Origin of the sequence: Prescottella subtropica, from assembly GCF_005434945.1 — a bacterium.
Classification (GTDB): Bacteria; Actinomycetota; Actinomycetes; order Mycobacteriales; family Mycobacteriaceae; genus Prescottella; species Prescottella subtropica.
The window spans coordinates 115,343-171,524 of record NZ_SKCH01000006.1 but is presented as its reverse complement, the minus strand read 5'-3'; the positions used below and the strand labels follow the sequence as shown (position 1 = coordinate 171,524).

Here is a 56,182-nt window from a genome sequence, read left to right as displayed (position 1 = left end):
CGATCTCACCGTCGTCGGCGACGCCAACCAGACGATCTACTCGTTCACCGGTGCCACCCCGAAATTCCTGCTCGACTTCTCCCGACGCTTCCCGGACGCCACCGTCGTCCGCCTCGAACGCGACTACCGGTCGACGCCCGAGGTGGTGTCACTGGCCAACCGGGTCATCGGCGCCGCCCACGGCCGCATCGCCGGCACCCGGCTGAAACTGATCGGGCAGCGGCCCCCCGGACCGGAGCCGACGTTCGCCGAGTACGACGACGAACCGGCCGAGGCCACGGCGGTCGCCGCGCAGATCAGGACACTGATCGACGGTGGTGTCGACCCCGCCGAGATCGCGGTGCTGTACCGGATCAACGCCCAGTCCGAGGTGTACGAGCAGGCGCTCACCGAGGCCGGTATCCCGTACCAGGTGCGTGGCGGCGAGGGCTTCTTCACCCGGCAGGAGGTCCGGCAGGCGATCACCGCGCTGCGCGGCGCCGCCGCCCGCGACGATCTGCCGGACGGCGCCGACACCGGCGAGCAGTTGGTGACGCTGGTGCGGGCCGTGCTGGTGCCGCTCGGGCTCAGCGACGAAGAACCGGCCGGCACCCAGGCCCGGGAGCGGTGGAGTTCACTCACCGCGCTCGTCACCCTCACCGAGGACCTGCTGGTCCACGACCCGCACCTGACGCTCGGCGGGCTGCTCGCCGAACTCGCCGCCCGCTCCGAGGCCCGGCACCCCCCGGTCGTGCAGGGGGTGACCCTCGCGTCGCTGCACGCCGCGAAGGGCCTCGAATGGGATGCGGTGTTCCTCATCGGTCTCACCGAGGGGACGCTGCCGATCTCCCACGTGCTCGGCGACGCCGGTTCGCCCGGCGACGAGGCCGGGATCGAGGAGGAACGACGCCTCCTCTACGTCGGGGTGACCCGCGCCCGCGAACACCTCGCGCTGTCGTGGGCGCTCGCCCGCAACGAGGGCGGACGCAAGTCGCGGCGCCGCTCGAGGTTCCTGCACGGACTGATCCCCGACGACTCCCCGGCATCGAAAATCGCGGAGCCGCAACGGTCCTCACGGAAACGTCCACGCTGCCGGGTGTGCGGAAAACCGCTCATGGACGCCACCTCCAGCACCCTCGGCCGCTGTCAGGGCTGCCCGTCGAACCTCGACGCCGGACTGTTCGAGGCACTCAAGGACTGGCGCCGCGAGAAGGCGAAGGAGGCGAAGGTGCCCGCATACGTGGTGTTCACCGACAACACGTTGCAGGCCATCGCCGAACAGCAGCCGCAGGACGTGCGGTCCCTGACCGGGATCTCCGGGATCGGCGCCAAGAAACTCGACCAGTACGGCGCCGAGGTACTGGCGGTGGTGCGGGGCGAGCGGACGGCGGAACTCGACCTGACGTGAGCCGCCGCCCGCCCGCGTCCGCTATGCGCCGGCGAGCGAACCGGATCCGAGTGAACCGAATCCGACCGAGCCGGTGTCGACCGATCCGGTGACCGTCGAGCCGGTCCCCGGTGCCGGTTCCGGTGTCTGCCCGTCGCTGCGGAACGGGCTGGTGCGTGTGGGCTTCCCGTTCTCGAGCCGGCCCGTGTAGTACTGGCCGCCGACCGGCCCGGGGACGGTGACCTCGTACCAGCCGTCGCGCACCGACGTCGTCGTCAGATCACGCCCGTCCACGGTGATCGTCCCGGCCCGGTGATCGAGCTGCACACGGGCGCTCGACCCGCCCGCCGGGAACCGCAGATCGCGGAGGAACCGGTCGGGGCCGGTGACGACGACCCGTTCGGTGCCCGCCGGCAGCGGCACGATCTCGCGTCCGGTCACCGTCCGATGCGCCACCTCGGCCCCGTGGAAGACCCCGAACACCGCCGCGGACGATCCCTCGTTGACCAGATGCACCGCGCCGTCGACGACGTCCGCGGCGAGCCGGTACGGCGTGGGCAGGGCGGTGGCCGTGCCGGTCTCCTGGACCGGGACCTCGCCGCCCGGCTCGGCCTTCCATCGCTTCTCCAACACCGGCACCGGTCCCGGCTGTGCGGGCAGCGTCAGGCCCGTCGACGCAGAGAAGTCCAGGGTGGCCGTGAGATCCCCGCACACCCGTCGCCGCCAATCGGAGATGTTGCCGCACGGCACGCCGGTCACCTGCTCGAGGAACCGGACGACGGACGTGTGGTCGAACACCTCGGAGCACACCCGCCCACCCGCCGACCACGGGGAGATCACCGTGAGCGGCACCCGGAACCCCAGGCCCATCGGCAGGACGCCGTTCCACTCGCCGGGCTCCCCGGTCGGCGGCAGCGGCGGCACCACGTGGTCGAAGTAGCCGTCGAACTCGTCGAACATGATGAGCACCACCGTCTTCCGCCACACCTCCGGCGACGACGCGAGCGCGTCGAGCAGCTGGTAGGTGATGGTGGACGACTGGATCGGCGACGACGCCGACGGATGCTCGGAGTCGGCGGCCGTCGTGACGATCCAGGACACCGCGGGCAGCGACCCGGCCTCGACGTCCGCGCGGAACCGCCGCGCCAGCGAACCGGGCTCGCCGCGGTGCAGCGCCCGGTCGTAGAGCTCGGCCTGCGCGGCCGGCAGAGCCGCCGCGGCCGCGTGGACCGCGTCCGCCCGGCGCACCCGCTCGGCGTCGGCGGGCCCGGCGCCCAGACCCGAGAGCAGCCCCTCGAAGAATCCGTTGACGTCTCCACCGATCTCCCCGGCGGTCGCCACCGCGCTGCGCCCGATGTCGCGGAAGCTGCGGAAGAAGTCGAGATTGTTGTCGGTGTAGTTGTCCCACTCCTGGTAGACGCGCCAGTCGACGCCCGCGTCCTGCAGATCTTCGGCGTAGGTCCGCCAGCCGTAGCCGGGATGGTTCGAGTCGTAGGCGGCGTTGCCCACGGCGCGCCCGCCGCCGGGCTCGTCGCCGGTCGTACCGGAGAACAGGTAGTTGCGGTTGGGGCTGGTGGAGGTGGGGCACGAGCTGAAGTAGCCGTCGCACAGCGTGAACGTCTCGGCCAGCGCGAACTGGAACGGAATGTCGACACGGTCGTAGGCCGCCATCGTGGCCTGCCCCTTCGCCCCGATCCAGCCGTCGCACCGGCCGCCGTTCAGCGCCTGCTGCCCGTCCGGCCAGCCGTGCGGCAGCGACGCGATGTACTCGACGGACAGCTCGCCGCGGTTCGCGGCGTCACGCACCCGGAACGGGCGGACCCCCGACTGCTCGAACACCCCCGGCAGCGCCGAGTTGTCGGCGAAACCGCGCACCCCGCGCAGCGTCCCGAAGTAGTGGTCGAACGAGCGGTTCTCCTGCATGAGCACCACCACGTGCTCCACGTCGTCCAGAGAGCCGGCCGCCCGCGGCCGGGCCAGGGCGGCAGCCATCGACGGCGGGAGAAGTGTTGCGGCACCGGCTATTCCCGCGGCGCCCGCGGACAGGCCCAGGAAGTGACGGCGGGAGAAATCGGATATGCGTTTCGGGGAGGTTGCCATGATTCGCGACGCTAAATACGTCGACTGAACGGATCGTGGCAGGAGACCGACTTCCCGGTGTCGGGAGCACGAAACCGCAGGTAGAAAATAAGTTGTGCGGTCCGGGCGGGTCCCATAACCTGGAACGCATGCCACGGGGCGACCCGTGTGCGGTGCTAGATCGCCGGCCCGGCCGGTATGTCCTGTCGGCGACGAGATGAAAGGGAGGTGGCAACGATGAACGATCGGAACGCAACTGTGGTGAACGCAGCAGCACGTGCATCGGTGCCCGCAGTCGCATGCGCCTCCCTCCCCGCGGCCGACAGGGCCGCCGCGAGTGTCGCAGCGGCAGCACCGTACGCACCCCGCCCGCGCGCAGCAGCAGTTGCAGCAGCCGCCCGCGCATCCGTGGCCCGGAACCGACACCGAACCGTCGTTCGGTAGACACTCCGCCCGACCTCCCCAGGCCACGGATCGCGCACAGCGAACCGTGGCCTTCGTGTTTCGAGCGTGCATCGCTCCCGGCCATCACCCGCGGTTCGTGAAACCCACGACAGCCGGCATCCGCCGAGAACGAAACAGAGGAGACGACGTGTCTACCGCGACATGCCGAGTACAGAATGTGAACCACACCGTGTCCAACGGGCTGGGAGCCGTCCGCTCGGCACGCCGGGAACTGCCCTGCCGGACCGGCGACAACCCCGACCTGTGGTTCGCCGAGACCCCCGCCGACCTCGAACGCGCCAAGCAGTTGTGCGCCGACTGCCCGATCCGGACCCGCTGCCTCACAGCCGCCCTCGACCGCGGTGAACCGTGGGGTGTGTGGGGCGGCGAGATCCTCGACCAGGGGGCCGTCATCGCCTGCAAACGGCCCCGGGGAAGACCCCGGAAACATCCGGTGCCCCCGAGCCGGGACGCGACACTGGTGTGCGCCTGACACCCACCACTGTGGCCGAATGTCACACGCGTTCAGTCAGACCGAACCGATGTGACATTCGGCCACGGTGCCGTCGTCGGTGAAACCGGGCAGCCAGGTGCTGAGGATCCCCATGTAGGGGGCTTCGGCGTCGAGTTGTGCGCAGATGCCGACCGAGCCGAGGAGCACCCGGAAGATCATCAGGTATTCGGGTGGCAGGTTGAGGGCGCGGGCCGTCCGGAAATGCGAGCCCTGCAGGTCGGTGGCCGTCCCGGCGGCCTTCTGCAGCCACGCCCGCGTGAAGTGGAACGACTCGGTCCGGATGGGGTCGGTGAACGGGCGCAGGTAGTCCGCGATCTCCACGTCGGTGACGGTGCGACCGGGCAGCACGAAACCGCCTGAGCGCAACAACTCGGTCAGCTCGTCGAACCGTTCCTCGAGGCTGAGCCGGACCATCCTGCCGAGCACCGGCGGAAACCCGTCCGGCATCGGTGCACAGGCGCCGAAATCGATGATGCCGAGCCTGCCGTCGCCGAGCAGCATGAAATTGCCCGGATGCGGATCGCAGTGCAGCAGGCCCACCGTGGCGGGGGAGACGAAATGGAACTCGGCGAGCAGGGCGCCCGCCGTGTTGCGCTGCTCGGTGGTGCCGCCGGTGACGATCGCCGACAGGGGTGTCGCCGCCATCCACTCGGTGACCACCACCTTGGGGGAACTCGCGACGACCCGCGGCACCGCGAACTTCGGGTCGCCGTCGAACACCTTCGCGAACGCCCGCTGGTTGTCGGCCTCGATCCGGTAGTCGAGTTCCTCCTCGGTGCGGGCACTGAGCTCGTCGAGAACCGGTTTGACGTCGGTGCCGGGGACGATCGACGTGAACAGGCCGGCGAACCGGGACAGCGTCTTCAGGTCCGCCCGCAGCGCCTCGTCGGCACCCGGATACTGCACCTTGACGGCCACCTCACGGCCGTCCGACCACACCGCCCGATGCACCTGCCCGATACTGGCCGACGCGGTGGGGGAGTCGTCGAACTCGCGGAACCGTTCCCGCCAGCGGGTGCCGAGCTGCTGATCGAGCACCCGATGCACCTGCTTCGCGGGCAGCGGCGGCGCCTCGGCCTGCAGTTTGGTGAGCGCCTCCCGGTACGGTTCGGCGAACTCGGCGGGGACCGCGGCCTCCATCACCGACAGCGCCTGCCCCAGTTTCATCGCACCGCCCTTGAGTTCACCGAGCACGGTGAACAACTGTTCGGCGGCCTTCGCGGTCAGTTCGGCGTCGATCGTGTCCCGGTCACCGCCGGTCAGCTTCCTGCCGAACCCCATCGCGGCCCGCCCGGCGATACCCAGCGGAATACTCGCGAGCTTGGCGGTGCGGGCGGTACTTCTGCGGGGGATATCGGGCACCCGACCATCATGACCGAAGAATCTCGGGTTCGTCCAAGAAGCGTGAGCAGGTACACCGTGGATTGCGGGGCCACGGACGGACCGCGAGACGGTGCTCGTCGAGGTCGAGTTCCAGGGTTGCGTCCAGGGTCGCCGGGGCCGGATGCGCCACCCCGGACAGCACCTTCTCGAGCTGACCCAACGCCACCGCGGCCGTCGCCAGCACCGCGGCCGGCCCCGCATAGCCGACCCGGCCCAGCAGTTGTGCGGCCACGTGCGGCCACTCGTCGTCGACGGCGCAGCGCGTCAGATCCGCGCACCGCAGGCAACTCGTGCGACCGGGCAGCACCAGCGGACCGACGATTCCCCGGCCGTCCCGCAGCCGCACCTGCAGATGCGGGACACCCGCCGCGAACAGGGCGTCGACGAGTCGCGGATCGGCGACGAGATCGTCGGTGAGGACGACGCACAGACAGTTCCACCGAGTGACGTCGGTGTCGGTGGTGAAGTGCGTCGAACGATGCACCCGCACCGGTGCACGGACCAGCCCGGCGGCGATCGCGTCGGCGAGCGGGCCGCGCCCGTGGACCCGGATCGTGCGGGTGTCGTCGGGTGCGACCGGTTCGGGCCGCAGCAGCCCCGCCTCGGCGAACTCGCTCAGCAGCGTCGACATGTCGGCGGCCGCGATCCCGCGCTCGACCGCCCGCCACACGATCGTCGGCCGCGGCGTCCGGCCGTCGAGCAACTCGAGCACCGACACCAGTGCGGCGGCGTCCACCCCGTCCGGTGGGGTGAGGATCAGCGCGGTGTCCGGATCCCAGCCGATCTGCACCCGGCCGCTCGGCCGGATCAGGATCGGCAGCCGCGGATCGAGTGCGGGCCGGGAATGTCGTCTCACGGGTGCCTGCGTCATGGCTCGACGATCGCAGACGCGACACCGCTCGCCGGGGCGGAGGAGTGGGTTATCCACAGGGTGAAACCCAGGTTGATCTGGGAGTTTGCCATCCAGGAAGGATTGGCGGGATAACGTGATCGTTCGTGACAGAGAGTCCCGACGTGGAGATCCGGCGCAGTGCCCGCCGCCGACGCACCGTCAGCGCCCGCCGCGAGGGCGACAAGGTGATCGTGCTCGTGCCCGCCGGACTGTCGCCGCAGGCGGAGGACGACCTCGTCGCCGAGATGATCGGCAAACTGGACCGGGCCGACCGGCGGGCCGCCTCCCGCGCCGGCCGTGTCGAACACAGTGACACCGACCTCGCCGACCGCGCACAGCTGCTGTCGCAGCGCTGGCTCGGCGGGGCGGCCCGCCCGGTGTCGGTGCGGTGGGTGCCGCCGATGCGGACGCGGTGGGCGTCGTGCACACCGCACGACGGCACCGTCCGCGTCAGCGAACTGCTGCAGACGGTGCCGTCGTACGTGCTGGACTACGTACTCGTCCACGAACTCGTGCACCTGTACGTTCTCGGCGGCCACAACGACCGTTTCTGGGCGCAGGTGCACCGCTACCCGAAGGCCGAACGAGCCGTGGGCTATCTCGAGGCGTACGCGGCGGTCACCCGGCAGCCGGACCTCGCCGACCTGGACGAGGCCGACTGCGAGGGAGACTGACCCAGGTCAGCTCGCGGAGTCGCCGCCCTCACGCTTCTTCTCCTCGCGCTCACGGGCCTCGGTCTGCTCGAGCTGCGCGATCGGATCGTGGAACGTGTCGGTGGTACCGCCCCCGAGGATCCGGTCGACGAACGCGGCCGGGTTGTCGAGGTCGGACGCGTCGGGCAGCAGATCCGGATGCGCCCACACACCGTCACGGGCGTCCATGCCGGTGTCGGTGGTGAGGCGCCGCCACAACTGCGCGGCCTCCCGGACCTTGCGGGGCCGCAGTTCGAGACCGACGAGCGTCGCGAACGTCTGCTCGGCCGGGCCGCCCGTGGCGCGGCGGCGGCGCAGCGTCTCCGTGAGGGCGGCCGCACCGGGCAGTCGGTCGCCGAGCGCCTCCGACACCACCGTCTCCACCCAGCCCTCGACGAGCGCGAGCATCGTCTCGAGCCGTTCGAGGGCCTGCTTCTGCTCCGGGGTGGTCTGCGGTTCGAACGCGCCCTGGGACAGGATCTTCTCGATCTGCGACGGATCGGTCAGCGCCGACGGGTCCAGACCCTGCGCGGCCTCCTCGATGGCCGAGAAGTCCATCTTGATGCCACGCGCATAGTCCTCGACGGTCGACAGCAGACGCTGCCGGAGCCACGGCACGTGACTGTAGAGCCGCTGGTAGGCGGCCTCGCGGGCCGCGATGAACACCAGCACCTCGCGGTGCGGCTGCTCGAGGCCCTCACTGAACGCCTCGATGGCGGCCGGCAGCAGTGCGGCCGCGCCGGCGGGGCCGAGCGGCAGACCGATGTCGGACGAGGTGAGCACCTCCTTCGACAGCTGTCCCAGCGCCTGACCGAGCTGCGACCCGAACGTCAGACCACCCATCTGGGTGAGCATCCCGGCCATCGGCCCGATCATCGACCGGGCCTCCTCGGGCAGACCCTGCACCCACATCCCGGACACCTGCTGGGCCACCGGATCGCACAGCCGCTTCCACGTGTCGAGGGTGCCGTCGAGCCAGTCGTTCGCCGTCCACGCCAGCGTGCGGGTCGCACCCGCCGGCAGCGTCGTCGCACCGTCGAGCCACAGCTCCGCGAGACGGGCGGCGTCGGACACCGCGGACGTCGTGCCCTCGGTGATCGGGGCGACCGTGCCGATCTGCTGACGGGCCAGGTTCTTGGCGACCTCGTAGTTGACGGGACCGGACTGTCCGCCCTGCCCCATCGCGCTACCCATGCCGCTGAGCATCTGCCCGAACTGGGTGAGCATCTGGCCGAGATCGGCGGGATTGAAGTTGCCGCCGCCCGGGCCGCCGGCCCCACCGAGGCCGAACGCGCTGGGATCGAACCCGAACGGCTGACCGGACGCGCCGCCCTGGTTGCCGCCCGCGTCCTTCTTCCGGTCCGGGTCGTCGTCGGGGCTGGAGAAGCCGAAGGGCAGATCGCTCATGGTTTCAACGGTACAAGGCGACACGCCCGATGGCTCCCACAGCGATCACGCTGACGGCGAACGCCCGCGCCGGAGGATTCCCCGCGGCCTCTATTCTGGCCGGGTGAACCGACGGATGGTGACCTTGCTGGCAGCGTTGGCCCCGGTGGTGGCTCTCGGGGTACTCGGGACGACGGTGAAGGTGCCGTTCGTCGCGCTCGGTCCCGGCCCGACGATCAACACTCTCGGCGAGGCGGACGTCGACGTGGACGGGACGATCCAGCGCCGGCCCGTCGTCGACATCGAGGGTATCGATCTCGACCCCACCAGCGGAAACCTCAACATGACGACCGTCGCGGTGCGGGGCAACCTGTCGCTGTTCGACGCGCTCGGGCTGTGGGCGAGCGGCCGGCACGGACTCGTCCCGCGCGAGGAGGTGTATCCGCCGCAGAAGACGAAGGACGAGGTGCAGCAGGAGAACGCCCGGCAGTTCCGGAAATCCGAGAACAGCGCCGAACTGGCCGCCCTGCGGTTCCTCGGCGAGCCGGTGGCGCTCGAGGTGACGACCGTCGCAGACGACGGACCGGCCGCGGCCGTCCTGAAGCAGGGGGACCTGATCCTGAGGGTGAACGACATCGTCGTCGACTCCCTCACCACGCTGCAGGACGTCATCGGCGCGACCGCCCCGAGCACCCCGGTGCAGATCACCTACCGCCGCGACGGTGTCGAGTCGACGACGCCGGTCACCCTCGGTTCCCGCCCGGACGACGCCGGCACGGGCAAGGGCTATCTCGGGATCGATGCAGTGCTGGTGCCGGACGTGCCGTTCACCGTCACGTTCAACCTCGCCGACATCGGCGGACCGTCGGCCGGACTGATGTTCAGCCTCGCGGTCGTCGACAAGCTGAGCACCGGCGAACTCAACGGCGGCGGCTTCGTCGCCGGCACCGGCACCATCGACCCGGACGGCAACGTCGGGCCGATCGGCGGCATCCCGTTCAAGATGGTCGCCGCACGGGAAGCCGGTGCGACGACCTTCCTGGTGCCCGCGAACAACTGCGACGAGGCCGTCGCCACCCGGCCCGAGGGTCTCGACCTGGTGAAGGTCGAGACCCTGTCCGGCGCGGTGGACGCCCTCGACGCGATCGACGTCGGAGCCCCCGCCCCCAGTTGCTGACCTCCGGGTCCTACAGGTCCGGGTCCGCCTCGAGTGTCGCGTACAGCGCGGACACCACGCCGGGCGCGAGGTTGTCGTAGGTGCGCAGTTCCAGTCCCGCGAACGGATCGTCGTCGTCGGTGGGACGCAGCTGCAGCAACGCGATCGACGGACCGTCCCGCAGCACCGCGGCGATCAGCCGGGCCTCCCGACGGTCCGGGTGCCCCTCGGCGGCCGTCCGGGCGGCCTCGTCGGCGGTGTGCCGATCCGACAGGGCGGGGGCCGCGGCCTCGTCGACAGCGGAGTCCAGTTCGAGTTCGGCGGCCGGCGGCAGGACCACGATCTCCTGCACCAGGACACAGCCGACGATCTCGGACGGCCAACTGGTGGTGGCGAGGAACTCGTCGAGCGCGGGGGAGCCGCCCTCGACGTCGTCGGGCAGGGACTCCTGCTCGATCGGCGTCAGCTCGGCGCCGTCGTCGAGCTGATCGAGCAGTGACGGCTCCGCCGCCGCGATCAGCGCGGTCGGTACGAGCGCGAACATCACCGGCGGCCGACCCCACCCGTTGCCGTCGACGAAATCGATCACCTCGTGCACGCATCGGCGCAGAGATTCGTCGGATCGGCTCACGTGCGACCCGCCGCCGACCGGGCCATCCCCGGAGAACACACCATTGCTATCCATCACTTCCCTATCCTTGCACCAGGGGTTCGCGTCGACGCCCGTCGGTCATGGCGCCCGCGACGGACCCTCGGCACGTAGAGTGGGACGAAACGGTCACTCTCTGGTGACGCTGGACGGTGCATTGGCTGCGGCGCGAAGGCGTCGCCGGATTTGTAGGGAGAGTGGCACGTGGGCATGAGGCCCCCCGCCGGACTACCTTCGTTGTCGAAACGCACACGCGTGCTGTTGATCCTGGCGTTGATCGCAGCCGCGTTGCTGCTGTTCGGCCCCCGGTTCGTCGACGTCTACACCGACTGGCTGTGGTTCGGTGAAGTCGACTTCCGCAGCGTGTTCAGCACGGTCGTGGTCACCCGGATCGTGTTGTTCCTGGTCGTCGGACTGGTCGTCGGACTGATCGTGTGGCTGGCACTGCTGCTGGCCTACCGGTCGCGGCCGATGTTCCTGCCGTCACCCGGCGCCAACGACCCCGTCGCGCGCTACCGCACGTCGGTGATGGCGCGGCAGAAGTTGTTCGGGATCGGTATCCCGGTCGTCATCGGACTGTTCGCCGGCCTCGTCGGGCAGGCCGGCTGGTCGATCGTGCAGTTGTTCCTCAACCGGGAATCGTTCGGTGTCACCGACCCTCAGTTCGGTAAGGACATCGGCTTCTACGCGTTCTCGCTGCCGTTCTACCAGTTCGTCCTCAACTGGCTGTTCGTCGCCGTGGTCATCGCGTTCTTCGCGAGCCTGGTCACCCACTACATCTTCGGTGGCCTGCGCCTCGGCAACCGGCAGAGCGCCCTGACCCGGGCCGCCCGCGTCCAGCTCGCGGTCCTCGCGGGCACGTTCGTCCTGCTCAAGGCCGTGTCCTACTGGTTCGACCGGTACGCGCTGCTGTCCAGCAGCCGCAAGGAACCCACGTTCACCGGCGCCGGCTACACCGACATCAACGCGGTGCTCCCGGCCAAGCTGATCCTCATGTCGATCGCGATCATCTGTGCGATCGCGTTCTTCGCGGCGATCTTCCTGCGCGACCTGCGGATCCCCGCGATGGCCGTCGCCCTGCTCGTGTTCTCGTCGATCCTCGTCGGCGCCGTGTGGCCGCTGATCGTCGAACAGTTCTCCGTCAAGCCGAACGCGGCCGACAAGGAACGCGCCTACATCGAACGGAACATCGCGGCGACCCGGCAGGCGTACGGGATCACCGACGACATGGTCGACTACGTCGACTACTCCGGGAAATCCGTGAAGCAGCCCAAGGACGTGCCGGCGGATGTCACGACCATTGCGAACACCCGCCTGCTCGACCCGAACGTGCTCTCCCCGACGTTCACCGCGCAGCAGCAGCTCAAGAACTTCTACGCGTTCCCGAAATCGCTCAACATCGACCGGTACGAGGTCGACGGTCAGGTCCGCGACTTCGTCGTCGCCGCCCGCGAACTGTCCCCGTCGAGCCTGCAGGACAACCAGGCGGACTGGATCAACAAGCACACCGTGTACACGCACGGCAACGGCTTCGTCGCGGCCTACGCCAACCAGGTGACCGCCGTCAGCGGCGACGCCCAGAACAACACCGGCGGCTACCCGATCTACAGCGTCAGCGACCTCACCACCAAGCCGACGGACAAGGCGCTCGAGGTGGAGAACCCGCGGATCTACTACGGACCGGTCATCGCCGCGTCCGACGCCGACTACGCGATCGTCGGCGGCGACCCGGGCAGCGCCCCCCGCGAATACGACATCGACGGCCAGAACTACACCTACACCGGTGGCGGCGGTGTCGGTATCGGCAACTGGTTCAACCGGTTGGCGTTCGCGAGCAAGTACACCGAACGCAACATCCTGTTCTCGGGTGCCATCGGCTCCGACTCGAAGATCATCTACAACCGGGATCCCGCCGACCGCGTCAACAAGGTCGCGCCGTGGCTGACCACCGACGGCGCCGTGTACCCGGCGGTCGTCGACGGCCGGATGCAGTGGATCGTCGACGCCTACACCACGCTCGACAACTACCCGTACGCGCAGCGGTCGTCGCTCGACGGACTGGTCCAGGACAGCGCCACCAACCAGACCCCGGGTCGGATGCTGCCCAAGCAGGAAGTCTCGTACATCCGTAACTCGGTGAAGGCCACCGTCGACGCGTACGACGGCACCGTCACCCTCTACCAGGTCGACGAGAACGACCCGGTCCTCAAGGCGTGGATGGGTGTCTTCCCCGACACCGTCAAGCCCAAGTCGGACGTCTCCGCCGACCTGCAGGAACACTTCCGGTACCCGGAGGACCTGTTCAAGGTGCAGCGTCAGATGCTCGGGAAGTACCACGTCGACGACCCGGCGGTGTTCTTCAGCAACAACGCGTTCTGGTCGGTTCCCAGTGATCCGACGGTCGACACCGACAAGAACCAGCCGCCGTACTACGTGCTGTCCGGCAACCCCGACACCGCCAAGCCCCAGTTCGTGCTCACCAGCCCGATGGAGGGCTTCAACCGGGAACTGCTCGCGGCATACATTTCGGTGCAGTCCGATCCCGAGCACTACGGCAAGTTCCGGGTCCTGCAGCTGCCCACCGAGACCCAGACCCAGGGCCCGCAGCAGGCGCAGTCCACGATGACGTCGAACACGAAGGTCGCCAGTGAGCTGGCACTGCTCGGTCAGGCGAACAAGGTGATCTACGGCAACCTGCTCACCCTGCCCATCGGCGACGGCGGCATCCTCTACGTCGAACCGATCTACACGCAGCGGAAGAATGCGACCAACGCGTTCCCGCAGCTCGCCCGCATCATGGTCAGCTTCACCGACACCACCGGCATCCGCGTCGGCTACGCGCCGACCCTCGCCGAAGCACTCGACCAGGTGTTCGGCTCCGGCGCAGGCAACGCTGCCACCGCACCCAGCGGTGAAACCCCGCCGCCCGCACCGGAAGCGGAAGGCCAGACCCCGCCGCCCACGCCGACCCCGTCCGGACAGCCCGCCGACAAGGCCGCCGCGATCACCCAGCTCGACTCGGCGCTCGCCACGCTCCAGTCGGCGCAGCAGAGCGGCGACTTCAAGGCCTACGGCGACGCCCTCGAACAACTGCAGAAGGCCGTCCAGGCATACAAGAACGCCGGCGGGTAACCCGCCCGGCGACGGACGAAGGCGCACTCCCGCGCCGACAGCTGAAGGGACCCTTTGTGCGCTCACAGCGCACAAAGGGTCCCTTCAGCTGTTACGGGGGACTACTTCGTCAGCGCGGCCTTGATGTCGCCGAGGACGTGGCCGTGGGTGTCGAGGGTCTGCTGGAACTGGTCGGCGACACCGTGCTGTTCGGCGAGTCCGCGGGCGACGTCGACGACATGGTCGAGGTATTCGGCGGTCGCCGCGGGCTGCGGTGCGACGACGGCGGGCGCCGGGGCGGGTGCCGGGGCGGGCTCGACGGGCGCGGGCATCGGGGCGGGCTCGGCGACGGTCAGGTACTTGCCGCAGTGCGGCCAGGCGCCGGGGCCCTGCGAGACGAGGGTGTTCTCGGCGACGCGGATCTGCTCTTCCTTCGACGCGCCGTGCGGGGAGCCGGTGCCGCCGTTGGCGGTCCAGGTGCTCTGCGAGAACTGGAGGCCACCGTAGTAGCCGTTGCCGGTGTTGATGCCCCAGTTGCCGCCGCTCTCGCACTGTGCGACGCCGTCCCAGTTGTGGGTGGCGGCGGATGCGGCGGGGGTGGTGAGGGCGAGTGGGGCGGTGACGATGGCGCCGGCGACGGCGGCGAGGCCGATGCTGCGCGCGGTGATGCTGATGGTCATGCGGGGTGAATCCTCTCCTGCGCGACGCGAGCGGCCGGCAGGACGGTGGTTCTCGTCCCGGGCGTGCGATCTTCGCGTCCCTGCCCCTCGACGGATGTGTCGTACCGGTCCCGCGGGGGCAGTGCTGGCAGCGCCGGGTCGGTCGGTTGCGGGCTCGTTCGTCACGAGCCGGTAACGAACGTACGACAGGGTTCGGGGGGGAGTCACATCGAAAAAACAGACTTGATGGTTTGTGAATTTTCGACTTCCGGCGGAGTTTTCGCAGGTCGAACGCACCCATTGGCGAGTCGCGACGGGAGTGTTACATACCCGTTACGTGAGATGGATTACCGGGATTTCGTGAACTGCACCACATTCGGCGGGGCGCTCAGCGTCGGCACGGATGTCGATCCGGTCCGCGTACAGGCGATTTGCCTTCCGTTCCACCGCTCGTGTAACTTCGTTCATGCATCGCGGGGTGGAGCAGCTCGGTAGCTCGCTGGGCTCATAACCCAGAGGTCGCAGGTTCAAATCCTGTCCCCGCTACCACTCGAAAACCCCCGTCCTGATTCAGGGCGGGGGTTTTCGCATGTCTGCCGGTGCTCAGTGCGTCTCGCCGTCGGTCTCCACCAGCACCCGGCGCAGCAGTTTCCCGGTCGCATTGCGGGGAAGCTCGTCGACGAACACGACGTCCCGTGGCACCTTGTAGCGGGCCAGATTCGCCTTGACGTGGGAGCGGATGTCGTCGGCGTCGCGTGCCGACCCCGGTGCCGGAACCACGAACGCGCGCAGTCGGTGCCCGAACTCGTCGTCGGCGACCCCGACGACGGCGACCTCGAGGACGTCGGCGCGTTCGGCGAGGACGTTCTCCACCTCGAGGGGGTACACGTTCTCGCCGCCGGAGACGATCATGTCGTCGTCGCGGCCGTCGACGAACAGTAGTCCGTCCGTGTCGAAGTGGCCGACGTCGCCGGTGGAGAGCATGCCGTCGATGCGCTCCTTGTCGCGGCCGTCGGTGTAACCGGCGAAGCTCAGGCCGCTGCGCGCGAAGATGCGTCCCACCACGTTCGGTGCGGTGATCTTCCGTCCGGCGTCGTCGATCAGGGCGATGTGGCACGTCGCCGGTGCCCGTCCCGCGGTGCCGGGGGCACGCTCGAGATCGTCGGGGGTGGCGACGGTGACGGCGGCGACCTCGGTGGACCCGTAGAAGTTGTGCAGCACCTTCCCGAACGCCTGCTGGGTGCGGATGCACAGGTCGGGGGACAGCGACGACCCGGCCGCGAAGATCACCTTCAGGTTCGACGTGTCGTAGCGGGACAGCACCTCCGGTCCTAGGTCGACGATCCGCTGCAGCATCGTCGGCACCAGGACGAGCGTGTCGGCCCGATGTTCGGCGAGCAGTCGGACCGTCGCCTCCGGGTCGAAGCGGCGCGACAGCACGATCGTGTTCTCGAGCGCCAACCCCAGTGCCAGTTGCGAGAGTCCGGTGCCGTGGAACGCCGGCGCCGGCATGACAAGGATCTGATTGGGCCGCAACGGGATCCGGTCGAGGAACTGGGCCGTCACGAACGGGGACGTGTGCCCGCGCGGCGCCCCCTTCGGGGTGCCGGTGGTGCCGCTGGTGAGCAGGATGAACGTGCCCGGCTCGTCCGGGGCCGGCACCGAGGCGGTGGACCGGCCGTCGATCACATCGTCGAGGGTGCGGACCGGCTCCTCGGCCGGCGGTGTGCGGACGGGGCCGTCGACCCACGCCAGCAGCGGGGTGACGTCCGACGGCAACGCGTCCGCGACGTCCGCGAATTCGGTGTCGAACACGAAGTGCCGCACACCTTCCCGCTGCGCGACGTCGGCGAGCTGGCGGCGGGCGAATCCGGTGTTCATCAGCACCAGCCGGATCCCGGCCTTCGCGGCGGCGAGCATCGTCACCACCAGATAGCGGTGGTTGCGGCACATCGCGCCGACGCACGTCCCGGCGCCGATGCCCGCGGCCCGCCACCCCCGCACCAGCGCGTTCGACAGTTCCTCGAGCTCACGGTAGGTGAGCGGCCCCCGCTCGTCGATCAGGGCGACCCGGTCCCGCCCGGTCGAGGCGTGCGCGTGGACGGCGCCGGCGAACGGCCCGTACCGGTCGACGGCGCGCAGCAGCACGATGCCCTCGTCGACACGGGGAAACGGGATCAGTCCGGACCGGCCCATCACGCACACCGCACGCAACATGTCGGTGATCTTCGTCAGAACGTCCTGCACGGCGGCTCCCCTCGACGGCGACAGCCCCAGACTAGTGGTGAAATCAGTCACATGTGGGCGGATATCGCCCGGAACGTCGTGGTGGCTAGGGTCGAGGGCGTGTGTGAATGCAGCCGTAACTCGACCGGTGTGAGCAGATGAGCGACGACCTCTCGCTGCTGCGGCGTGAACTCGCCGCGATCGAGGCGAAGGTGGCCCGCGAGGTCGACCCGCGGGGCCGCGGCCCGGTGATCACCGCGACCGTCGCGGTCCTGCTGATCGCGCTGGCCGCTCCGCAGGTCGACGGACTGCGGGCATGGCACGTCCTCGCCGGCGGCCACCACGAGGTCGCCTCCCTCGCACGGCTGTTCACGTGGTTCGTGGTCGTCTTCGGGATCGGGTTCTCCGCGCTCGCGGTGTGGACCCGGCGCTGGATGCTCGCGTGGATCGCGATGGCCGGCGTCACCGTCGGCACCGTCCTCGGCCTGCTCACCTACTGGTCGCAGCACGCCGCCCGGGTCACCGGCACCGGCAGCATCGGGTACGGGCTGCTCGTCGAATGGGCGGGCACGGCGCTGCTGGCGGCGTCGTGGATCCCCGTCGTCGCCGGACGGTCGAACCTCATGCCGACCCGATCCTGAACAGCACTGTGGCCAGGCTCGGGAGCGAGCCTGGCCACAGTGGACACCGGTGCGTCAGTTGGTTGCGGCAGCCGGCTTCTTGTCGATGACGACGTGATCGAAGCGGGTGCCGTCGAAGCTGACCTCGAATGCCTTGCCGAAGCCGACCACGTAGCGGCCGTCCTGCGGGGTCAGGCGGAACAGGTGGAAGTCGAGGCCGCGGAGCGTCTCGACCAGCTTGGCGTTGGTGTGGTCGGCGAACTTCTCGAAGACGGCGTCGTGGCCCTCTTCCGGCTTCTGCTCGACGGTGCACACGAAGCTGGCCCGCTCCACACCGAAGACGTTGCCGGACGCGGACTCGTCGGCGTGGATCAGGACCCGCACGGTGTTCGCGTCACGCAGGTACCGGTAGTGGTCCGCGACCTCGCTCGCGTACACGTAGAGGCCACCGTCGTGGACGACGAACGGAGCGATCGACAGGAACGGGTCACCGTTCTCGTCCTGGGTCGCGATCACGACGGTCTTGCGCGTGGCGAGGAACGCCCGGTAGTCGTCCAGTGCCTTGTCGTGTTGTGCGTCGGTCAGCATCAGCTCTCCTCGAGGGTAGGGACGGTGACGGCAACGTTCCACTGCCGTCGAACCAGGTGAATTCTGGGGTGTGCGGTGGTCGGGTGCTCCTCGACCTCGGCTTCCATGCCGTACACGTCCCGGATCAGGTCCGGGGTGAGGACCTCGCCGGGGGTGCCGTCGGCGACGACGCGTCCCCCGGACAGGGCGACGATCCGGTCGCTGAACGTCGCGGCCTGGTTCAGGTCGTGCAGCACCATCAGCACGGAGATGCCGAGCGTGCGGTTCAGGGAGGTGACCACCTCGAGGACCTCGTGCTGGTGCGCGATGTCGAGGTACGTCGTCGGCTCGTCGAGCAGCAGGACGCGGGGACGCTGCGCGAGCACCATCGCGAGCCACGCCCGCTGCGCCTCACCACCGGACAGTTCCGCGACGGGACGGTCCGCGAGACCCTTGAGTTCGGTGTGCGCGATGGCCCAGTCGACGGCCTCGCCGTCCTCGGCGGTGGTGCGCTCGTACCAGCGGCGGTGCGGGTGCCGGCCGTAGCCGACGAGCTCCCGCACCGTCATGTCGGTCGGTGCCGTGTTCTTCTGGTTGAGCATGCCGATCGCCTGCGCGCGCCGCCGCGACGACCACGACGCCATGTCGGAGCCCTCGAGCAGGACAGTCCCGGTGCGGGGTGTGAGCCGGCCGCCCAGGGCTTTGAAGATGGTGGACTTCCCGGACCCGTTGGGTCCGATCAGCGTGACCACTTCCTGCGAACCGACCGCGATGGAGACGTCGTGGACGATCTGCTTGTCGCCGTACCAGATGCCGAGGTCGTGGGCTTCGAGCAACATCGCGCTACACCCCTTGCCGACGCATGAGGTACAGGAAGTAGGGGGCGCCGATCGCGGCCATGATGATGCCGGCGGGAATCTCGGTGGGGCTGAACACGGTCCGGCCCACGGTGTCCGACACCAGCACCAGCAGCGCGCCGACGGCGATGCTCATCGGGATGAGCACCGCATGGTTCGATCCGACGATCATCCGCGCGATGTGCGGCACGACCAGGCCCACGAAACCGATGATCCCGACGGCCGCCACCGCGATCGCGGCCAGGAACACGGCCACCAGCGACAGCAGGATGCGGGTGAGGTTGACGCCCTCGCCGAGGTTACGGGCGACGTCGTCGCCGAGACGCATCACGTTCGCCGACCGGATGCACAGCAGCGAGACCAGCAGCCCGATGATGGTGTAGGGCAGGATCATCCACACCGAGTTCATGCCCTTGGCCGCGAGGCTGCCGTTCATCCACTGGATCGCGGCCGGTAGACGGTCGCTGTAGCGCAGCGACAGGTAGCCGATGAACGCGCCGGCGAGGGCGTTGACCGCGACACCGGCCAGGATGATGTTGAGCGGTTTGATGCCCTCGCGGCGCCACGCCAGTGCGTAGACGACGGCCGCGGCGATCACACCGCCGACGAATGCCGCGATCGGGATCATCGAATGGTAGGCCGGGGCGGCCAGCAGGATCACCAGGACGAGGGACGCCGCGCCGCTCGTGACACCGGTCAGGCCCGGATCGGCGAGCGGGTTGCCCATCACCGTCTGCAGCAGCGCACCCGAGACCGCGATCGCCGACCCGACCAACAGTGCGAGCAGCACCCGCGGCATGCGCACGTCCCACAGGATCGTGCTCAGCGAGCCGCCGTCGGAACTCCCCGAGAGGATCCCGATGATCTCGCCCGGCGAGATGTGCACGCTGCCGAGACCGAGGCTGACGATCGTCGCGACGGCGAGCAGGACCCACGCGGCGGGCAGCGCCCACCTCGCCCGCGACCGGGAGGGGGCAGACGCGGCGGAGGCCGGCGCGGTGGACGAGGCGGATGCCGGTGACGACGTGCGTACGGGTGCCGGGGAACTCACGGGAAGAGCACACCCGAGAGCGTGGGCACGGCCTGGTCGAGGCCGGTGACCGACGTGTAACCGAACGTCGAGTAGTCGAGGACGTGGATGCGGTCGTTGGTGTACGCGGGCAGTCCCTTCCATGCCGGGTTCTTCTCGACCTCGGCATCGAACGCGGCCTGGCCGGCGGCGACGTCACCGGAGCGCAGCACCAGCACCACATCCGGGGCCGCCGCGATGATGTTCTCCAGGTTCACCGCGCTGAAGACTTCCTTCGCACCGAGCGCCGAGACTGCGACGTTGTCCGCGCCGGACAGATCGATGAGGCTGCCGAGGAACGACTTGTCGTTCATCACCATGAAGGAGTCGGCGGCGCCGATCAGGACCAGGACCTTCGGGGCGTCGACCGCCGCACCGGCGTCGGACAGGGTTGCGGCATGCCGATCCATGTTCGCGACGACCTCGTCCGCACGGTCCGCGCGGTCGAACGCGGAACCCAGAACCTGGACCGCGAACCGCAGATCGCCGAAGCTCTCGGTGGCGAGGAACGCCGCCGGGGTCGTGGTCGACGCCAGGCTGGCCTCCACCGAGCTACGCGAACTCTCCGACCCGATCACCAGATCCGGGGTGAGACCGACGATCTTCTCGACATCGAGTGCCTTGACCGTGCCGATGCGTGCTGCACCGTCGAGTGCGGCGGGCAGCTGCTGCGTCGTCGTGGACGGAACGCCCGCGACCGGAACGTCCAGGAGCGTGAGAACCTCCGCGAGCGGCACCGACGCCGTCACCACCGTCCGCGACGGGGTGTCGGGGAACTGGGCGAGGGCAGCCTCGAGCTTCGCCGTGGTCTCGGCCGGAGTGGCCGACGCCGACGTGGTCTCGGCGGTGACGGACGTGTCGCTGCCGCACGCGGTCACGCCGCCGACAAGGGCCAGGCTGGCGAGCAGCGCTATCGACGCAGAACGGTATCGCACGGCAGGGCACTCCTCGGGGAGAGACGACATCCAGCAGGCTGAATTAGGTCAGACTACCCAAACTGAGGGCAACCTGAGTCCAAAATATCCAGGATTGCCGCGGGGGCTGTCAAGTCCGGATCGGCCGGTCGGTGCAACGAGAACGTCCCCGCCACTAGAACCGAGTGACGGGGACGACGCCGGTGCCGATCCGGCTACTTCAGTTCCGCCGAACTCTTCCCGAGCAGGCGACGGGCGATGATGAGCTGCTGGATCTGCTGGGTGCCCTCGAAGATGTCGAGGATCTTGCTGTCACGGGCCCACTTCTCGAGCAGCGGGCGCTGCGAGTAGCCGTACGTGCCGGCCAGTTCGACGGCCTTGAGGGACACGGCGGTGCCGGTGCGTCCGGCCTTCGCCTTCGACATCGACGCCTCGAGCGAGTTGGGCTGCTTGTTGTCGGCCATCCACGTGGCGCGCAACGCCAGCAGGTACGCGGCCTCCCAGTCGGCCTCCATCGTCAGGAACTCGGCGGCCGCCGCGTGCTGGTTGTTCGCCGGAATGTCGTAGGAGATCTCCACACCGGCGTCTTCGAGGATGCCGCGCAACTCCTCGAGCACGGCCCGGCCGAGGCCGATGGCCATACCGGCGACGATGGGTCGGGTGTTGTCGAACGTCTGCATGACGCCGCCGAACCCCTTCTCCACGTTCACTTCCGGGCTGCCGAGGATGTTGTCCTTCGGGATGCGGCAGTCCTGCAGGAGCAGCACCGCGGTGTCGGACGCCTTGATGCCCAGCTTGTGTTCGAGGCGGGCCACGGACAGTCCGGGGGCGTCGCGCGGCACGACGAACGACTTGATCGCCGCACGACCCTTCGACTTGTCCACACTCGCCCACACCACGACGTGACTGGAGCGCTCGCCGGCGGTGACGAAGATCTTCTCGCCGTTGAGGACCCATTCGTCGCCGTCGAGGACGGCGGTGGTGGTGACGGCCGCCGAGTCGGAGCCGAAGCTCGGTTCGGTGATGGCCATCGACGCCCACACCTTGCCGAACCGCTCGAGCTGTTCGTCGGTGGCGACCGCGGCGATCGCCGAGTTTCCGAGACCCTGGTAGGGGATCGACAGGGTCAGACCGACGTCGCCCCAACAGGTTTCGATGACGTTCATCAGCGACGCCATGTTGCCGCCGTTGGCGTTGCCGATGATCGACGGGGCGTCACCGCGACCCAGGGCGGCACCGGACGCGCCCTGCCCCGAATCGTTCAGGCCCTCCACCATGGCGGCCATGGTGTCGAGTTCGACCGGGTACTCGTGCTCGGCGAGGTCGTACTTGCGGGACACGGGACGCAGGATCTGTGCGGCGACCTGGTGGGCCTGGTTCGCCGAGGCCTTCAGCTTCTTGGGAAGTTCGAGATTGATCATCGAGGGATCTCCTGTGAACGGATCGGGTCGGCGTCAGATGAGGACGATGCCTTCGGCAACGCCGACGGCTCGCAGGTCGCGGTACCAGCGCTCCACCGGGTGCTCCTTGGTGAAGCCGTGGCCGCCGAGCAGTTGGACGCCGTCCAGCCCGATCTGCATGCCCTTGTCGGAGGCGAGTTTCTTCGCCAGCGCAGCCTCGCGGGCGAACGACAGGCCCTGCTCGGCGCGGGAGGCGCCCCGCAGCGTCACCAGGCGCATGCCGTCGAGTTCGATGCCGATGTTCGCGACCATGAACGCCACCGCCTGCCGGTGGCTGATCGGTTCGCCGAACGCCTCCCGCTCGTTGACGTAGGGGATGACGTAGTCGAGGACGGCCTGGCTCGTGCCGACCGCGAGCGACGCCCAGCCGAGGCGGGCCAGCCGGATCGCGTCCGCGTACTCGCGGGCCCGCTGGTCGGCGTCACCGTCGCCGAGGATCGCCGACGCGGGCACCGCGACGTCGGTGAGGAGCAGCCGGCCCAGGCCGGCGGCGCGCAGGCCCATGCTCGGGTCCGCCTCGATCACGACCCCCTTGGTGTCGGATTCGACGAGGAAGAACGCGGGACGGCCGTCGAGTTCGGCGGCGACGACGAACAGTTCCGCCGAGTCCGCGGCGGGCACGAGGGACTTGACGCCGTTGAGCTTGTAGCCGCTGGGGGAGCGCACAGCCTTCGTCTGCAGCGCGAACGGATCGAACAGGGCCCGCGGCTCGTTCACCACGACCGCGGCGGCCGGGACGTCGTCACCGGCGAACGCGGGCAGGTACGTCTGCTGCTGCGCGTCGGTGCCCCACTGGGTGAGCGCGACCGCGACACCGCTCGGCGCGAGAAGCGGCAGCGCCAGGCCCATGTCGCCGTGCGCGAGGGCCTCGGCGACGAGCGCATTGGTGACGGCACCCCGCTCGGACGCCACCCCCTCGAACTCCTCGGGAATGTTGATCAACGTGATGCCCAGCTCGGCGGCACGCTTCGACAGATCCTCGGGGGCGGCGGCGGCCTCGTCGGCGTCGTGCGCGGCCGGACGCAGGATCTCGGCGGAGAAGTCGCGCACCGTGTCGACGATCATCTGCTGCTCGTCGGTGGGGGTGAGGTCGAAGTAGCCGGCGTTCTTGGCGGCACCGTCGGGCAGACGCTTGGGCGCGCCGCCGCCGGACACCTGGTTGAACGTGCGGGTCGCGGCACCGAGCGTCTTGAAGCCGGTCTTGGTGCCCTCGTACGTGACGCGGTCGATGACCTGCCGCAGGTTGTACTTCTCGGCCAGATCGGACCCGGTGATCCGGGTCAGGATCCGCATGGCGGCGCCCATCGCGTCCCGCTTGACCGGGTTCAGGCCGACCGCCGAGGTGTCGCGGGGTTCACGCTGGGCGCCGTTCGTCTTCACAACGTCTTGCTTGCTCATGATGACCATTTCTCCGGGTGCGGTCGTGGACGCCCACGACCTTACTCTGGAGTAAGAAACGAAGTCGAGTCAATCACGAAAGTGACAAGCGTCACGTTGTGGACGCGCACCTGCCCGCGTTTCGCGCACTTGCCGCGAGAAAACGCGCCGGGAATCGACGACAAGTGCGCAAAACGCGGGGAAATCGGGGGAGAGCGGATTCAGGTCCACGGCGTGATCGGTGGCCTGACCCACATGATCTTCTCGTCGGCGTGCGGTCGGACGGCCCGCGGATCGCCCGGGTGTGCCGCGGCCCAGCGGTCCTTGTCGTCGATCAACTGTGCTGCGACCGTCCAGGTTTCGCGGGTGCTCGGCGGATTCGCGTCGGCCGCCCGCGCCAGCTTCCGGAGTCGGTCGTCGGGCAGTGCGAGCAGTTCGGCGCCGGTGATCCCGCGGTCCCACGCGAACCGGGCCAGGCCGAGCGCCTTCTCCCGGCGCTTGCGGTCCGCCTGATCGGTGTGGGCGAAGTCGGCATCCATTCAGTGAGCCTTTCCCCTTCTCTGTCCCGCGTTTCGCGCACTTGTCGCGAAAAATCCTGCCCGGATTCCGCGACAAGTGCGCGAAACGCGGGGAAATCAGCGCAGCCGGGCGAGGACCTCGTCGTGCAGCAGGCCGTTGCTGGCGACGGCGCTGCCGCCGTGCGGTCCGGCGACGCCCTCGAGGCTGGTGAAGCGTCCACCGGCCTCCCGCACCAGGACATCCAGGGGCGCCAGATCCCACAGCGACACCTCGGGCTCGGCGGCGATCTCGAGGGTGCCCTCGGCGAGCAGGCAGTAGGAGAAGAAGTCGCCGTAGCCGCGGATGCGCCACACGGCGTCGGTCAGATCGACGAACTGCTCGCGGATGCCGCGGTCCTTCCAGCCGGACAGCGACGAGAACGCCAGACTCGACGACGCCAACTCGCCCACCGCGGACACCGACAGGCGGCGGGCGTCGGCGCCGTCGTGCGACACCCACGCGCCCGTGCCGGCCGACGCCCACCAGCGCCGGTTCAGGGCCGGTGCGCTCACCACGCCGACGACGGGGACGCCGTCCTCGAGCAGCGCGATCAGGCTCGCCCACACCGGGACGCCGCGGACGAAGTTCTTGGTGCCGTCGATCGGGTCGATCACCCACTGCCGGCCCTCGAAGCGGGCGTCGCCGCCGAACTCCTCGCCGAGGACCGCGTCGGCCGGACGCTCGGCGGCGAGCATCGCCCGCAGCGTCTGCTCGACGGCCAGATCGGCGTCGGAGACGGGCGTCAGATCGGGCTTGGCGTCGACCCGGAGATCCAACGCGCCGAAGCGGTCGCGGGTGATGGTGTCGGCGGCGTCGGCCAGGCGCAGGGCGAGTTCGAGATCGGTCACGCGCCCGACGCTACCGGGTCGTGGCGGCCACGCGATTTCACCCGGTAGCCTGGTGAACTGTGCATCCTGACGTTTCCGCTGACCTCGCCGAACTCGACACCACTCTGACCACGGTCGAGAAGGTTCTCGATGTCGAGGAGCTGCGCCGCCGCATCGACGAACTCGAGCATCAGGCGTCCGACCCCGATCTGTGGAACGACCAGGAGCACGCGCAGCAGGTGACGAGCCAGCTGTCGCACGCGCAGGCCGAGCTGCGGCGCGTCGTCGAGTTGCGGTCGCGGCTCGACGACATGACGGTGCTGTACGAGCTCGCCGAGGAGGACGGCCCGGACGCGGTCGCCGACGCGCATTCGGAGCGGGCACAGCTGCGCACCGACATCGAGGCGATGGAAGTCAAGACGATGCTGTCGGGTGAGTACGACCAGCGCGACGCCCTCGTCAACATCCGGGCCGGTGCCGGTGGCGTCGACGCCGCCGACTGGGCCGAGATGCTCATGCGCATGTACATCCGCTGGGCCGAGAAGCGCGGCTACGGCGTCGAGGTCTACGACACGTCCTACGCGGAAGAGGCCGGCATCAAGTCGGCGACGTTCGCGGTCAAGGCCCCCTACAGCTACGGCACCCTGTCCATCGAGATGGGCACCCACCGCCTGGTGCGGATCAGCCCGTTCGACAACCAGGGCCGACGCCAGACGTCGTTCGCCGAGGTCGAGGTGCTGCCCGTCGTGGAGACCACCGACCACATCGACATCGACGAGAACGACGTCCGCGTCGACGTCTACCGCTCGTCCGGCCCGGGCGGCCAGTCGGTCAACACCACCGACTCCGCGGTGCGCCTGACGCACGTCCCCACCGGCATCGTCGTCACCTGCCAGAACGAGAAGTCGCAGCTGCAGAACAAGGTGTCCGCGATGCGGGTCCTGCAGGCCAAGCTGCTCGAGCGCAAGCGTCAGGAGGAGCGCGCCGAGATGGACGCCCTCAAGGGCGACGGCGGCAGCTCGTGGGGCAACCAGATGCGCTCGTACGTGCTGCACCCGTACCAGATGGTCAAGGACCTGCGCACCGAGTACGAGGTCAACAATCCGTCCGCGGTCCTCGACGGCGAGATCGACGGCTTCATCGAGGCAGGCATCCGCTGGCGGATGAGCCAGACGCAGGACTAGGCCGCGGATGGAGACCGCCTTCCTCGCGCTGGACCTGGGGCCGTTCACGGGGCCGGTCGATCGACTGCTCGCGTGGCTGCAGGTCACCGTCCTGCCGATCTCGCTGACGATCCTCGGGGCGCTGATCGTCGCCCGGTTCGTGTCGTGGGCGGGTGGCCGGGTCACCGAGCGGATCGACGAGAACTATCAGCAGGGTGACGCGCTGGTCCGGTCCGAGGCCACCAAGCATCGGCACTCGGTCGCGCAGGTCATCACGTGGGTGATCATCACGATCGTCTACACCCTCGCGATCGTGAAGGTGCTCGCCCAGCTGGACATGCCGCTGGGCAGTCTCGTCGCCCCGGCGACCGTGCTCGGCGCCGCCCTCGGTTTCGGTGCGCAGCGTGTCGTGCAGGACATCCTCGCGGGCTTCTTCATCATCACCGAACGCCAGTACGGGTTCGGGGACACCGTGCAGATCGCGGTCACCGGGTCGTCGAAGGACGCCGAGGGTGTCATCGAGGACGTGACGCTGCGGGTGACCCGGATGCGCAACGCGGACGGCGAGGTCATCACCGTCCCCAACGGGCAGATCGTCAAGGCCGTCAACCTGTCGAAGGACTGGGCGCGGGCCGTGGTCGACGTGCCGATCCCGGCGACCGCCGACATCAACCACGTCAACGACATCCTGCACCGGGTCGGTGTCGACGCGTACGAGGACAAGACGCTGCGGCCGCTGCTGCTCGACACCCCCACCGTGATGGGCGTCGAAAGCCTCGAGGTCGACCAGGTGAGCGTCCGCCTGGTGGCCCGCACCCTGCCCGGCAAGCAGTTCCAGGTGGGTCGCGCACTGCGGGTGCGGGTCGTGACGGCACTGCGCCGCGCCGGCATCACCGTCACTGCGGACCTCGAGAACGAACCGGCCGGTGGTGACGAATGACCGGACAGGAGAAGCTGTCCCGGTTGTGGACGCGGATTCCCCGCACCCTGTTCCACGGCCGGATGCGCACCACGACGGTGTTCATGTGCGTGCTGTGGTTGGGACTGTCGATCCTCAACGGGACACTGAACGAGCAACCGGCCCAGAGCACCGAGCAGCCGGTGCCGGGCACGACCCAGCAGTACGTGCCGGAACCGGCGCCGAACCCGCCGTCGCGACAGACGCCGTCCACCGAACCGGAGACGTCGACCCCGGCCGCGTCGTCCGAGCAGTCCGTGACGCCGTCCCCGTCGCAGGGACAGTCGGGGACGAACCGGACCGGCACCACGACGAGCGTGTCACCGACATCGACACCGACACCGACCGCGCCGGCCGGACAGCAGTCGGCCACCACGACCGGGGCCCCGCAGGGGACGCAGTCGTCGGCCGGGACCACGACCGGATCCGGCGAGACCGTCGTCCCCAGCCCGGAGGGCTGACCGCGCACGAGCGGCCGCGTCGAACCCCGAGGTCACCGTTGGATAACGGCTAGACTGCCTTCCGTGATCAGCGTCAAGGATGTCTCCAAGTTCTACAAGGCCTCCACCCGGCCGGCCCTGGACAAGGTGAACGTCGAGATCGACAAGGGCGAGTTCGTGTTCCTCATCGGGCCGTCCGGCTCCGGGAAGAGCACGTTCATGCAGCTGCTCCTGCGGGAGGAGACGCCCACGTCGGGGGACATCCACGTCGCCGACTTCCATGTCAACAAGCTGTCCGGACGCAAGGTGCCGAAGCTGCGGCAGAGCGTCGGCTACGTGTTCCAGGACTTCCGGCTGCTGCCGAACAAGACGGTGTCGGAGAACGTCGCGTTCGCGCTCGAGGTGATAGGCAAACCCCGGTCGGTGATCGCCCGGACCGTCCCCGAGGTGCTCGATCTGGTGGGGTTGGCCGGTAAGGCGGACCGGTTGCCGAACGAGTTGTCCGGCGGTGAACAGCAGCGGGTCGCGATCGCGCGGGCGTTCGTCAACCGGCCGCTGGTGCTGCTCGCCGACGAACCCACCGGCAACCTCGACCCCGACACGAGCACCGACATCATGCTGCTGCTCGAACGGATCAACCGCACCGGCACCACCGTGCTCATGGCCACCCACGACCACCTCATCGTCGATGCGATGCGCCGCCGTGTCGTCGAGCTCGATCAGGGCAAGGTGGTGCGCGACGAAGCGCGGGGCGTGTACGCCGTCGGCCGCTAGACCGGCGTTCCTCACCGCTCCCGAACAGACGACTGCAAGGACTGCCTCCCGATGCGTGCCAGTTTCATCCTCAGCGAGGTCCTCACCGGCCTGCGCCGCAACATCACGATGACCGTCGCGATGATCCTCACGACCGCGATCTCGCTGGGCCTGTTCGGCGGCGGCCTGCTGATCGTGCAGATGGCCGACAAGACGCAGCACATCTTCCTGGACCGCGTCGAGGTGCAGCTGTTCCTCACCGACGACATCTCCGCGGCCGACCCGAACTGCGAGCAGGACATCTGCCGCACCATCCGCAGCGACCTCGAGAACACCGACGCGGTCGTGTCGGTGCAGTACCTCGACCGGGACGCCGCCGTCGCCGACGCCACCGACCGGGTGTTCAAGGACAACCCGGAGCTGGCGTCGCTGGTGAACGCGGAGTCGTTCCCGGCGTCGTTCAAGGTGAAGCTGAGCGATCCCGACCAGTTCGACGTTCTCAACACGGATTTCGCGTTGCGGCCCGGCATCGACAGCATCCTCAACCAGCGGGAACTCGTCGACCGGCTGTTCAGTGTGCTCGGCGGCATCCGCAACGCCGCGTTCGCGATCGCGATCGTGCAGGCGATCGCCGCGATCTTCCTGATCGCCAACATGGTGCAGGTCGCGGCGCTGACCCGCCGCACCGAGGTCGGCATCATGCGCCTGGTCGGCGCCACCCGCTGGTACACGCAGTTGCCGTTCCTGCTCGAGGCCGTCGTCGCGGCGCTCATCGGTTCGGCGCTGGCGATCGTCGGCCTGTTCACGGCGAAGAACCTGTTCGTCGACGACGTCCTCGGCGACATCTACGACGCCAACATCGTCGCCCGCATCTCCAACAGCGATGTGCTGCTGGTGTCGCCGTTCATCGCGATCGCCGGCGCGGGCATGGCCGCGATCACCGCGTACGTCGCGTTGCGCCTGTACGTGCGGGACTGACCGGCGGGGCCGGCCGGGCGGCGCTGCGCGTAATCCGGTTGTCGCGGCACCTATGCTGGGAGGCGTGAAAGAAAAGGGCCGCAAAGTCATCGCGACCAACCGCAAGGCGCGACACAACTACACCATCCTCGACACGTACGAGGCGGGTGTCGCACTGGTGGGCACCGAGGTGAAGAGCCTGCGCGAGGGCAAGGCGTCGCTCGTCGACGCGTTCGCCACCGTCGACCACGGCGAGGTGTGGCTGCGGGGCCTGCACATCCCCGAGTACACGCAGGGCACGTGGACCAACCATGCGCCGCGACGCACCCGCAAGCTGCTGCTGCACCGGCGCGAGATCGAGCACCTGGTCGGCAAGTCCCGCGAGGGCAACCAGACGCTGGTGCCGCTGTCCATGTACTTCTCCGACGGCAAGGTCAAGGTCGAACTCGCCCTCGCGAAGGGCAAGCAGGACTACGACAAGCGTCAGGACATCGCCAAGCGCACCGCCGAGCGCGAGGTCACCCGCGAGCTCGGACGGCGCATCAAGGGCATGCGTTAACGCGCGGCCCGCTCCCACATCTGCAGGTACGCCTCGGCGCCCCGGGTCATGTCGGCCATGAACTGGTCGCCGTCGGCGCCCGCGTACGTGCGCATCGCCTCGATCCAGTCGGGGGTCAGCCCGTACTGGGCCAGGCCGTCGGTGTCGAAGTCGAACACCCGGGTGCCGGCCTGCTGCCGGTCCATCACGGTGCCGTCGAACGTGGTGAACGGGTAGGTGACGAGACTGCGGCCGTCCTTCGGCGGCGCCGGCTGCGCCCCGAACCCGTTGGTGTCGGCGCCGTACCCGAAGCCGAAGAAGTAGTCGTCGTCCCGGGCGGTGCGGGTCGTGCGCCAGTCCTCGACGAACTCCTCGACCGGACTCGCATACGACGCCACGAACCCGCCGAGCCGGTAGATCCGCGGATAGTTCGACGGGTCGGTCCAGCTGTGGCTCGACACGACACCCGAGTAGCGGGCGTCCTCGAGGATCGTCAGGGCCGCGTCGGCCGTCTTCGCGCTCATGTGGTCGACGTCGACGATCATGCCGCGGGACATCAGAGCGCGGACCGCGTACGCGCCGAGGTCGGTCAGCCCGCGGGCATTGCACGACGGCCCCTCCGGGTACACCGGCAGCGTGACGCCCGGAGGTAGTACGGCGGCCACCTGCCGGGCGGTGTCGGTGTCGACGTTGCCGATCGGATTGTCCTTCGCCACACCGACGCACGGCTGCGTCTCCCAGAACCGTCCGGTGCCCAGGAAGTTGCCGGCGTTGACCGCGATCCCGGTGATGCCCTCGTCGAAGCGGACACCGCCGAGCGCGTTGTCGAACTTGTGAGCGAGGATCACCTGCCGCACCCCCAGCCCGTGCAACTCGTCGAGACCGGCGTCGATGTCGGCCTCGGTGCACTGGGCGACCCCGTCGCGGATCCCGCAGCCGAACGGTTCGGAGATCTCCACGCCGAGCGTGACGGCGAGCTTGCCGGACGCGGCGACCGCGCGGGCCTCGGCGGGGGAGGACACGATGCGGAACCAGCCGCGACCGGGACCGCCGTACCGGGCGTCGACGTAGTCCTGGATCCCGTACGCCTGCCGCGCCTGGATTCGGACGGTCTCCATCTCGTCGCACGGATTGCTGCGCAGCGGATACAGCTCGCACAGCACCCGATTGGACACCAGCAGATTCGAGAAGATGCGCAGCCCGCCGCGCCACGCCCGCTCGACCCACCGGTAGTACGTTTGCTCGTGCGTCATCGAGTCGTAGGCGGGCACGTCGGCGAAGCTCGGCCACATCGTGGTGTCGTGGTTGTCGAACGGGGTGCCGTGCGAGAGGACGTTCTCGAGCAGCGCCGTCGCCCCGTCCGGTCCGTGGTCGTCGCAGTCGCGCAATGCGACGGTGACGCCGAGCGGCGAGTACGGCTCGCCGCAGCGGATCTCGCCGCCGATGAACTCGTTCGCGTTCATGTGGACGTGGGTGTCGACGAATCCGCGTACCTGACCGGACCCGTCCGTGCCGGACGGGACACCGGTCGCGTTCACGTCGGCCTCCGGGACGTCGGCGCAGCCGGTGGCGGCGGCGAGACGGAAATCCCCGGCCCCCGGCGCGGTACCCGGATCGGCGACGGTGAGACGGCCGTCGCCGCCCACGATCAACTGTCTGCCGGTCACCGTGCCGGTCGCGGTGTACACCCCGTCGGTGGACGTCACCGTCCAGTCCGCGTCCGGGACCGCCTGCGCGGACGCCGTCACCCCGGCCGGGCCGCCCGCGACCATGGTGGCGTCGTCGGCGACGAACAGGAACCGGCCGAGTTGCGCGGCCTGCATCCGGAACGGGGTGGCCGACGCGGCATCCGCGCCGGACCGGAATCCGGCACCGTCACGGGCGACGAAACCCTGACCGCCGCCGCCGCCGGCGGCGGCGGCGAGCGTGTAGCAGCCGCCGGCGAGCCCGTACACCGGGTCGGTGACCGGTCCGGGATCGGCGGGCAGCGGAGACAGCGGGACTGCCGTCGCCGACGCCCCCGTCAGGGCGACGGCGACGACGGCACCGAGCAGTGCGACCGCCCGGCGTCGAACGAACCCGGATCGAGCGGTCATCGTGGAGGTCTCCTGACGAAACGGTCTGTTTCGTCAGGACGCTAGGTGAAACTGAACGTCCGTCCAGGTGGATTCGGTGAGGAATCCCGCAGTGTGGACACGGTCAGCAGTTGCTGGGTGCGGGCACGCCCGCGAACCGGTCCGCGATGTACCGGATGGCCTCGGGCAGTCCGATCGCCGCGTTCGTCATGTGCTCGGCGATGGGGAAGCTGCGGAACTCGAGCGTCGCACCGGCCTTGCAGTAGCGGTCCGCGACCGCTGCGACCGAACCGTACGGCGTCAGCGGATCGGAGGTGCCGTGCCACATGAACACCGGGGTGGTGGGGATGCCCTCGTAGTGCACGAGGCTGTTCTCCCGCATCACGGCCTTGACCTTCTCGTCCTGCAGCAGGTTCGTCGAATGGGCGACCTCGCTGACGCTGTGCAGCAGACCCTTCGCGAGCAACATCGTGCGGCAGTCGTCCTTGAAGTCCTCCCGGACCGCCAGTCCGGCCGGGGTGAGCTGGTCACCGAGCGGCAACTGCTCGGGGTACTCGCGCTCGAGACCGATCGCGGCCGCGAAACCGAGACCGAACCCGGGATGCCGATCCGCCAGTCCGAGCCCGACGGCCATCTCCTCGATGTCCGCGGGCACACCGCCCTGGGCGACACCGGCGAGCTTCACGTCCGGCGCATACGTCGGATTCAGGGCCGCGGCCCACGCGGTGGACATGCCGCCGCCCGAGTAGCCGGCGAGGGCGACCGGGCTGTTCGTGAACTGCAGTTCCGGCACTTTCTTGATCGCACGGACCCCGTCGAGGGTGATCATGCCGCCGAGCTTCGCGGCACCGTATGCACTGTTCGGGCCGAGGTGGTCGGGGAGGGCGACCGCCCACCCGCGGGACAGCACGAGCGGCAGCCCGAAGACGTCCTTGATCTCGCCGGTGAACAGGGCGGCCGACGGCGCGCACTGCAGCCCGAGCGAGTTGACGATCGCCTGATACGACAGCACCGGCACGTCGGCCGGCGCGTTCACGGGCTTGATGACCGTCGTGACCGCCGGAATCGGCTCGCCCGCGGAATCGGTGGACCGGTACTTGATCTGCCACACCTCGTTGCCCGGTGCCAGCCACGTGTCGGTGCGGCGAGTCTCGAGGACGTCGCCGGGCGCCTTCGACGCGATGTCCGCGGGCGCGGCATAGAACGGATCCGGCAACGGCGTCGGATACGCCGGGGCCGCGGAGGCCGCCGGTGTCGCGACCGCGGCGCCGACGAGTGCTGTCAGTGCGAGTGCCGCAGCGGCCGTCGTTCGACGTGCCAAGAACGTCATGAATCACTCCCCAGTGAAGGTGACGAATAAGAAGGTGACGAGCGTCACCGGGCTTCCCCGACCCAACGAAAGACATTAGCGGAAATCGGGATGAATCCAGTGCCGGATCGGGTTACAGTAGGTGGCCCCACGAAAATCGCGGGGCACGTACGGGGCTGAACGGTTTCGACTGCGTACGTCGAGTCAGGGGAAGCGTGTCGGTGCAGGCAAGAGACCACCGTAAGCGTCGATGCAACCAATTAAGCGCCGATTCCAATCAGCGCGACTACGCTCTCGCTGCCTAAGCAACGAAGCGTGTCTGTCAGTCCGATCTCGCCCTCGGGTCGGGTACTGGCATCAGCTAGAGGGCTCTACCGTTCCACTCGGTCGCGGAGTGGAACGGGACATCCAACAGCGACTGGGATCGTCATCCCGGCTTGTTCGCGAGACCGGGAGATCCAAGTAGAGGCTTAGCGAACTGCACACGGAGAAGCCCTGACGAAGCGGCGGAGGACCCGGGTTCGATTCCCGGCAGCTCCACCGAAGGCCCCTCACCCGAAGTTCGGGTGAGGGGCCTTTCTCGTCCGATCGGGAGGAACGATGGTGGAGGTGCGGGCGCTGACGGTCGTCGCTGCCGGTGGTGCGGTCGGTGCCTGCACCCGGTGGCTGCTGTCCCAGCAGTTTCCCGGTATCTGGACGATCGCGGTGATCAACATCGTGGGGTCGCTGCTGCTGGGAACGGTGGCCGCGATGCTCGGCCCGGACCGGTTGTGGCGACTGTTCCTCGGCACCGGTGTCCTGGGCGGGTTCACCACCTTCTCCACGTTCGCGGTCGACGCCGTGCAGAATCCGGCGACCGCCGCGCTGTACGTCGCCGCAACCCTGCTGCCGGCGCTGCTGGCGGCGCGGGCCGGGATGGCGCTCGGCGAGTACCTGCACGGACGCCGGCAGGAGGTGGCGGCGTGACGGTGCTGTGGGTTGCGCTCGGCGGCGGGGTGGGGGCCGGTGTCCGGTATCTGGCGGGGCGGCACCTGCACTCGTTCGGCAGTTTCCCGGTGCCGACGTTCGTCGTCAACGTCGCCGGGTGCCTGATCCTCGGCCTGCTCGCCGGGGCGACGGTGCCGGCGGCGGTGTTCGCGCTGCTCGGCACCGGGTTCTGCGGCGGGCTCACCACGTATTCGACGTTCGCGACCGAGGCCGTCGGTCTGGCTCGGGTGCGGGCGGCGACCACCGCGGCGCTGTACGTCACGGTCAGTCTTGCCGCCGGGATCGGTGCCGCGTGGCTGGGATTCCACCTCACGCGTTGAACCGGCCGGTAGCCGTCGGCACTGGCACGATGGAGCGGATTTGCCGGTGCTGTGAAGGTACGACGAAGCGGAGGATGTCGATGGTGCACGATCGGGCGGGACAGGTGGCGTCACCGGAGGACCTCGAGGACCTCGCGCACCTGGTGTCCGCGTACTACACGCGCACCCCGGACCCGTCGGATCCGGTGCAGCAGGTGGTGTTCGGGACGTCCGGGCACCGCGGGTCGAGCCTGGACGGCGCGTTCACCGAGGCGCACATTCTCGCCACGACGCAGGCGATCGTCGAATACCGCGCCGCGCAGGGGATCTGCGGTCCGCTGTTCCTGGGCCGGGACACGCACGCCCTGTCCGAGCCGGCGTGGGCGACCGCGCTCGAGGTGCTCGTCGGGGCCGGTGTGGAGGTGGTGGTCGACGCGCGCGGCGGGTACACGCCGACACCGGCGGTCAGCCATGCGATCCTGCGGCACAACACGTCCGGTGTGTCGGCGCTCGCCGACGGGATCGTGGTGACGCCGTCGCACAATCCGCCCCGCGACGGCGGCTTCAAATACAACGCGACACACGGTGGACCCGCCGGCAGTGACGCCACCGGGATGATCGCCGACCGGGCCAACGAACTGCTACGCGCCGGGACGGCGTCGATCCGGCGGGTGCCCCTCGACCGGGCGCTCGCGGCGGCCGGCCGCCACGACTTCCTCGCCGCGTACGTCGACGACCTGCCGACCGTGCTCGACCTCGACGCGATCCGGGCGTCCGGGCTGCGGATCGGCGCAGACCCGCTCGGCGGGGCGTCCGTCGACTACTGGGCGGCGATCGCCGAGCGGCACCGCCTGGACCTGACCGTCGTCAACCCGGTCGTCGACGCCACCTGGCGGTTCATGACCCTCGACGGCGACGGGAAGATCCGGATGGACTGCTCGTCGCCGCACGCGATGGCGTCGCTCATCGCCGGACGCGACCGGTTCGATCTGGCGACCGGCAACGACGCCGACGCCGACCGGCACGGCATCGTCACCCCCGACGGCGGTCTGATGAACCCCAACCACTATCTGGCGGTCGCGATCGACTACCTGTTCACGTACCGCGGCGGCTGGTCGCCGACGGCGAAGGTCGGCAAGACCCTGGTCAGCTCGTCCATGATCGACCGGGTCGCCGACGAGTTGGGCCGCCCGGTCGTCGAGGTGCCGGTCGGGTTCAAATGGTTCGTGCCCGGCCTGCGCGACGGCACCCTCGGGTTCGGTGGCGAGGAGAGCGCGGGCGCGTCGCTGCTGCGCCACGACGGCACCGTGTGGACCACCGACAAGGACGGCATCGCGCTGGCACTGCTGGCCGCCGAGATCACCGCGGTCACCGGGCAGAGCCCGTCGCAGCGGTACCGGGAACTGACCTGCCGGCACGGCGACCCGGCGTACGCGCGGATCGACGCCCCCGCCACCCGCGAGCAGAAGGCGGTGCTGGGGTCGCTGACACCCGAGCAGGTGACGGCGTCGGAGCTGGCCGGTGAACCGATCACCGCGACCCTCACGGCCGCCCCCGGCAACGGGGCGGCGATCGGCGGACTGAAGGTCGTCACCGAGCACGCGTGGTTCGCGGCCCGGCCGTCCGGCACCGAGGACGTCTACAAGATCTACGCCGAATCGTTCCGTGGCCCCGAGCATCTCGGGCAGGTGCAGTCGGCGGCCGTCGAACTCGTCTCCCGGGTACTGGGACTCGGCTGACCTGGGAGATTCTTTCGCCGATAGATTCATCGGCGATGAAGCGCACGCCTGATGCTCCTACGCATCCCGCCCTGACGAACGCCGCTGCGAAGCTCCCCAAGGAAATCTGGGTCCTGGTCGTGGCGGCGTTCATCGTCGCGGTCGGGTTCGGCATCGTAGCGCCGGTGCTGCCGCAGTTCGCCCGCAGCTTCGACGTCGGTGTCACCGCGGCCAGCGCGGTGATCAGTGCGTTCGCGCTGATGCGGCTGCTGTTCGCGCCGATGAGCGGCACCCTGGTGCAGAAGCTGGGGGAGCGGCCCGTCTACCTGACCGGTCTGGTCATCACCGCGGTGTCGACCGGTGCGTGCGCGTTCGCGGCCGACTACTGGCAGCTGCTGATCTTCCGGTCGCTCGGCGGTATCGGGTCGACGATGTTCACGGTGTCCGCGCTGGGTCTGCTCATCCGGATCTCCCCGCCGGACGGGCGCGGCCGGGTGTCCGGGGTGTATTCGGCGGCGTTCCTCATCGGCACCATCACCGGGCCGCTGTTCGGTGGTGCGCTCGCCGGATTCGGGCTGCGGGTGCCGTTCGTGATCTACGCGGTGGCCCTGCTGGTCGCGGCCACCGTCGTCTACCTGGCGCTGCGGAAGTCGCAGCTCGCCGAGCCGGAGACGGCGGGTGAGTTGACGACGATGACGCTGCGGGACGGGCTGCGGTCGTCGCTGTACCGGGCGTCGCTCGGCTCGAACTTCGTGACCGGCTGGGTGATCTTCGGGGTGCGGATCTCGCTGGTGCCGCTGTTCGTCGTCGAGGTCCTCGGCGGTGACGGGGCGATGGCGGCGATCGCGCTGACGGTGTTCGCGGTCGGCAACGCGGCGGTGCTGATGCAGTCCGGGCGGCTGTCCGACCGGATCGGACGCAAACCGTTCGTGCTGCTGGGTCTGCTCGTGTGCGGCGTGTCGACGATCGTGATGGGGCAGACCGGCAACCTGGTGCTGTTCTTCCTCGCCACCGCGGTGTGCGGACTCGGATCGGGGATCATGGGCCCGGCGCAGCAGGCCGCGGTCGCCGACGTCATCGGCTCGAAGCGCCGCGGCGGCCCCGTCCTCGCGCTCTACCAGATGTCCAACGACGTCGGCAGTTTCGCCGGACCGCTCGTCGCGGGTGTCGTCGCGCAGACGTGGTCGTACGGGGCGGCGTGGGCGGTGACCGGTGCGGTGATGCTGACCCCGCTGCTGCTGTGGATGTTCGCGCCCACCGGCCGGTACGACGCCGACGAGCATGCCGGGTCAGGACACGCCGACCCCGACGAGCATGCCGACGAGGTAGGTGGCGCCCACCGCGATCGCCCCGAACAGCAACTGTCGGGCGGCGCCGAGGAGCTTGGACTGGTCGGTGAAGTGCGCGGCGAGCGCGCCCGCGAGCAGTAGCCCCAGACCGCCGACCGCGAGTCCGGCGGCGAGGGACGCGAATCCGAGCAGGTACGGGATCAGCGGGATGATCGCGCCGATCGAGAACAGCACGAACGACGAACCGGACGCCACGAGCGGCGACGGCTTCTCGTTCGGGTTCACGCCCAACTCGGCGGTGATGTGGATGTCGACGGCCCGGTCCGGGTCGAGGTGGATCTCGGCGGCCGCGGCCCGCGCGGTCTGCTCGCTCATCCCCATCGCGGTGAACGTCTCCACCAGTTCGGCCTGTTCGGCCTCCGGATGTGTGTGCAGCGCCCGGCGTTCGACCCGCACCTCGGCGTCGATCTGTTCGTTCGACGTCTTCACCGACGTGTATTCGCCGAGCGCCATCGAGAACGCGCCCGCGACCAGGCCGGCGACACCGCTGAGGATCACGGTGTCCGCGTCGACGCCGGCCCCGCCGACACCGGCGACGAGCGCGGTGTTGGTGACCAGACCGTCCATCGCCCCGAACACGGCCGCGCGCAGCCAGCCGCCGGAGACGTCGGCGTGTGTGTGGTCGAAGTCGTGCGGCAGGGTGCCCTCGGGCGGTGCGGCGTTCACGTCTCGAACGTAGCCCGGGAACCGTCGTCGGCCCGGAAAGCGAAGGCGTACCGGACGGTCGCGCGTGTCGGTAGCGTGACGGTCGTGCACAGACATCAGTGGATGCTCGCCGTCAGCCTCCTCGCCCGCTTCGGTCTGGCCGCGGTGTGGCTGATCTCCGGGTGGATCAAGTTCGCGGACCCGACGCAGACGGTCGTCGCGGTCCGGGCGTACCGGTTGCTGCCGGAGGACCTGGTGCGGCCGGTGGCGTACACGATGCCGATGTTCGAGATCGCGCTCGGCCTGTTCCTGGTGATCGGTCTCGGGGTGCGGGTGGTGGCGGCGGTGTCGGCGGCGACGCTGCTGGTGTTGATCGCGGTGATCGTGTCGGTGTGGGCCCGCGGTCTGTCCATCGACTGCGGCTGCTTCGGCGGGGGCGGCGCCGCGGACGTCGACGGTGGGGACTACGCCCTCGAGATCGCCCGCGACATCGGCTTCCTCGCGCTCGCGGTGTGGCTGGTGATCCGGCCGCGCAGCCCCTTCTCGCTCGGCCCCCGGTCCCGTCCGCGGCTCTCAGTGCCCGCTCAGGCGGCAGTGGCAGAGTAAAGAACGAGTAAGTGCCCGTACGGATGTCACTCCCATGACGAAGGACGCGAAGTGAGTTCGAAGAAACCGAAGTCGGTCAAGTACAACCCCCAGCCCACGTCGAGCAAGACCACCTACATCATCGGTGGCCTCGCGATCGTCGTGATCGCGGCGCTGGTGATCGGCGGCATCCTGCTGACGAAGAACAACGACGAGGCCCGCAACGCCGGCTACGGGGCCGTCCGGAATCCGGCCGTGCAGGTGACGACGGAGGACGCCGGTGTGGTCCGGCTCGGGCTGCCCGACGTCACCAATGCGATCGACGTGTTCGAGGACCCGATGTGCCCGTTCTGCGCGCAGCTCGAGGAGAAGCACGGCCAGGAGGTCGCGCAGGCCGTCGACGAGGGCAAGATCGCCGTCCGCTACCACGTCCTCAACTTCCTCGACCGGCTCTCCGCGAGCGGCGACTACTCGACCCGCGCCGTCGCCGCGTCGCAGTGCGTCGCGCAGACCGGTGACGCGATCGCGTACTCGGCGTTCCACGGCGAGCTGTTCTCCCCGGACAACCAGCCCGCTGAGAAGGGCAAGTCGGATCTGTCGAACGACGACCTCGCGCGTCTCGCGAAGGACGCGGGCGCCGAGTCCGCCACCTCGTGCATCACGAGCGGTGAGCGGATGGAGCAGGCCGCCGCGGACGCCGAGACCGGCCGTCAGGCCCTGTCCGCGTCCGGTGCGACCGGCACCCCCGCCGTCGTCCACAACGGTGCGGTGATCGACGCCCTCGGCAACCCGAGCTGGGTCGCGGAGGTGTCCCAGCCGTAATCGGTGCGGTGGCCGGCCAGATTACGGGCCGGCCACCTCCCGCAGTGGCCGCATAAATCGCCTTGACCAGCCGATTTGTTGTCCGCGTCGCCAGTGGTGTACTTTTTCTTCAGCGCAAGGGAGTCTCTCCCGAAGCGCAGAACACAATTTCACACGGGGCTATGGCGCAGCTGGTAGCGCACCACACTGGCAGTGTGGGGGTCAGGGGTTCGAGTCCCCTTAGCTCCACTTCGAGAACTCCGGTCCGGGATCATCACGATCCCGGACCGGAGTTCTTTGTCGTGTGTGCCTGGCATTCATCGGGGGTGTGGGGGGCCGCGCGGCGGCGAACCGAGATGGGTGAGGGGCGGCCTGTGGGCATTCCCCGGCAATCTCCCCCGAGCGGTGTCGAGCGGGGCGCGGAGTGATCTCACGCGCCCCGCTCGACGGTTCGTCCGGGCAGGGGGGAACGCCGGACGAACCCGTTGCTGCCCAGGGGGGGAAGGGCAACTTTTTGTACTGTAGTGCAATTTGTGGTTCGAAGCACGTCGATTGGTCAAGTGACCATCCAGGTCAACGGCCGGGAACGCCCGAAATGCTGTCCCGGCAGCGTTCACACACCCCGTGTCGTCGGCGCGTCGCGGGCGTTCGTTTCGGTGGGAATCCGGGTGCACCGCACCGAGTACGATGGTCCGTCGGTATTTTGTCGGTTCGCGGAGGTCGTCGGTGGTGAGGAAGCGGGCTCCCCGGTCGATTCCCGTCGTCGTGGTGGCGGGATTCCTCGGGTCCGGGAAGACGACCCTGCTCAACCATCTGCTGCACGACAACGGCGGCACCCGGATCGGGGTGATCGTCAACGACTTCGGTTCCGTGAACGTCGACGCGATGCTGGTGGCCGGCCAGGTCGACTCGATGATGGCGCTCAGCAACGGCTGCATGTGCTGCGCCGTCGACGTCAGCGACATGGACGCCATGCTGGACCGGCTCGCGCACCGCACCTCCGAGATCGACGTCATCGTCGTGGAGGCGAGTGGACTCGCGGAGCCCCGCAACATGATCCGGCTCGTCCTGGGCAGCGAGAACCCGTACATCACGTACGGGGGGCTCGTCATGCTCGTCGACGGCGCCGAATACCGGGACAACCGCCGCCGCCATCCCGAACTCGACCAGCACGTCGCGATCGCGGACCTGGTGGTGCTCAACAAGACCGACCGCATCGACGACGCCGCTCACGACACGCTCCTCGCGGAGGTGGGTGCGATCAACCCGCGTGCCGCGGTGGTCTCCACCGTCCGTAGCCGCGTCGACCCGGATCTGTTGTTCGACCGGATGCCACGCCGGCAGCCGCAGCCCGGCGAACAGTTGTCGTTCGACGAACTCCTCACCGGATCCCTGCACGACGATCGTGACGGGTACGACGACCATGCCGGCCACATCCATACGCGGTATCGGAGTGTGACGTTCACCTCGCAGTGGCCGATGCATCCGCGGCGGCTCGTCCGGTTCCTCGAGAAGCAGCCGGCCGGGGTCTACCGGATCAAGGGGTTCGTGTACTTCGGGGTTCCCGGCCACCAGCAGAAGTATCTGCTGCAGGTGGTCGGCGACCACATCGTGTTCCATCCGCAGCGCTGGAACGGTCGGGAGGCGCGTCGCACCGATCTGGTCGTGATCGGGACGGATCTGGACGTCGAGTCGATCGACGCGATGCTCGAGGCGTGCGTCGAACCGGACGCCGACGCGCTCGAGCCGGACACGATGATGGGCGTCCACCGGTACACCGTCCCGGCGTGAGCGGACCCGGTTCGGCGGCGTTCGTCCGACGACTACGGTGGTGGGGTGACCGAATCCCTCGTTTCCGTGTACGAAGCCATCCGCCGCCGCCGTGACGTCCGCGCCGAGTTCAGCGGTGAACTGATCCCCGACGATGTCCTGCAGCGGGTGCTCGGTGCGGCGCACGCGGCCCCGAGTGTCGGCAACACCCAGCCGTGGGACTTCGTCGTCGTCCGCGACCCCGGCACCCTCGACACGTTCGCCGACCATGTCGCCGACCGGCGCAAGGCCTTCGCGGAGTCGCTGCCCGAGGACCGGAAGAAGACGTTCGACCCCATCAAGATCGAGGGCATCCGGGAGTCCGGCACCGGCATCGTCGTCACCTACGACCCGACCCGGGGCGGGCAGAACATCCTCGGCCGGCACACGATCGACGACACCGGACTGTTCTCGGCGGTCCTCGCGATCCAGAACCTGTGGCTGGCCGCGGCCGCCGAGAACGTCGGTGTCGGCTGGGTGTCGTTCTACGACGAGGACTACCTCACCGACCTGGTCGGTATCCCGTCACCGGTGCGTCCCATCGCCTGGCTGTGCGTCGGCAAGGTCGACAAGTTCCAGGAAGTGCCGGACCTCGAGCGATTCGGGTGGCGCAACCGTCGCGACCTCGCCGACGCGATCCATTGGGAGAAGTTCTGATCAGTCGTTGACGGTCGCGCGGGGGCGACGGCCGCGGCCACCACGGCCCCGGCCACCCCGCGCGCCGGGGCGACGCCCCGGCCCGCCGTTGCCGTTGCCGCCGTTGCCGTTGCCGCCGTTGCCGTTGCCGCCGTTGCCGCCGTTGCCGCCGCCCGCAGCCGGCTTCTCGACCTTCGGGGCCGGCGGCACGTGCGCCGCGGGCTCGCCGACCAGCCGGGTCACCGACTCGGAGTCCGCGGTCACCTGCACCGGCGTCACCGTGATCGCGGCCTTGCGCATCAGCGCCGACATGTCCTTGCGCTGGTCCGGCAGCACGATCGTGACGACGTCACCGGTGCTGCCGGCGCGTGCGGTGCGGCCCGACCGGTGCAGGTACGCCTTGTGCTCGGCCGGCGGGTCGACGTGCACGACGAGTTCGACGTCGTCGACGTGGACACCGCGCGCCGCGACATCGGTGGCGACCAGCACGCGGGCACTGCCCTCGGAGAACGCGGCCAGGTTCCGGTCCCGGGCGTTCTGCGACAGGTTGCCGTGCAGGTCCACCGACGGGATACCGGATTCGGTGAGCTGCCGGGCGAGCTTGCGGGCCTGATGCTTGGTGCGCATGAACAGGATCCGTCGACCCTGCCCCGACGCGAGCCGGCGGACGAGGGCCTTCTTCGCGTCCACGCCGGCCACGTCGAACACGTGGTGGGTCATCGCCGCGACGGGGGAGGTGGCCTCGTCGACCGAGTGCAGCACCTCGTTCTGCAGGAACCGCTTGACCAGCTTGTCGACACCGTTGTCGAGCGTCGCGGAGAACAGCAGCCGCTGGCCGCCCTTCGGGGTGGCGTTCAGGATGCGGGTGACGCCGGGCAGGAACCCGAGATCGGCCATGTGGTCGGCTTCGTCGAGGACGGTCATCTCGATGTCCGCGAGGTTCACGAAACCCTGCTTCATCAGGTCTTCGAGTCGGCCCGGGCACGCGACGACGATGTCGACGCCCCCCTCGAGGGCGTTCACCTGACGGTGCTGCGAGATGCCGCCGAAGATCGTGGTCACCCGCAGGCCGGACGCCTTCGCCAACGGCTCGAGGGTCGCGGTGATCTGCGTGGCGAGTTCCCGGGTCGGGGACAGCACCAGGCCGCGCGGACGGCGGGGGCGGCGCTTGCCGCCCGCGAGCCGGGCCGCGAGCGGAATGGAGAAGGCGAGGGTCTTGCCGCTGCCGGTCTTGCCGCGGCCGAGGACGTCCCGTCCGGCGAGCGTGTCGGGCAGCGTGTCGACCTGGATGGGGAACGGCGCGGTGATCCCGCCGTCGGTGAGGGCCGCGACGATCGGGGTCGGAACCCCCAGGGCGGCGAAGGAAACGGGCACGTCGGAGACGGTGGAAGACAAGTGACTGAGAGCCTTTCGGGCATGGTCCGGGCAGAGGGGATCGCCGCAAGACATGCTCGAGAAAGGAAGCGCTCTACGACGTCGGACGCCCACTTCGGGGGCGCCTCGTTCCTGCCACCATACCGGCGTTCACAATCCGACCCACTCGGAGGTGCCGTCCGGGGTGCCGTCGGCGAACCGCTGCCGCTTCCAGATCGGCACCTCTGCCTTGATCCGTTCGACCAGGTCCGCGCACGCCGCGAACGCTTCCGCCCGGTGCGGTGCGGCGGCCGCCGCGACCAACGCGAGATCCCCGATGGTGAGCGAACCGACACGGTGGACGGCTGCGACCGGCAGTCCGGTGCGCGCGGACACCTGGTCGCAGCACTGCCGCAGGAACCGTTGCGCGTCCGGATGCGCCTGATACTCGAGCGCCGATACCGAGCGGCCGCCGTCGTGGTCGCGGACGACACCGGTGAACAGCACCACCGCCCCGTGCTCGGGGCCGGCGACGGCGGCGTCGACGGCGGCCGGGTCGAGCGGGTCGGCCGAGATCTCGGCGAGCAGTTCACGCATCGTGGGCACCGCCACCGGCGACCTGTGCGAGCAGGTGGTCGAGGATCGGTTCGAGCACCGCGAGCCCGTCCTTCACCCCGCCCGGCGACCCCGGCAGGTTCACGATCAGGGTGCGGCCGGCCAGCCCGACCAGACCGCGGCTGAGTGTCGCGTGCGGGGTCACCTTCGTGCCGCGGCGCCGCATCTCCTCGGCGATACCGGGAAGCTCGCGGTCCAGCACGGCGCGGGTGGCCTCCGGGGTCGCGTCGGTGGGGGAGGCGCCCGTCCCGCCGGTGCTGATCACCAGGGCGGGGGCGTCGGACAGGGCGTCGGCCAGGCCGGCCGCGATGTCGGCGTCGGCGTAGACGAGGGGGCCGCGCACGGTGTGCCCGCGGGCGGTGAGCCACTCGGCGATCGCCGGACCGGTGGTGTCCTCGCGGGTGCCGCGCGCGCCACCGGTCGACGCGACCAGGACCGTCGCCGCCCCGGAGCGCACGGGGGTGACCGTCGACGGGGTTTCCGGGGTTTCCCTGTCACGCCGCCAGACACCCCGCTTGCCGCCCTCCTTGGCGAGCAGTCGCACCCCGTCGAGGGTGGCGGCCGGGTCGACGGCCTTGACCATGTCGTGCAGGGTGAGCCCCGCGACGGCGACGGCGGTGAGCGCCTCCATCTCGACGCCGGTCTGCCCGGTGGTCTTCGCGGTCGCCTCGATCGTGATCGACGTGTCGGTGAACCCGAACTCGACCTTCACCGACGACAGCGCGAGCTGGTGGCACAGCGGGATCAGCTCGGACGTCTTCTTCGCCCCCGCGATGCCCGCGATGCGGGCGGTGGCCAGCACGTCCGCCTTCGGCATGTCGTCGGCGCGCACCAGCGCGATCACCTCGGCGGTGGTGACCAGTTCCCCGGCGGCGACGGCGATCCGGGCGGTCTCGGCCTTGGCGCTCACGTCCACCATGCGGGCCCGGCCCTCGCCGTCGAGGTGACTCAGTGCGTTCGAATCGGTCGTCACAGGCTCCACACCTTCACTCGTTCGCCCGCCGCCAGGGAGGTGACGTCGGCGGGAATGTCGATCAGCACGTCGGCCCACGCGAACGCCGCCACCAGATGTGACCCGGGCCCCGACACGGTGTCGACGCCCGTGCCGGTGCGGCGTCCGCGCAGCAGTTGCCGTCGACCGGGAATCGAGGTGAGCGCGTGGTCGAGGACGGCGGTCCCGGTGGGGATCGGGGGCAGACCGGCGGCGCGGCGCAGCAGCGGGCGCACGAACACCTCGAACGACACCAGCGTCGACACCGGGTTGCCGGGGAACGTCAGCACCGGCACCCCGTCGATCACGGCCAGGCCCTGCGGCCCGCCGGGCTGCATCGCGACCTTCCCGAACCGGGCGCCCAGTCCGGACAGGACGTCCTTGACCACTTCGAAGTCGCCCATCGACACCCCACCGGAGGTGATCACCAGTTCGGCGGCGGCCACCGCGCGGTCCAGCGCGCCGCGGAAGGCGTCCGGGTCGTCGCTGCTGCGGGCGACGGACACGACGTCGGCGCCGTTCGCCCGCAGCGACGCGGCCAGCGCGGTGCCGTTGGAGTCGAAGATCTGTCCCGGCCCGGGGACGGTGCCCGCGTCGACGAGTTCGGCGCCGGTCGTCAGGACCGCGACCCGCGGCCGGGTCCGGACCGGTACGTCCGCCAGTCCGACCGCGGCGAGGACGCTCAGGTGCCGCGGTTCGAGCCGGGTCCCGGTGGGCAGCAGTGGTGTTCCGGCGCGGACGTCGCTGCCGCGGTCCCGCACGAACTCGCCGGCACCACGCGGCCGGAGCACCGTCACCGAGTCCCCGGACGCCGTGGTGTCCTCCACCGGCACAACGGCTTCCGTGCCGTCGGGGAGGACGGCGCCGGTCATGATCCGGACTGCCGTACCGGGGACGTGCGGGGCGGGTTCGGCGGGACCGGCCGCCACGGTCGCCACGATCGGCAGTGTGACCGGGACCGCCGCGACCGAGGCGGCGTCGACCGCGAAGCCGTCCATCTGCGAGTTCCGGAACAGCGGCAGGTCGACGGGGGAGACGATGTCCGACGCCAGGATCCGGCCGAGCGCGTCGGCGACCGCGACGGTCTCGGCGGGCCGGGTCAGCAGCGGTGCGAGCAGGTCGGACACCTCGGCGGCGTGGTCCTCGACGGAGCGGGCGGGACCGGTGTGCCGCTGCGTGTGTGCCATGGTTGCCCATCCTAGGCAGCCTGCCCCGCGCGCGGCGGTGACCGGCGGCATACTGGTGCCATGACGACGGCGCAGCGCACACGGGGCCGGGTGGACCTGGGTCTGCCGGCCGTGCACGACCCGCTGCCGTCGACCGCCGACCGGCCGGACGTGCCCGGGCTGGTGGACCGCTTCGGGCGTGTCGCCCGCGACCTGCGGGTGTCGCTCACCGAGAAGTGTTCGCTGCGCTGCACGTACTGCATGCCGGCGGAGGGGTTGCCGCCGATCCCGGCGCGGCAGTTGCTCACCGCCGACGAGGTGATCCGACTGGTCCGGATCGGTGTCGAGCGGCTCGGTATCGCCGAGGTGCGGTTCACCGGTGGGGAACCGCTCATGCGGCGCGATCTCGAGGAGATCGTGGCGGGCTGTGCGGCCGCCGTGCCGGGAACCCCGCTGTCGATGACGACCAACGCGGTCGGTCTCGAACACCGCGCCGACGTCCTGGCCCGGGCCGGGCTGACCCGGATCAACGTCTCGTTGGACACGATCGACCGCGCACACTTCGCGGAACTGACCCGCCGGGACCGGCTGGCATCGGTGCTCGCGGGAATCCGGGCGGCGCAGGCGGCGGGCCTGGCCCCGCTGAAGATCAACGCGGTGCTCATGGCCGAGACCCTCGACGGCGCCGCCGACCTGCTGCAGTGGTGCCTGGACGCGGGGTGCGCGCTGCGGTTCATCGAGCAGATGCCGCTCGACGCGGATCACGAGTGGGCGCGCGAGAACATGGTCGACGCGCAGGCGCTGCTGGAGGTGCTCGGGGCGCGGTTCGACCTGCGGGAGGCCGGCCGGGAGGACCCGTCCGCCCCGGCCGAGGAATGGCTCGTCGACGGCGGCCCCGCCACGGTCGGGATCATCGCGTCGGTGACCCGGTCGTTCTGCGCGGACTGCGACCGCACCCGGCTCACTGCGGAGGGCACCGTCCGGTCGTGTCTGTTCAGCGACCGGGAGGTCGATCTGCGGGATGCGTTGCGGGCCGGCGTCGACGACGAGACGATCGCGGAACGCTGGCGGGCCGCGATGTGGGACAAGTGGGCCGGGCACGGTATCAATGCGGCCGGATTCGTTCCGCCGCAACGCAGTATGGGGGCGATCGGTGGCTGACGTGCAGGTGCAGGTGCGGTATTTCGCGGCGGCCGCGGAAGCGGCGGGGTGCACCGACGAGACGGTCGAGATCGCGGCCGGCACCGACCTCGCGGGGCTGCGGACGCTGCTCGCCGACCGGTACGGCGCGCGCATGGCGCAGATCCTCGCGGTGTCCGCATATCTCGTGGACTCCGAACTGACCCGTGACCTCGACCGCCCGGTCGGGGGCCAGGTGGACGTGCTGCCGCCGTTCGCGGGCGGCTGACGCTCAGCGCTGCCGGGCCAGCCACTTCTCGAACGTGATGGTGCCGAATCTGTTGTCCGGCACCAGGTTTCCGCCGTCATGCAGGAAGGAGCCCGTCGAGCCGGGCATCCGGAGGTTCCTCACCCGGCCCCGCGCCCCGGTCGCGGCCTTCCATGCGACCGCCATGTCGCGCATCGTGAGGATCTCCGGGCCGCCGCCAGAAGATTCGCGGTGCCGGTATCGAGAACCCTTCGGGCACTGCGGGTCTTGCCGTCCGTCGTGCCGATCACGACGTCCACCCCGGCGAGGGCAGCGGCCAGGCCGGTGCCGCGCACCAGATCGCCGGTCACCCGGACGGCGCCGTCCTGCGCGCCGGGCCGGCGGCTGAGGACCCGCACCGTCTCGCCGCGTCGCACCAGTTCGGTGACCACGGCCCGCCCCGCGGTCCCGGTGCCGCCGGCCACCGGATACGTCGTCACGGTTCCTCCCGGATCAGTCCCGCCACCAGGTGTCGGACGGGGTCACCGGCACGGTCCGCTTGTGCCGGGTGTTCGTGAACATCCGGGTCAGCCGGTCGGCGACCGCCTCGGGCACATCGGCGCCCTCGAGGAAGTCGTCGATCTGCTGGTAGGTGACCCCGAGCGCCACCTCGTCGGGCAGTGACGGCCGGTCGTCCTCGAGATCCGCGGTCGGTACCTTGCGCCACGTACTGTCCGGGGCGCCGAGCTCGCGCAGCAGCGCCGCCCCCTGCCGTTTGGTGAGCCCGGTGAGCGGGGTGACGTCGACACCGCCGTCACCGAACTTGGTGTAGAAGCCGGTCAGCGCCTCGGCGGCGTGATCGGTGCCGACCACCAGGTAGCCGAGTTCCCCGGCGATCGCGTACTGGATCATCATGCGTTCGCGGGCTTTGACGTTGCCGCGCACGAAGTCCCGCAACCGCTCCCCGTCGCCGAGCAGTTCCCGCATCGCCGCGGACGCCTCCGCGATCGTCGCGTCCGCACCCGGGCGGACGTCGACCGTCAACGACCGGTCCGGCGCGACGAACGTCAGCGCCGTCTGCGCGTCGTCCTCGTCGACCTGCACGCCGTACGGCAGCCGCACCGCCACGAACTCGGCGTCGACCCCCTCGGCCCGCAACTGTTCGGCCGCCAGCTGCGTCAACCGTCCGGCCAGGGTGCTGTCCTGTCCGCCGCTGATACCGAGCACGAAACCCCGTGCCGGCGTGGACGTCAGGTAGTCGGCGAGGAACTGCACACGGCGCCGGATCTCGTCGGCCGGATCGATCGTCGACCGGACCTGCAGTTCCCCGATGATCTGTGCCCGCGTGATCGCCATGGAGGCACTGTAGCGGCCACCCGGCAGGATGGGGGCGCGGCGACCGTCCGGGCGCCGCCGCCGAGCAGAGGGAGATCGTCATGGGCAGCACCGGAATCCTCGTGGTCAGTGCCACCACGGAGGAGGCCGCGCACGTCCCGGACGGCTTCGACGTCGTCGTCACCGGCATCGGCAAGGTCGCCGCGGCCGTCGCCGTCTCCGCGACGCTCGCGCGGTATCCGGCCGGCCGGATGCCGCTCGTGGTCAACATCGGCACCGCCGGCGGCCTGCACACCCACCACAGTGGCCTGTACGTACCGTCGACGGCGATCAACCACGACATCAGCGCCGAGGTGCTGCGCTCGCTCGGGCACCGAGTGCACGACGTGATCGACCTGGACGGCGGCGACGGTTCGGTGCTGGCGACGGGGGACGCGTTCGTCTCCGACGCCGCCGTCCGCGACGCGCTCGCCGCCCGCGCCGACCTGGTCGACATGGAGGGGTTCGCGGTGGCGTCCGCGTGCGAGCGGTTCGGTGCCCGCTGCCGGCTCGTCAAGCACGTCAGCGACCACGCCGACGACACCGCGATGGACTGGCCCGCGCAGATCGACGCCAGTGCCCGGGTGCTCGCGGACTGGCTGGCTCGGGCGCTGTGACTACCGGGCGCGCAGCCCCAGGCCGGTGCCGTCGGCCTTCGTCAGGCGCATCGTCGGGCCGTCGACCGCGTAGGTGACCTCCCCGTCGAGGACGTGCAGCACCGACCGCTCCACCTCGGCGACGGCCTCGTCCGCGCACGCCATCTTCGTGGACGCCAGCGGGCCGAACGTGATGGTGCTGTCGCCGACGGTGACCGGACCGGAGAACCGGTTGCAGCCGCTCGAACCCGAGACCTGACCGTCCTGGCCGATCGTCAGGGTCGCGGCCGCGGTCTCGATCGCCTGCGACGACATGATCGCGTCCGCGGAGATCAGGGTGTCGACCGTCCACGTGGTGCCGATGACGGGCCGGTCCGGGTCGGTGGTCTTCTTGTCGGCGAGTTCGATCGTGACACCGGGCGACGACAGTGTGAGCACGTCGTTCGTGAGGGTCCACGCCGGTGTCGCGGCGAACACGTCGGCCATCCACGTGTCGGCGGCCGCGACGTCACCGGGGCACGCCATCATGGTGGTCGCGATCGGGCCGGCCTTCACGGTGCCCCCGGACAGGTCGACGCTGCCGACCCCGCGGTTGCAGCCCGCGCTCATCGCGATCCGGTCCCGTTCGGGGAACGCGACCTCGAACGGCCCACCGCCGGGGATCGCGGTGCCGGTCACCGACGTCGACAGGAACGTCCGGCCCCACAGTGCGTCCGCCGGCGAGGCCGTCGTCGTCGCAGCGGTCGTCTCCGACGTCCCGGTGGCGTCGGAGCCGTCGGAGCTGCCGCATCCGGTCAGGGCGGCGACGGACATCAGGGCGAGGGCAACCAGTGGTGTGCGCATGCGCACACCCTAACCGCCGGTCGGGGCCGTTCGGGTGACCCTGCGCGCCAAGTCTTCCCAACTGTCGGCGATCCGGTCGTGCGAGATCCCGCGGGCCCGGATCAGGTGCAGCACCAGCGTCGCCTCGAGCGGGGCGAGCAGGGAGACCGCGAGCAGTTCGACGTCACCGCCGACACCGACTTCGGTGAGCAGCATCGTGACGTGGTGCAGGCTCACCGCCCGCGCGGGCGCGCCGTACCGGAACTCGGGGGAGTTCTCCGCTGCGCGCAGGACATCGCCCTGGACGGTCACCATGTCCAGGCGGGCCCGCCCGAACGCGACGAGCCGGGCGATCGGGTCCGCTCCCGGACCCAGCGGCGGCGGGCCGAACATGAACGCGTCCTGGAGTTCACGCTCGGTGTGGTCGAGCAGCGCGTTCATCAGCCCGGATCGGCTGCCGAACCGGCGGAACACCGTGCCCTTGCCGACCCCGGCACGGGCGGCGACGGCCTCCGTCGTGACCGCGTCGGCGCCGTGTTCGGCGATCAGAGCGGCCGCCGCGTCGAGGAGCAGTATCCGATTGCGGGCAGCGTCACATCGCTCGGGGATCTCGCCGTCCACCAGCGGGAGAAGTGGGCTGTTCACGCCACGCATCGTAGCCCAACGGGAACATAAGTGGACCACGGTCCGTTTGTGCTGGTATACCTGTTGCAGCGTCAACTACCGCACCATCGAAGGAAATTTCGCCATGTCGCAGACCCGCGTCCTCGCCCTCGTCGGCAGCCTCCGCACCGGATCCGTCAACCGTCAGCTCGCCGAGACCGCCGTGTCCGTCGCCGCCGACGGCACCTCGGTCACCCTCTTCGAAGGCCTCGGCGACCTGCCCTTCTACAACGAGGACATCGACGTCCCCGGCGCCACCATCGCCGGCGTCGACGAACTGCGCGCGGCCGCCGCCCAGGCCGACGCACTCCTGCTCGTCACCCCCGAGTACAACGGCACCATTCCCGCCGTCCTCAAGAACGCCATCGACTGGATCTCCCGCCCCTACGGCGCCGGCGCAGTCAAGGACAAGCCCGTCGCCGTCGTCAGCGCCTCCCCGAGCCCCAACGGCGCCAAGTGGGCCCACGACGACACCCGCAAGGCCCTCGGCATCGCCGGCGGCAAGCTCGTCGACGCCGAACTGTCCATCGGCTCCACCATCACCAAGTTCGGCGAGGCCCACCCGCGCGACAACGCCGAGATCGCCGGCCAGATCGCGGAACTGCTCGCCACCCTCGTCGCCGCCACCGAACTCGTCGACGCCTGACATTTCGGCCTCCCGCCCGTTCAGCTGAAGGGACCCTTTGTTCGCCTCAGGCGACGGAAGGGGCCCTTCAGCTGTTTCGGGGGTGGGGGAGCCGAGCCCCTACAGCCCCGCGCGTTCCATGGCCTCGTCGACGGCGTCGCGGACGGTTTCGAAGTCGGCGTCGGATGCCAGTGCCGCGGCCTGGGCGGCTTCGATGCGGTCGCGGACCTGTTCGTAGCGGGCGGTCCAGGTGTCCTTGTCGGCGCGCCAGTAGCCGATGACGTCGTAGCGGTCGGCGGGGAAGTCGAGGTCGTGGCGGAGTCGGCGGCGCACGATGCGGGACAGTCCGGCTTCGCCGGCGAACCACACGTAGCCGGGGCCGTCGGGGGGCGTCCAGGCGCGGACGGTGGCGGCGAGGGCGCTGGGGCCGATGCCGTTGCCGGTGCCGTGCAGCCAGGTCCAGGTGACGTCGCCGGATGTGTCGATGTGCTGTTCGTCGAGGGGGTCGGTGATTTCGGCGACGACGTGGACGCGGGTGCCGGGCGTGAGTTCCTCGAGGATGCGTCCGACGGCGGGGAGGGCGGTCATGTCGGCGATCAGCAGCTGCCAGGCGGTGTCGGCGGGCGGGTGGTACCAGCCGGATGCGGAGGTCACGCCGAGGATGTCACCGGGTGTCGCGTGTAGTGCCCAGTGCACGGCGGCGCCGCCGTCGTGGACGGCGAAGTCGATGTCCATTTCGGTGGTTGCGGGGTTCCAGTGTCGGACGGTGTAGCTGCGCAGCCCGGGTTCGGGGCCGTCGGTGGGGAACATCACGAGGAGGCGTTCGTCGGGGTCGCCGCTGGATCGGAAGTGGTCGAGGTCGCCGCCGGACAGGGTGATCCGCTGCATGTTCGGCGTGATGCGTGCGACGCGTGTGACGGGCGCGAAGAGGTAGTGGTCTACGGGCACGGGTGACACCTTCGCATGCGGGGGTCGATTGTGACGCTGTCGACAGTCGGTTACTTCACGGTTAACGCCGCGTTCGGGGTGTTCGACGCGTCGTCGTGCGGATTCGTCCACGGTGTCGGCGTGTCGTCGGCCAGCGTGTCGTTTGCCGGCGGGGAGGTGCGTGCGAGCACCCTTCGGGGGAGGTGTGGTCCCGGGATGTCGGCGTGTCGCGTGGCCGTCTCGCGTGGCACTGCGTCAGGTGGGGGAGAGGTGGTGTGCGATGCGGCCGGGATCAGGCCGCGCCACCTGCCGGAACGTCCGGATCCGGACCCCCGCTCGGCGGTGTGCGACACGCCGGATCCATCTACTCCCTGGGGATGGAGCCTGGGGAATTCCGGGGAATTCCACGGGTGTGACTCACAAGATCTCGCGTTGTACCGAACTGTCGGCCACAAGGTGTAGTGTCTACACAGCCGAGAGGGCGCATCGGGAACCCGGCGGGTTCCGGGTCGCGGAGTTCGTCTCGACCTCGGCGCGAAGACTGCATCACCGACGTTTGCCAGGCTCGTCAGGCCGTGGGAAAGAGGGACCGAAATGAGCATCACCGTCTACACCAAGCCCGCCTGCGTTCAGTGCAATGCCACCTACCGCGCCCTCGACAAGGAGGGGCTCGAGTACGACGTCGTCGACATCTCCGAGAACCCGGAGGCGCGGGACTACGTGATGGCCCTCGGATACCTTCAGGCGCCCGTCGTGGTGGCCGGTGACGACCACTGGGCGGGCTTCCGTCCGGACCGCATCAAGACCCTCGCCGCAAACGCGGCCTGACGCGGCGCGGCACTCGCCGCGGGGTGGCCGGACAACGCTCGACTGGAACAGGTGAGAATCGATGACATCGCTGGTGTACTTCTCCAGCGTGTCGGAGAACACGCACCGATTCGTTCAGCGACTCGGCGTCCCCGTCACGCGCATCCCGATTCACGACCGCGAGGGCACCCTCGAGGTCGATGAGCCGTATGTCCTGATTCTTCCCACCTACGGGGGCGGGACGACGGCCACGGGGCGCGACACGAGCTACGTGCCGAAGCAGGTCATCCGATTCCTCAACAATCCGAGCAATCGTGCCCTTATTCGGGGCGTGATCGCGGCCGGAAACACAAACTTCGGCGAGTCGTACTGCTACGCCGGGAACGTGATTTCGCAGAAGTGTCAGGTTCCGTACCTGTACCGCTTCGAACTAATGGGAACAGCCGAGGACGTCGTCGCCGTGCGCGAGGGCCTCGCACAATTCATGGAGAGTGAACAGTGGCACCGACCATCACAGATTCAGCCCCGGCTGGGAGTGTAGAGCGCGCCGCGGTGGGCGACATGGACTACCACGCGCTCAACGCGATGCTGAACCTGTACGGTCCGAACGGCGAGATCCAGTTCGACAAGGACGTCGCGGCGGCCCGCCAGTACTTCCTGCAGCACGTCAACCAGAACACCGTCTTCTTCCACAATCTGGACGAGAAGCTCGACTATCTGGTCGAGGAGAACTACTACGAGGCCGAGGTCCTCGACCAGTACTCGCGGGAGTTCGTGAAGTCGCTGATCGACCGGGCGTACGCGCACAAGTTCCGGTTCCCCACGTTCCTGGGTGCCTTCAAGTACTACACCTCCTACACGCTCAAGACGTTCGACGGAAAGCGCTACCTCGAGCGGTTCGAGGACCGCGTCTGTATGGTCGCGCTGACCCTCGCCGCCGGCGACGAGGCGCTGGCCGAGCACCTCGTCGACGAGATCATCTCCGGACGCTTCCAGCCGGCCACCCCGACGTTCCTCAACTCCGGCAAGAAGCAGCGCGGCGAGCCCGTGTCGTGCTTCCTGCTGCGCATCGAGGACAACATGGAGTCGATCGGCCGGTCGATCAACTCGGCGCTGCAGCTGTCCAAGCGCGGCGGCGGAGTTGCGTTGCTGCTCAGCAACGTTCGTGAGCACGGTGCGCCGATCAAGAAGATCGAGAACCAGTCCTCGGGTGTCATCCCGATCATGAAGCTGCTCGAGGATTCGTTCTCGTACGCCAACCAGCTCGGTGCCCGCCAGGGTGCCGGTGCCGTCTACCTGCACGCGCACCACCCGGACATCTACCGCTTCCTCGACACCAAGCGGGAGAACGCGGACGAGAAGATCCGCATCAAGACACTGTCGCTCGGTGTGGTGATCCCGGACATCACGTTCGAGCTCGCCAAGAAGAACGAGGACATGTACCTGTTCTCGCCGTACGACGTCGAACGCATCTACGGTGTGCCGTTCGCGGACGTCAACGTCACCGAGAAGTACCACGAGATGGTCGACGACAAGCGGATCCGCAAGTCGAAGATCAAGGCGCGCGAGTTCTTCCAGACGCTCGCCGAACTGCAGTTCGAGTCCGGCTACCCGTACATCATGTTCGAGGACACGGTGAACCGGGCCAACCCGATTGCCGGCAAGGTCACCCACTCGAACCTGTGCTCGGAGATCCTGCAGGTGTCGACGCCGTCGACGTTCAACGACGACCTGTCCTACAGCCACATCGGCAAGGACATCTCGTGCAACCTCGGCTCCCTCAACATCGCCAAGACGATGGACTCGCCGGACTTCGCGCAGACCATCGAGACGTCGATCCGGGCGCTGACCGCGGTCGCCGATCAGACGGCGATCGACTCGGTGCCGTCGATCAAGCGGGCCAACGACGAGGGGCATGCGATCGGCCTGGGGCAGATGAACCTGCACGGGTACCTTGCGCGGGAGCGGATCTTCTACGGCTCCGACGAGGGCATCGACTTCACGAACATCTACTTCTACACCGTCGTCTACCACGCGGTCCGGGCGTCGAACCTGATCGCGAAGGAACGCGGCACCTCCTTCGCGGGCTTCCCGGAGTCGAAGTACGCGTCCGGCGAGTACTTCGACAAGTACACCGACCAGGTGTGGGAGCCGGCCACCGAACGGGTCCGTCAGCTGTTCGCGGACGCCGGCGTGCACATCCCCACCCAGGGCGACTGGCGTGAGCTGAAGGCGTCGGTGCAGCAGTACGGCATCTACAACCAGAACCTGCAGGCCGTCCCGCCGACCGGCTCGATCTCGTACATCAACAACTCCACCAGTTCCATCCACCCGGTGGCCGCGAAGATCGAGATCCGCAAGGAAGGCAAGATCGGACGCGTCTACTACCCGGCGCCGTACCTGACGAACGACAACCTGGAGTACTACCAGGACGCGTACGAGATCGGGTACGAGAAGATCATCGACACCTACGCCGCCGCCACCCAGCACGTCGACCAGGGCCTGTCGCTGACCCTGTTCTTCAAGGACACCGCCACCACCCGCGACGTCAACCGCGCGCAGATCTACGCGTGGCGCAAGGGCATCAAGACGCTGTACTACATCCGTCTGCGGCAGATGGCGCTCGAGGGGACCGAGGTGGAAAACTGCGTTTCCTGCATGTTGTGACCGCCGATTCTCCAGTCCTGCACCGACACTCGAACAGGGAAGAACGATGACCTCCGCATCCCACGCGCATTCGCCGGCCGACGGCACGCGCATCAAGCTGATCGACCGCGTCTCGGCGATCAACTGGAACCGCGTTCCGGACGAGAAGGACTCGGAGGTGTGGGACCGTCTCACCGGCAACTTCTGGTTGCCGGAGAAGGTGCCGGTGTCCAACGACATCCAGTCGTGGGGGACGTTGACGCCGGGTGAGCAGCAGCTCACGATGCGGGTGTTCACCGGTCTGACGTTGCTCGACACGATCCAGGGCACGGTCGGTGCGGTGAGCCTCATCCCGGATGCGGTGACCCCGCACGAGGAGGCGGTGCTCACCAACATCGCGTTC

The 56,182-nt window shown here is 69.3% G+C and carries 54 protein-coding genes, 2 tRNA genes, 1 other RNA gene and 1 pseudogene (2 of these 58 cut by a window edge); 31 read left to right on the top strand and 27 right to left on the bottom strand.

What is annotated here, in order from left to right; all coding sequences use genetic code 11:
• Positions 1–1,387: the 3' portion of an ATP-dependent DNA helicase UvrD2 gene (locus E0497_RS08715; protein ID WP_170312914.1), read on the top strand. It extends 752 nt beyond the left edge of the window; 1,387 of the gene's 2,139 nt are visible here — the last part of the coding sequence; its start codon lies off the left edge, out of view; its stop codon occupies positions 1,385–1,387.
• A gap of 21 nt (positions 1,388–1,408) precedes the next feature.
• Here E0497_RS08715 and E0497_RS08710 read toward each other — a convergent pair whose 3' ends face one another.
• Entirely contained in the window at positions 1,409–3,466 is a 2,058-nt protein-coding gene (locus E0497_RS08710) for an alkaline phosphatase family protein (protein ID WP_137724391.1), read from the bottom strand.
• A 613-nt stretch (positions 3,467–4,079) separates the two neighbouring features.
• On the opposite strand from E0497_RS08710, the gene E0497_RS08705 reads away from it, so the two are divergent.
• Positions 4,080–4,382: a WhiB family transcriptional regulator gene (locus tag E0497_RS08705; RefSeq protein WP_170312920.1), complete on the top strand. Its 303-nt coding sequence runs from the start codon at positions 4,080–4,082 to the stop codon at positions 4,380–4,382.
• A gap of 36 nt (positions 4,383–4,418) precedes the next feature.
• Here the strand turns inward: E0497_RS08705 and E0497_RS08700 are convergent, their stop codons facing one another.
• Together E0497_RS08700 and E0497_RS08695 are read right to left on the bottom strand one after the other, a co-directional pair.
• Positions 4,419–5,765, bottom strand: a complete 1,347-nt coding sequence (locus E0497_RS08700; RefSeq protein ID WP_137724389.1) for an ABC1 kinase family protein — start codon at positions 5,763–5,765, stop codon at positions 4,419–4,421.
• Positions 5,766–5,772: 7 nt separating this feature from the next.
• The gene (locus E0497_RS08695) at positions 5,773–6,657 is read right to left on the bottom strand and encodes a hypothetical protein (protein WP_137724388.1); all 885 of its coding nucleotides are present in this window, start codon (positions 6,655–6,657) and stop codon (positions 5,773–5,775) included.
• 125 nt (positions 6,658–6,782) lie between these two features.
• Between E0497_RS08695 and E0497_RS08690 the strand changes: the two genes are divergently transcribed.
• Positions 6,783–7,352, top strand: coding sequence for a M48 metallopeptidase family protein (locus E0497_RS08690; RefSeq protein WP_241665795.1), 570 nt, complete (start codon positions 6,783–6,785; stop codon positions 7,350–7,352).
• A gap of 6 nt (positions 7,353–7,358) precedes the next feature.
• Here E0497_RS08690 and E0497_RS08685 read toward each other — a convergent pair whose 3' ends face one another.
• A complete protein-coding gene (locus E0497_RS08685; RefSeq protein WP_137724387.1) occupies positions 7,359–8,777 on the bottom strand; it encodes a zinc-dependent metalloprotease in 1,419 nt (472 codons plus the stop codon).
• Positions 8,778–8,880: 103 nt separating this feature from the next.
• Between E0497_RS08685 and E0497_RS08680 the strand changes: the two genes are divergently transcribed.
• Positions 8,881–9,933: a YlbL family protein gene (locus E0497_RS08680; RefSeq protein ID WP_194150309.1), complete on the top strand. Its 1,053-nt coding sequence runs from the start codon at positions 8,881–8,883 to the stop codon at positions 9,931–9,933.
• 10 nt (positions 9,934–9,943) lie between these two features.
• Here the strand turns inward: E0497_RS08680 and E0497_RS08675 are convergent, their stop codons facing one another.
• The gene (locus tag E0497_RS08675) at positions 9,944–10,597 is read right to left on the bottom strand and encodes a PPA1309 family protein (protein WP_241665794.1); all 654 of its coding nucleotides are present in this window, start codon (positions 10,595–10,597) and stop codon (positions 9,944–9,946) included.
• Between the two features lie 174 nt (positions 10,598–10,771).
• Between E0497_RS08675 and E0497_RS08670 the strand changes: the two genes are divergently transcribed.
• Complete coding sequence (locus E0497_RS08670; RefSeq protein WP_170312913.1) at positions 10,772–13,693, top strand: UPF0182 family protein; 2,922 nt, start codon at positions 10,772–10,774, stop codon at positions 13,691–13,693.
• A 101-nt stretch (positions 13,694–13,794) separates the two neighbouring features.
• Here the strand turns inward: E0497_RS08670 and E0497_RS08665 are convergent, their stop codons facing one another.
• Entirely contained in the window at positions 13,795–14,352 is a 558-nt protein-coding gene (locus E0497_RS08665) for a transglycosylase family protein (protein WP_137724385.1), read from the bottom strand.
• Between the two features lie 451 nt (positions 14,353–14,803).
• Between E0497_RS08665 and E0497_RS08660 the strand changes: the two genes are divergently transcribed.
• A tRNA-Met gene (locus E0497_RS08660) sits at positions 14,804–14,880 on the top strand.
• A gap of 54 nt (positions 14,881–14,934) precedes the next feature.
• Here the strand turns inward: E0497_RS08660 and E0497_RS08655 are convergent.
• Complete coding sequence (locus E0497_RS08655; protein ID WP_206663630.1) at positions 14,935–16,548, bottom strand: acyl-CoA synthetase; 1,614 nt, start codon at positions 16,546–16,548, stop codon at positions 14,935–14,937.
• 167 nt (positions 16,549–16,715) lie between these two features.
• Between E0497_RS08655 and E0497_RS08650 the strand changes: the two genes are divergently transcribed.
• Positions 16,716–17,198, top strand: a complete 483-nt coding sequence (locus E0497_RS08650; RefSeq protein WP_137724383.1) for an Rv2732c family membrane protein — start codon at positions 16,716–16,718, stop codon at positions 17,196–17,198.
• 54 nt (positions 17,199–17,252) lie between these two features.
• Here the strand turns inward: E0497_RS08650 and E0497_RS08645 are convergent, their stop codons facing one another.
• The 8 genes from E0497_RS08645 to hisN all read right to left on the bottom strand — a co-directional run bounded on the left by E0497_RS08645 (position 17,253) and on the right by hisN (position 24,827).
• Positions 17,253–17,765, bottom strand: a complete 513-nt coding sequence (locus E0497_RS08645; protein WP_137724382.1) for a HugZ family pyridoxamine 5'-phosphate oxidase — start codon at positions 17,763–17,765, stop codon at positions 17,253–17,255.
• Positions 17,765–18,583: an ABC transporter ATP-binding protein gene (locus E0497_RS08640; RefSeq protein ID WP_137724381.1), complete on the bottom strand. Its 819-nt coding sequence runs from the start codon at positions 18,581–18,583 to the stop codon at positions 17,765–17,767. Before E0497_RS08640 ends, E0497_RS08645 begins: the two co-directional genes overlap by 1 nt.
• A gap of 4 nt (positions 18,584–18,587) precedes the next feature.
• Positions 18,588–19,652 (bottom strand): FecCD family ABC transporter permease, encoded by a 1,065-nt coding sequence (locus E0497_RS08635; protein ID WP_206663629.1) that lies wholly within the window; start codon positions 19,650–19,652, stop codon positions 18,588–18,590.
• A complete protein-coding gene (locus tag E0497_RS20680) occupies positions 19,649–20,605 on the bottom strand; it encodes an ABC transporter substrate-binding protein (RefSeq protein ID WP_161987401.1) in 957 nt (318 codons plus the stop codon). Before E0497_RS20680 ends, E0497_RS08635 begins: the two co-directional genes overlap by 4 nt.
• Before the next feature lie 194 nt (positions 20,606–20,799).
• Positions 20,800–22,005, bottom strand: coding sequence for an acyl-CoA dehydrogenase family protein (locus tag E0497_RS08625; RefSeq protein WP_137724378.1), 1,206 nt, complete (start codon positions 22,003–22,005; stop codon positions 20,800–20,802).
• 33 nt (positions 22,006–22,038) lie between these two features.
• Positions 22,039–23,451: an acyl-CoA dehydrogenase family protein gene (locus tag E0497_RS08620; protein WP_137724377.1), complete on the bottom strand. Its 1,413-nt coding sequence runs from the start codon at positions 23,449–23,451 to the stop codon at positions 22,039–22,041.
• Positions 23,452–23,642: 191 nt separating this feature from the next.
• Entirely contained in the window at positions 23,643–23,960 is a 318-nt protein-coding gene (locus E0497_RS08615) for a hypothetical protein (RefSeq protein ID WP_137724376.1), read from the bottom strand.
• Positions 23,961–24,056: 96 nt separating this feature from the next.
• A complete protein-coding gene (gene hisN, locus E0497_RS08610; RefSeq protein ID WP_137724375.1) occupies positions 24,057–24,827 on the bottom strand; it encodes a histidinol-phosphatase in 771 nt (256 codons plus the stop codon).
• Positions 24,828–24,886: 59 nt separating this feature from the next.
• Between hisN and prfB the strand changes: the two genes are divergently transcribed.
• The 6 genes from prfB to smpB all read left to right on the top strand — a co-directional run bounded on the left by prfB (position 24,887) and on the right by smpB (position 29,636).
• Positions 24,887–25,990 (top strand): peptide chain release factor 2, encoded by a 1,104-nt coding sequence (gene prfB, locus E0497_RS08605; RefSeq protein ID WP_137724374.1) that lies wholly within the window; start codon positions 24,887–24,889, stop codon positions 25,988–25,990.
• 7 nt (positions 25,991–25,997) lie between these two features.
• Complete coding sequence (locus E0497_RS08600) at positions 25,998–26,909, top strand: mechanosensitive ion channel family protein (protein WP_137724373.1); 912 nt, start codon at positions 25,998–26,000, stop codon at positions 26,907–26,909.
• Entirely contained in the window at positions 26,906–27,388 is a 483-nt protein-coding gene (locus E0497_RS08595) for an Rv3103c transmembrane domain-containing protein (protein ID WP_137724372.1), read from the top strand. Before E0497_RS08600 ends, E0497_RS08595 begins: the two co-directional genes overlap by 4 nt.
• Before the next feature lie 63 nt (positions 27,389–27,451).
• Positions 27,452–28,141 (top strand): cell division ATP-binding protein FtsE, encoded by a 690-nt coding sequence (gene ftsE, locus E0497_RS08590; RefSeq protein ID WP_137724371.1) that lies wholly within the window; start codon positions 27,452–27,454, stop codon positions 28,139–28,141.
• Positions 28,142–28,192: 51 nt separating this feature from the next.
• Positions 28,193–29,098 (top strand): permease-like cell division protein FtsX, encoded by a 906-nt coding sequence (gene ftsX / locus E0497_RS08585; RefSeq protein ID WP_137724370.1) that lies wholly within the window; start codon positions 28,193–28,195, stop codon positions 29,096–29,098.
• Positions 29,099–29,162: 64 nt separating this feature from the next.
• Complete coding sequence (gene smpB / locus E0497_RS08580; protein WP_137724369.1) at positions 29,163–29,636, top strand: SsrA-binding protein SmpB; 474 nt, start codon at positions 29,163–29,165, stop codon at positions 29,634–29,636.
• On the opposite strand, the gene E0497_RS08575 is transcribed toward smpB, so the two are convergent.
• Positions 29,633–31,711 (bottom strand): amidohydrolase family protein, encoded by a 2,079-nt coding sequence (locus E0497_RS08575; protein ID WP_137724368.1) that lies wholly within the window; start codon positions 31,709–31,711, stop codon positions 29,633–29,635. The genes smpB and E0497_RS08575 overlap by 4 nt on opposite strands.
• A gap of 103 nt (positions 31,712–31,814) precedes the next feature.
• Positions 31,815–33,020, bottom strand: a complete 1,206-nt coding sequence (locus E0497_RS08570) for a lipase family protein (protein ID WP_137724367.1) — start codon at positions 33,018–33,020, stop codon at positions 31,815–31,817.
• Positions 33,021–33,171: 151 nt separating this feature from the next.
• Here E0497_RS08570 and ssrA point away from each other — a divergent pair.
• The 5 genes and pseudogenes from ssrA to E0497_RS08545 all read left to right on the top strand — a co-directional run.
• Positions 33,172–33,542: a transfer-messenger RNA gene (gene ssrA, locus E0497_RS08565) on the top strand.
• 57 nt (positions 33,543–33,599) lie between these two features.
• Positions 33,600–33,965 carry a fluoride efflux transporter FluC gene (locus tag E0497_RS08560; RefSeq protein WP_137724366.1) on the top strand — a complete coding sequence of 122 codons (366 nt, stop codon included), beginning with the start codon at positions 33,600–33,602 and terminating at the stop codon, positions 33,963–33,965.
• Entirely contained in the window at positions 33,962–34,306 is a 345-nt protein-coding gene (gene crcB, locus E0497_RS08555) for a fluoride efflux transporter CrcB (protein WP_137724365.1), read from the top strand. Before E0497_RS08560 ends, crcB begins: the two co-directional genes overlap by 4 nt.
• An 80-nt stretch (positions 34,307–34,386) precedes the next feature.
• The gene (pgm, locus tag E0497_RS08550; protein WP_137724364.1) at positions 34,387–36,024 is read left to right on the top strand and encodes a phosphoglucomutase (alpha-D-glucose-1,6-bisphosphate-dependent); all 1,638 of its coding nucleotides are present in this window, start codon (positions 34,387–34,389) and stop codon (positions 36,022–36,024) included.
• Between the two features lie 35 nt (positions 36,025–36,059).
• A pseudogene (locus tag E0497_RS08545) lies at positions 36,060–37,259 on the top strand (MFS transporter); the annotation flags it as partial.
• 33 nt (positions 37,260–37,292) lie between these two features.
• Here the strand turns inward: E0497_RS08545 and E0497_RS20800 are convergent.
• Complete coding sequence (locus tag E0497_RS20800) at positions 37,293–38,018, bottom strand: VIT1/CCC1 transporter family protein (protein ID WP_161987400.1); 726 nt, start codon at positions 38,016–38,018, stop codon at positions 37,293–37,295.
• 102 nt (positions 38,019–38,120) lie between these two features.
• On the opposite strand from E0497_RS20800, the gene E0497_RS08535 reads away from it, so the two are divergent.
• The 5 genes from E0497_RS08535 (at position 38,121) to bluB (ending at position 41,849) form a co-directional block, all read left to right on the top strand.
• Positions 38,121–38,603: a MauE/DoxX family redox-associated membrane protein gene (locus E0497_RS08535; protein ID WP_137724425.1), complete on the top strand. Its 483-nt coding sequence runs from the start codon at positions 38,121–38,123 to the stop codon at positions 38,601–38,603.
• Positions 38,604–38,654: 51 nt separating this feature from the next.
• A complete protein-coding gene (locus E0497_RS08530; RefSeq protein WP_137724361.1) occupies positions 38,655–39,404 on the top strand; it encodes a thioredoxin domain-containing protein in 750 nt (249 codons plus the stop codon).
• A 155-nt stretch (positions 39,405–39,559) separates the two neighbouring features.
• A tRNA-Ala gene (locus E0497_RS08525) sits at positions 39,560–39,632 on the top strand.
• Positions 39,633–40,070: 438 nt separating this feature from the next.
• Positions 40,071–41,174 (top strand): CobW family GTP-binding protein, encoded by a 1,104-nt coding sequence (locus E0497_RS08520; RefSeq protein ID WP_170312912.1) that lies wholly within the window; start codon positions 40,071–40,073, stop codon positions 41,172–41,174.
• A 45-nt stretch (positions 41,175–41,219) separates the two neighbouring features.
• The gene (gene bluB, locus E0497_RS08515) at positions 41,220–41,849 is read left to right on the top strand and encodes a 5,6-dimethylbenzimidazole synthase (RefSeq protein WP_137724359.1); all 630 of its coding nucleotides are present in this window, start codon (positions 41,220–41,222) and stop codon (positions 41,847–41,849) included.
• Here bluB and E0497_RS08510 read toward each other — a convergent pair whose 3' ends face one another.
• The 4 genes from E0497_RS08510 to E0497_RS08495 form a co-directional block, all read right to left on the bottom strand.
• Positions 41,850–43,277 carry a DEAD/DEAH box helicase gene (locus E0497_RS08510; RefSeq protein ID WP_137724358.1) on the bottom strand — a complete coding sequence of 476 codons (1,428 nt, stop codon included), beginning with the start codon at positions 43,275–43,277 and terminating at the stop codon, positions 41,850–41,852. It lies immediately after the preceding gene.
• Between the two features lie 75 nt (positions 43,278–43,352).
• Positions 43,353–43,778, bottom strand: a complete 426-nt coding sequence (locus tag E0497_RS08505) for a molybdenum cofactor biosynthesis protein MoaE (protein WP_137724424.1) — start codon at positions 43,776–43,778, stop codon at positions 43,353–43,355.
• Positions 43,771–44,769: a bifunctional molybdenum cofactor biosynthesis protein MoaC/MoaB gene (gene moaCB, locus E0497_RS08500; protein WP_137724357.1), complete on the bottom strand. Its 999-nt coding sequence runs from the start codon at positions 44,767–44,769 to the stop codon at positions 43,771–43,773. Before moaCB ends, E0497_RS08505 begins: the two co-directional genes overlap by 8 nt.
• A complete protein-coding gene (locus tag E0497_RS08495) occupies positions 44,766–45,974 on the bottom strand; it encodes a molybdopterin molybdotransferase MoeA (protein WP_137724356.1) in 1,209 nt (402 codons plus the stop codon). Before E0497_RS08495 ends, moaCB begins: the two co-directional genes overlap by 4 nt.
• Before the next feature lie 60 nt (positions 45,975–46,034).
• On the opposite strand from E0497_RS08495, the gene moaA reads away from it, so the two are divergent.
• Positions 46,035–47,114: a GTP 3',8-cyclase MoaA gene (gene moaA, locus E0497_RS08490; protein WP_137724355.1), complete on the top strand. Its 1,080-nt coding sequence runs from the start codon at positions 46,035–46,037 to the stop codon at positions 47,112–47,114.
• Positions 47,107–47,361, top strand: a complete 255-nt coding sequence (locus E0497_RS08485; RefSeq protein WP_137724354.1) for a MoaD/ThiS family protein — start codon at positions 47,107–47,109, stop codon at positions 47,359–47,361. Before moaA ends, E0497_RS08485 begins: the two co-directional genes overlap by 8 nt.
• Before the next feature lie 119 nt (positions 47,362–47,480).
• Here E0497_RS08485 and E0497_RS08480 read toward each other — a convergent pair whose 3' ends face one another.
• Entirely contained in the window at positions 47,481–47,819 is a 339-nt protein-coding gene (locus tag E0497_RS08480) for an SDR family oxidoreductase (RefSeq protein ID WP_241665792.1), read from the bottom strand.
• A gap of 13 nt (positions 47,820–47,832) precedes the next feature.
• Positions 47,833–48,675, bottom strand: a complete 843-nt coding sequence (gene nadE / locus E0497_RS08475; protein ID WP_137724353.1) for an ammonia-dependent NAD(+) synthetase — start codon at positions 48,673–48,675, stop codon at positions 47,833–47,835.
• 80 nt (positions 48,676–48,755) lie between these two features.
• Here nadE and E0497_RS08470 point away from each other — a divergent pair, with 80 nt between their 5' ends.
• A complete protein-coding gene (locus E0497_RS08470; protein ID WP_137724352.1) occupies positions 48,756–49,310 on the top strand; it encodes a nucleosidase in 555 nt (184 codons plus the stop codon).
• Here the strand turns inward: E0497_RS08470 and E0497_RS08465 are convergent, their stop codons facing one another.
• Together E0497_RS08465 and E0497_RS08460 are read right to left on the bottom strand one after the other, a co-directional pair.
• Positions 49,311–50,132 (bottom strand): META domain-containing protein, encoded by an 822-nt coding sequence (locus E0497_RS08465; protein ID WP_137724351.1) that lies wholly within the window; start codon positions 50,130–50,132, stop codon positions 49,311–49,313.
• Positions 50,133–50,141: 9 nt separating this feature from the next.
• Complete coding sequence (locus E0497_RS08460; RefSeq protein WP_170312910.1) at positions 50,142–50,765, bottom strand: TetR/AcrR family transcriptional regulator; 624 nt, start codon at positions 50,763–50,765, stop codon at positions 50,142–50,144.
• Between the two features lie 94 nt (positions 50,766–50,859).
• Here E0497_RS08460 and E0497_RS08455 point away from each other — a divergent pair, with 94 nt between their 5' ends.
• On the top strand, positions 50,860–51,420 hold the full coding sequence (locus E0497_RS08455; RefSeq protein WP_137724349.1) for an NAD(P)H-dependent oxidoreductase: 561 nt from the start codon (positions 50,860–50,862) through the stop codon (positions 51,418–51,420).
• A 99-nt stretch (positions 51,421–51,519) separates the two neighbouring features.
• Here E0497_RS08455 and E0497_RS08450 read toward each other — a convergent pair whose 3' ends face one another.
• Positions 51,520–52,347: a siderophore-interacting protein gene (locus E0497_RS08450; RefSeq protein WP_241665791.1), complete on the bottom strand. Its 828-nt coding sequence runs from the start codon at positions 52,345–52,347 to the stop codon at positions 51,520–51,522.
• 573 nt (positions 52,348–52,920) lie between these two features.
• Between E0497_RS08450 and E0497_RS08445 the strand changes: the two genes are divergently transcribed.
• The 4 genes from E0497_RS08445 to nrdF form a co-directional block, all read left to right on the top strand.
• Complete coding sequence (locus E0497_RS08445; RefSeq protein WP_137724347.1) at positions 52,921–53,154, top strand: redoxin NrdH; 234 nt, start codon at positions 52,921–52,923, stop codon at positions 53,152–53,154.
• A 61-nt stretch (positions 53,155–53,215) separates the two neighbouring features.
• A complete protein-coding gene (gene nrdI / locus E0497_RS08440) occupies positions 53,216–53,674 on the top strand; it encodes a class Ib ribonucleoside-diphosphate reductase assembly flavoprotein NrdI (RefSeq protein ID WP_137724346.1) in 459 nt (152 codons plus the stop codon).
• Positions 53,632–55,800, top strand: coding sequence for a class 1b ribonucleoside-diphosphate reductase subunit alpha (gene nrdE / locus E0497_RS08435; RefSeq protein ID WP_137724345.1), 2,169 nt, complete (start codon positions 53,632–53,634; stop codon positions 55,798–55,800). Before nrdI ends, nrdE begins: the two co-directional genes overlap by 43 nt.
• Positions 55,801–55,846: 46 nt before the next feature.
• A protein-coding gene (nrdF, locus tag E0497_RS08430) for a class 1b ribonucleoside-diphosphate reductase subunit beta (RefSeq protein WP_137724344.1) crosses the window boundary here: on the top strand, positions 55,847–56,182 show its 5' end (the start). It continues 672 nt past the right edge of the window; the window shows 336 of its 1,008 coding nt (coding positions 1–336); it begins with the start codon at positions 55,847–55,849; its stop codon lies beyond the right edge, outside the window.

What these genes read in the sequence shown, in the direction of transcription:
- E0497_RS08460 (WP_170312910.1), bottom strand. Translation starts at nt 50,765, where the DNA reads ATGCGTGGCGTGAACAGCCCACTTCTCCCGCTGGTGGACGGCGAGATC.
- E0497_RS08665 (WP_137724385.1), bottom strand. Translation starts at nt 14,352, where the DNA reads ATGACCATCAGCATCACCGCGCGCAGCATCGGCCTCGCCGCCGTCGCC.
- E0497_RS08570 (WP_137724367.1), bottom strand. Translation starts at nt 33,020, where the DNA reads ATGACGTTCTTGGCACGTCGAACGACGGCCGCTGCGGCACTCGCACTG.
- E0497_RS08675 (WP_241665794.1), bottom strand. Translation starts at nt 10,597, where the DNA reads ATGGATAGCAATGGTGTGTTCTCCGGGGATGGCCCGGTCGGCGGCGGG.
- E0497_RS08645 (WP_137724382.1), bottom strand. Translation starts at nt 17,765, where the DNA reads ATGCTGACCGACGCACAACACGACAAGGCACTGGACGACTACCGGGCG.
- E0497_RS08560 (WP_137724366.1), top strand. Translation starts at nt 33,600, where the DNA reads ATGGTGGAGGTGCGGGCGCTGACGGTCGTCGCTGCCGGTGGTGCGGTC.
- E0497_RS08495 (WP_137724356.1), bottom strand. Translation starts at nt 45,974, where the DNA reads ATGGCACACACGCAGCGGCACACCGGTCCCGCCCGCTCCGTCGAGGAC.
- E0497_RS08655 (WP_206663630.1), bottom strand. Translation starts at nt 16,548, where the DNA reads ATGTTGCGTGCGGTGTGCGTGATGGGCCGGTCCGGACTGATCCCGTTT.
- E0497_RS08455 (WP_137724349.1), top strand. Translation starts at nt 50,860, where the DNA reads ATGTCGCAGACCCGCGTCCTCGCCCTCGTCGGCAGCCTCCGCACCGGA.
- E0497_RS08670 (WP_170312913.1), top strand. Translation starts at nt 10,772, where the DNA reads ATGAGGCCCCCCGCCGGACTACCTTCGTTGTCGAAACGCACACGCGTG.
- nrdI (WP_137724346.1), top strand. Translation starts at nt 53,216, where the DNA reads ATGACATCGCTGGTGTACTTCTCCAGCGTGTCGGAGAACACGCACCGA.
- E0497_RS08615 (WP_137724376.1), bottom strand. Translation starts at nt 23,960, where the DNA reads ATGGATGCCGACTTCGCCCACACCGATCAGGCGGACCGCAAGCGCCGG.
- E0497_RS08600 (WP_137724373.1), top strand. Translation starts at nt 25,998, where the DNA reads ATGGAGACCGCCTTCCTCGCGCTGGACCTGGGGCCGTTCACGGGGCCG.
- E0497_RS08640 (WP_137724381.1), bottom strand. Translation starts at nt 18,583, where the DNA reads ATGTTGCTCGAAGCCCACGACCTCGGCATCTGGTACGGCGACAAGCAG.
- E0497_RS08465 (WP_137724351.1), bottom strand. Translation starts at nt 50,132, where the DNA reads ATGCGCACACCACTGGTTGCCCTCGCCCTGATGTCCGTCGCCGCCCTG.
- E0497_RS08505 (WP_137724424.1), bottom strand. Translation starts at nt 43,778, where the DNA reads ATGCGTGAACTGCTCGCCGAGATCTCGGCCGACCCGCTCGACCCGGCC.
- pgm (WP_137724364.1), top strand. Translation starts at nt 34,387, where the DNA reads ATGGTGCACGATCGGGCGGGACAGGTGGCGTCACCGGAGGACCTCGAG.
- E0497_RS08470 (WP_137724352.1), top strand. Translation starts at nt 48,756, where the DNA reads ATGGGCAGCACCGGAATCCTCGTGGTCAGTGCCACCACGGAGGAGGCC.
- E0497_RS08685 (WP_137724387.1), bottom strand. Translation starts at nt 8,777, where the DNA reads ATGAGCGATCTGCCCTTCGGCTTCTCCAGCCCCGACGACGACCCGGAC.
- E0497_RS08650 (WP_137724383.1), top strand. Translation starts at nt 16,716, where the DNA reads ATGAGCGACGACCTCTCGCTGCTGCGGCGTGAACTCGCCGCGATCGAG.
- ftsX (WP_137724370.1), top strand. Translation starts at nt 28,193, where the DNA reads ATGCGTGCCAGTTTCATCCTCAGCGAGGTCCTCACCGGCCTGCGCCGC.
- E0497_RS08620 (WP_137724377.1), bottom strand. Translation starts at nt 23,451, where the DNA reads ATGGTCATCATGAGCAAGCAAGACGTTGTGAAGACGAACGGCGCCCAG.
- E0497_RS08710 (WP_137724391.1), bottom strand. Translation starts at nt 3,466, where the DNA reads ATGGCAACCTCCCCGAAACGCATATCCGATTTCTCCCGCCGTCACTTC.
- E0497_RS08535 (WP_137724425.1), top strand. Translation starts at nt 38,121, where the DNA reads ATGCTCGCCGTCAGCCTCCTCGCCCGCTTCGGTCTGGCCGCGGTGTGG.
- E0497_RS08445 (WP_137724347.1), top strand. Translation starts at nt 52,921, where the DNA reads ATGAGCATCACCGTCTACACCAAGCCCGCCTGCGTTCAGTGCAATGCC.
- moaA (WP_137724355.1), top strand. Translation starts at nt 46,035, where the DNA reads ATGACGACGGCGCAGCGCACACGGGGCCGGGTGGACCTGGGTCTGCCG.
- E0497_RS08625 (WP_137724378.1), bottom strand. Translation starts at nt 22,005, where the DNA reads ATGATCAATCTCGAACTTCCCAAGAAGCTGAAGGCCTCGGCGAACCAG.
- E0497_RS08510 (WP_137724358.1), bottom strand. Translation starts at nt 43,277, where the DNA reads ATGTCTTGCGGCGATCCCCTCTGCCCGGACCATGCCCGAAAGGCTCTC.
- E0497_RS08695 (WP_137724388.1), bottom strand. Translation starts at nt 6,657, where the DNA reads ATGACGCAGGCACCCGTGAGACGACATTCCCGGCCCGCACTCGATCCG.
- nadE (WP_137724353.1), bottom strand. Translation starts at nt 48,675, where the DNA reads ATGGCGATCACGCGGGCACAGATCATCGGGGAACTGCAGGTCCGGTCG.
- E0497_RS08520 (WP_170312912.1), top strand. Translation starts at nt 40,071, where the DNA reads ATGGTCCGTCGGTATTTTGTCGGTTCGCGGAGGTCGTCGGTGGTGAGG.
- E0497_RS08575 (WP_137724368.1), bottom strand. Translation starts at nt 31,711, where the DNA reads ATGACCGCTCGATCCGGGTTCGTTCGACGCCGGGCGGTCGCACTGCTC.
- E0497_RS08595 (WP_137724372.1), top strand. Translation starts at nt 26,906, where the DNA reads ATGACCGGACAGGAGAAGCTGTCCCGGTTGTGGACGCGGATTCCCCGC.